The organism is Nocardia sp. NPDC055029, from assembly GCF_053608525.1.
In genome coordinates, this window is record NZ_JBSGVQ010000023.1 from 1 (window position 1) to 57,671 (window position 57,671).

The 57,671-nt window shown below is 69.4% G+C and carries 51 protein-coding genes and 1 riboswitch (1 of these 52 running past the window's edge); of the genes, 14 read left to right on the top strand and 37 right to left on the bottom strand.

Annotated features, from left to right (window positions below):
- Positions 1–76: 76 nt before the first annotated feature.
- The 6 genes from ffh to ftsY all read right to left on the bottom strand — a co-directional run bounded on the left by ffh (position 77) and on the right by ftsY (position 8,113).
- The gene (gene ffh, locus ACWF9G_RS20060) at positions 77–1,639 is read right to left on the bottom strand and encodes a signal recognition particle protein (RefSeq protein ID WP_452516997.1); all 1,563 of its coding nucleotides are present in this window, start codon (positions 1,637–1,639) and stop codon (positions 77–79) included.
- A gap of 55 nt (positions 1,640–1,694) precedes the next feature.
- A complete protein-coding gene (locus ACWF9G_RS20065) occupies positions 1,695–2,009 on the bottom strand; it encodes a hypothetical protein (protein ID WP_229739554.1) in 315 nt (104 codons plus the stop codon).
- 134 nt (positions 2,010–2,143) lie between these two features.
- Positions 2,144–4,588 (bottom strand): [protein-PII] uridylyltransferase, encoded by a 2,445-nt coding sequence (locus ACWF9G_RS20070; protein WP_379304651.1) that lies wholly within the window; start codon positions 4,586–4,588, stop codon positions 2,144–2,146.
- Between the two features lie 79 nt (positions 4,589–4,667).
- Entirely contained in the window at positions 4,668–5,006 is a 339-nt protein-coding gene (locus tag ACWF9G_RS20075) for a P-II family nitrogen regulator (protein WP_110036141.1), read from the bottom strand.
- Between the two features lie 5 nt (positions 5,007–5,011).
- Positions 5,012–6,358 (bottom strand): ammonium transporter, encoded by a 1,347-nt coding sequence (locus ACWF9G_RS20080; protein WP_379304649.1) that lies wholly within the window; start codon positions 6,356–6,358, stop codon positions 5,012–5,014.
- A gap of 291 nt (positions 6,359–6,649) precedes the next feature.
- Complete coding sequence (ftsY, locus tag ACWF9G_RS20085; RefSeq protein WP_452516999.1) at positions 6,650–8,113, bottom strand: signal recognition particle-docking protein FtsY; 1,464 nt, start codon at positions 8,111–8,113, stop codon at positions 6,650–6,652.
- Between the two features lie 155 nt (positions 8,114–8,268).
- Between ftsY and ACWF9G_RS20090 the strand changes: the two genes are divergently transcribed.
- The gene (locus ACWF9G_RS20090; RefSeq protein ID WP_019048221.1) at positions 8,269–8,658 is read left to right on the top strand and encodes a DUF2237 family protein; all 390 of its coding nucleotides are present in this window, start codon (positions 8,269–8,271) and stop codon (positions 8,656–8,658) included.
- Here the strand turns inward: ACWF9G_RS20090 and ACWF9G_RS20095 are convergent.
- The gene (locus tag ACWF9G_RS20095; RefSeq protein WP_452517001.1) at positions 8,642–9,439 is read right to left on the bottom strand and encodes a TetR/AcrR family transcriptional regulator; all 798 of its coding nucleotides are present in this window, start codon (positions 9,437–9,439) and stop codon (positions 8,642–8,644) included. The two genes, ACWF9G_RS20090 and ACWF9G_RS20095, sit on opposite strands and share 17 nt — an antisense overlap.
- A 112-nt stretch (positions 9,440–9,551) precedes the next feature.
- Between ACWF9G_RS20095 and ACWF9G_RS20100 the strand changes: the two genes are divergently transcribed.
- Both ACWF9G_RS20100 and ACWF9G_RS20105 read left to right on the top strand, forming a co-directional pair.
- Positions 9,552–10,463 (top strand): NmrA family NAD(P)-binding protein, encoded by a 912-nt coding sequence (locus ACWF9G_RS20100; protein ID WP_452517002.1) that lies wholly within the window; start codon positions 9,552–9,554, stop codon positions 10,461–10,463.
- 163 nt (positions 10,464–10,626) lie between these two features.
- Positions 10,627–11,850 (top strand): MFS transporter, encoded by a 1,224-nt coding sequence (locus ACWF9G_RS20105; protein WP_452517003.1) that lies wholly within the window; start codon positions 10,627–10,629, stop codon positions 11,848–11,850.
- A 171-nt stretch (positions 11,851–12,021) separates the two neighbouring features.
- On the opposite strand, the gene ACWF9G_RS20110 is transcribed toward ACWF9G_RS20105, so the two are convergent.
- The 11 genes from ACWF9G_RS20110 to ACWF9G_RS20160 all read right to left on the bottom strand — a co-directional run bounded on the left by ACWF9G_RS20110 (position 12,022) and on the right by ACWF9G_RS20160 (position 23,807).
- Positions 12,022–12,654: an HAD family acid phosphatase gene (locus ACWF9G_RS20110; RefSeq protein WP_379304639.1), complete on the bottom strand. Its 633-nt coding sequence runs from the start codon at positions 12,652–12,654 to the stop codon at positions 12,022–12,024.
- 71 nt (positions 12,655–12,725) lie between these two features.
- Positions 12,726–16,352 carry a chromosome segregation protein SMC gene (smc, locus tag ACWF9G_RS20115; RefSeq protein ID WP_452517004.1) on the bottom strand — a complete coding sequence of 1,209 codons (3,627 nt, stop codon included), beginning with the start codon at positions 16,350–16,352 and terminating at the stop codon, positions 12,726–12,728.
- A gap of 147 nt (positions 16,353–16,499) precedes the next feature.
- A complete protein-coding gene (locus ACWF9G_RS20120; RefSeq protein WP_452517005.1) occupies positions 16,500–17,003 on the bottom strand; it encodes a DUF1707 SHOCT-like domain-containing protein in 504 nt (167 codons plus the stop codon).
- An 88-nt stretch (positions 17,004–17,091) separates the two neighbouring features.
- On the bottom strand, positions 17,092–17,547 hold the full coding sequence (locus ACWF9G_RS20125) for a DUF350 domain-containing protein (protein WP_280300482.1): 456 nt from the start codon (positions 17,545–17,547) through the stop codon (positions 17,092–17,094).
- 35 nt (positions 17,548–17,582) lie between these two features.
- Positions 17,583–18,746, bottom strand: a complete 1,164-nt coding sequence (locus ACWF9G_RS20130) for a glutathionylspermidine synthase family protein (RefSeq protein WP_452517006.1) — start codon at positions 18,744–18,746, stop codon at positions 17,583–17,585.
- The gene (locus ACWF9G_RS20135; RefSeq protein WP_379304742.1) at positions 18,746–19,282 is read right to left on the bottom strand and encodes a hypothetical protein; all 537 of its coding nucleotides are present in this window, start codon (positions 19,280–19,282) and stop codon (positions 18,746–18,748) included. Before ACWF9G_RS20135 ends, ACWF9G_RS20130 begins: the two co-directional genes overlap by 1 nt.
- Positions 19,283–19,481: 199 nt before the next feature.
- Positions 19,482–19,760 (bottom strand): acylphosphatase, encoded by a 279-nt coding sequence (locus ACWF9G_RS20140; protein WP_379304630.1) that lies wholly within the window; start codon positions 19,758–19,760, stop codon positions 19,482–19,484.
- A complete protein-coding gene (locus tag ACWF9G_RS20145; RefSeq protein ID WP_189024432.1) occupies positions 19,757–20,200 on the bottom strand; it encodes an OsmC family protein in 444 nt (147 codons plus the stop codon). Before ACWF9G_RS20145 ends, ACWF9G_RS20140 begins: the two co-directional genes overlap by 4 nt.
- A 91-nt stretch (positions 20,201–20,291) precedes the next feature.
- Positions 20,292–20,993 carry a response regulator gene (locus ACWF9G_RS20150; protein WP_452517008.1) on the bottom strand — a complete coding sequence of 234 codons (702 nt, stop codon included), beginning with the start codon at positions 20,991–20,993 and terminating at the stop codon, positions 20,292–20,294.
- Between the two features lie 121 nt (positions 20,994–21,114).
- Complete coding sequence (locus ACWF9G_RS20155) at positions 21,115–23,646, bottom strand: ATP-binding protein (protein ID WP_452517009.1); 2,532 nt, start codon at positions 23,644–23,646, stop codon at positions 21,115–21,117.
- Positions 23,643–23,807, bottom strand: a complete 165-nt coding sequence (locus ACWF9G_RS20160; protein ID WP_452517010.1) for a hypothetical protein — start codon at positions 23,805–23,807, stop codon at positions 23,643–23,645. The genes ACWF9G_RS20155 and ACWF9G_RS20160 overlap by 4 nt, the downstream gene beginning before the upstream one ends.
- Before the next feature lie 275 nt (positions 23,808–24,082).
- Between ACWF9G_RS20160 and ACWF9G_RS20165 the strand changes: the two genes are divergently transcribed.
- From ACWF9G_RS20165 to ACWF9G_RS20185, 5 genes are read left to right on the top strand one after another with little or no spacing between them, the layout of a single operon-like run.
- Positions 24,083–24,166, top strand: coding sequence for a potassium-transporting ATPase (locus ACWF9G_RS20165; RefSeq protein ID WP_110035904.1), 84 nt, complete (start codon positions 24,083–24,085; stop codon positions 24,164–24,166).
- Positions 24,163–24,249, top strand: a complete 87-nt coding sequence (locus ACWF9G_RS20170) for a potassium-transporting ATPase subunit F (RefSeq protein ID WP_218719288.1) — start codon at positions 24,163–24,165, stop codon at positions 24,247–24,249. The genes ACWF9G_RS20165 and ACWF9G_RS20170 overlap by 4 nt, the downstream gene beginning before the upstream one ends.
- On the top strand, positions 24,250–25,920 hold the full coding sequence (kdpA, locus tag ACWF9G_RS20175) for a potassium-transporting ATPase subunit KdpA (RefSeq protein ID WP_452517012.1): 1,671 nt from the start codon (positions 24,250–24,252) through the stop codon (positions 25,918–25,920).
- Position 25,921: 1 nt separating this feature from the next.
- Positions 25,922–28,069 carry a potassium-transporting ATPase subunit KdpB gene (gene kdpB, locus ACWF9G_RS20180; protein WP_452517014.1) on the top strand — a complete coding sequence of 716 codons (2,148 nt, stop codon included), beginning with the start codon at positions 25,922–25,924 and terminating at the stop codon, positions 28,067–28,069.
- Between the two features lies 1 nt (position 28,070).
- Positions 28,071–28,940 (top strand): potassium-transporting ATPase subunit C, encoded by an 870-nt coding sequence (locus ACWF9G_RS20185; protein ID WP_452517015.1) that lies wholly within the window; start codon positions 28,071–28,073, stop codon positions 28,938–28,940.
- Positions 28,941–28,984: 44 nt separating this feature from the next.
- Here ACWF9G_RS20185 and ACWF9G_RS20190 read toward each other — a convergent pair whose 3' ends face one another.
- From ACWF9G_RS20190 to ACWF9G_RS20235, 10 genes are all read right to left on the bottom strand, one after another.
- Complete coding sequence (locus ACWF9G_RS20190; RefSeq protein WP_379304618.1) at positions 28,985–31,129, bottom strand: amylo-alpha-1,6-glucosidase; 2,145 nt, start codon at positions 31,127–31,129, stop codon at positions 28,985–28,987.
- Entirely contained in the window at positions 31,126–32,298 is a 1,173-nt protein-coding gene (locus ACWF9G_RS20195; protein ID WP_379304739.1) for a glycosyltransferase family 4 protein, read from the bottom strand. Before ACWF9G_RS20195 ends, ACWF9G_RS20190 begins: the two co-directional genes overlap by 4 nt.
- A 284-nt stretch (positions 32,299–32,582) precedes the next feature.
- Entirely contained in the window at positions 32,583–34,145 is a 1,563-nt protein-coding gene (locus tag ACWF9G_RS20200) for a PstS family phosphate ABC transporter substrate-binding protein (protein WP_452517016.1), read from the bottom strand.
- A gap of 95 nt (positions 34,146–34,240) precedes the next feature.
- Positions 34,241–35,278, bottom strand: a complete 1,038-nt coding sequence (locus ACWF9G_RS20205; RefSeq protein WP_452517018.1) for a PHP domain-containing protein — start codon at positions 35,276–35,278, stop codon at positions 34,241–34,243.
- 5 nt (positions 35,279–35,283) lie between these two features.
- Entirely contained in the window at positions 35,284–35,865 is a 582-nt protein-coding gene (locus ACWF9G_RS20210) for a dihydrofolate reductase family protein (RefSeq protein WP_452517019.1), read from the bottom strand.
- Between the two features lie 63 nt (positions 35,866–35,928).
- Positions 35,929–36,789: a bifunctional DNA-formamidopyrimidine glycosylase/DNA-(apurinic or apyrimidinic site) lyase gene (mutM, locus tag ACWF9G_RS20215; protein ID WP_379304610.1), complete on the bottom strand. Its 861-nt coding sequence runs from the start codon at positions 36,787–36,789 to the stop codon at positions 35,929–35,931.
- Positions 36,790–36,792: 3 nt separating this feature from the next.
- Positions 36,793–37,527, bottom strand: coding sequence for a ribonuclease III (gene rnc, locus ACWF9G_RS20220; RefSeq protein ID WP_189024452.1), 735 nt, complete (start codon positions 37,525–37,527; stop codon positions 36,793–36,795).
- 3 nt (positions 37,528–37,530) lie between these two features.
- Positions 37,531–37,713 carry a 50S ribosomal protein L32 gene (rpmF, locus tag ACWF9G_RS20225; protein ID WP_040708879.1) on the bottom strand — a complete coding sequence of 61 codons (183 nt, stop codon included), beginning with the start codon at positions 37,711–37,713 and terminating at the stop codon, positions 37,531–37,533.
- Between the two features lie 2 nt (positions 37,714–37,715).
- Positions 37,716–38,399 carry a YceD family protein gene (locus ACWF9G_RS20230; protein WP_452517082.1) on the bottom strand — a complete coding sequence of 228 codons (684 nt, stop codon included), beginning with the start codon at positions 38,397–38,399 and terminating at the stop codon, positions 37,716–37,718.
- Positions 38,400–38,484: 85 nt separating this feature from the next.
- Complete coding sequence (locus tag ACWF9G_RS20235) at positions 38,485–39,258, bottom strand: DivIVA domain-containing protein (protein WP_452517020.1); 774 nt, start codon at positions 39,256–39,258, stop codon at positions 38,485–38,487.
- 251 nt (positions 39,259–39,509) lie between these two features.
- Here ACWF9G_RS20235 and ACWF9G_RS20240 point away from each other — a divergent pair, with 251 nt between their 5' ends.
- Entirely contained in the window at positions 39,510–40,046 is a 537-nt protein-coding gene (locus ACWF9G_RS20240; RefSeq protein WP_379304604.1) for a GtrA family protein, read from the top strand.
- Here the strand turns inward: ACWF9G_RS20240 and coaD are convergent.
- Genes coaD through ACWF9G_RS20255 form a run of 3 tightly spaced genes read right to left on the bottom strand, consistent with a single transcriptional unit; the run spans position 40,043 to position 44,490 of the window.
- Complete coding sequence (gene coaD, locus ACWF9G_RS20245) at positions 40,043–40,528, bottom strand: pantetheine-phosphate adenylyltransferase (protein ID WP_189024460.1); 486 nt, start codon at positions 40,526–40,528, stop codon at positions 40,043–40,045. The two genes, ACWF9G_RS20240 and coaD, sit on opposite strands and share 4 nt — an antisense overlap.
- A gap of 3 nt (positions 40,529–40,531) precedes the next feature.
- Complete coding sequence (gene rsmD / locus ACWF9G_RS20250) at positions 40,532–41,095, bottom strand: 16S rRNA (guanine(966)-N(2))-methyltransferase RsmD (RefSeq protein WP_452517022.1); 564 nt, start codon at positions 41,093–41,095, stop codon at positions 40,532–40,534.
- Positions 41,092–44,490, bottom strand: coding sequence for a pyruvate carboxylase (locus tag ACWF9G_RS20255; RefSeq protein ID WP_379304599.1), 3,399 nt, complete (start codon positions 44,488–44,490; stop codon positions 41,092–41,094). Before ACWF9G_RS20255 ends, rsmD begins: the two co-directional genes overlap by 4 nt.
- A gap of 259 nt (positions 44,491–44,749) precedes the next feature.
- Positions 44,750–44,965: riboswitch (cobalamin riboswitch) on the top strand.
- Between the two features lie 143 nt (positions 44,966–45,108).
- Here ACWF9G_RS20255 and metE point away from each other — a divergent pair.
- Together metE and ACWF9G_RS20265 are read left to right on the top strand one after the other, a co-directional pair.
- The gene (gene metE / locus ACWF9G_RS20260; protein ID WP_452517024.1) at positions 45,109–47,373 is read left to right on the top strand and encodes a 5-methyltetrahydropteroyltriglutamate--homocysteine S-methyltransferase; all 2,265 of its coding nucleotides are present in this window, start codon (positions 45,109–45,111) and stop codon (positions 47,371–47,373) included.
- A gap of 183 nt (positions 47,374–47,556) precedes the next feature.
- Complete coding sequence (locus ACWF9G_RS20265) at positions 47,557–48,981, top strand: short-chain fatty acyl-CoA regulator family protein (RefSeq protein ID WP_189024468.1); 1,425 nt, start codon at positions 47,557–47,559, stop codon at positions 48,979–48,981.
- Positions 48,982–48,984: 3 nt separating this feature from the next.
- Here ACWF9G_RS20265 and recG read toward each other — a convergent pair whose 3' ends face one another.
- Both recG and ACWF9G_RS20275 read right to left on the bottom strand, forming a co-directional pair.
- Entirely contained in the window at positions 48,985–51,249 is a 2,265-nt protein-coding gene (recG, locus tag ACWF9G_RS20270) for an ATP-dependent DNA helicase RecG (protein ID WP_379304595.1), read from the bottom strand.
- Positions 51,249–53,033, bottom strand: a complete 1,785-nt coding sequence (locus ACWF9G_RS20275) for a DAK2 domain-containing protein (RefSeq protein ID WP_452517026.1) — start codon at positions 53,031–53,033, stop codon at positions 51,249–51,251. Before ACWF9G_RS20275 ends, recG begins: the two co-directional genes overlap by 1 nt.
- A 264-nt stretch (positions 53,034–53,297) precedes the next feature.
- Between ACWF9G_RS20275 and rpmB the strand changes: the two genes are divergently transcribed.
- On the top strand, positions 53,298–53,489 hold the full coding sequence (gene rpmB, locus ACWF9G_RS20280) for a 50S ribosomal protein L28 (protein ID WP_011210730.1): 192 nt from the start codon (positions 53,298–53,300) through the stop codon (positions 53,487–53,489).
- Between the two features lie 81 nt (positions 53,490–53,570).
- Entirely contained in the window at positions 53,571–54,050 is a 480-nt protein-coding gene (locus ACWF9G_RS20285) for a GNAT family N-acetyltransferase (RefSeq protein ID WP_379304593.1), read from the top strand.
- A 5-nt stretch (positions 54,051–54,055) separates the two neighbouring features.
- Here the strand turns inward: ACWF9G_RS20285 and ACWF9G_RS20290 are convergent, their stop codons facing one another.
- Positions 54,056–54,928, bottom strand: a complete 873-nt coding sequence (locus ACWF9G_RS20290) for an arginase family protein (RefSeq protein WP_452517084.1) — start codon at positions 54,926–54,928, stop codon at positions 54,056–54,058.
- Positions 54,929–55,196: 268 nt separating this feature from the next.
- Between ACWF9G_RS20290 and ACWF9G_RS20295 the strand changes: the two genes are divergently transcribed.
- A complete protein-coding gene (locus ACWF9G_RS20295) occupies positions 55,197–55,985 on the top strand; it encodes an enoyl-CoA hydratase/isomerase family protein (protein ID WP_379304591.1) in 789 nt (262 codons plus the stop codon).
- 7 nt (positions 55,986–55,992) lie between these two features.
- Here the strand turns inward: ACWF9G_RS20295 and ACWF9G_RS20300 are convergent, their stop codons facing one another.
- The 3 genes in view from ACWF9G_RS20300 to ACWF9G_RS20310 are tightly spaced (at most 49 nt apart) and all read right to left on the bottom strand, a layout consistent with a single transcriptional unit that may run on beyond the window.
- Entirely contained in the window at positions 55,993–56,244 is a 252-nt protein-coding gene (locus tag ACWF9G_RS20300; RefSeq protein WP_378849454.1) for a hypothetical protein, read from the bottom strand.
- 49 nt (positions 56,245–56,293) lie between these two features.
- A complete protein-coding gene (locus tag ACWF9G_RS20305; protein WP_379304589.1) occupies positions 56,294–56,977 on the bottom strand; it encodes a uracil-DNA glycosylase in 684 nt (227 codons plus the stop codon).
- 11 nt (positions 56,978–56,988) lie between these two features.
- Positions 56,989–57,671, bottom strand: the 3' portion of a protein-coding gene (locus ACWF9G_RS20310; RefSeq protein ID WP_379304733.1) for a thiamine-phosphate kinase. It continues 322 nt past the right edge of the window; the window shows 683 of its 1,005 coding nt (coding positions 323–1,005); the start codon falls outside the window, past its right edge; it ends in the stop codon at positions 56,989–56,991.

Here is a 57,671-nt window from a genome sequence, read left to right on the forward strand (position 1 = left end):
GGAGCAAGCAACTGTCGCTGATCGGCGGGACAGGAGGGGCCGCGACTCGAGCGCGCCAGCGCTCCAAAAACACCGATCAGTTCTTGGGGAACTTCAGCCGCGACAGGTCGATACCGTCCAGACCGGGCGGCAGCTGATCGAGACCCGGCGGCATCTGGGACAGGTCCATGCCCGGCGGCAGGCCCGGCATCCCGGCGGACATGCCGGGGAAACCACCGCGCACCTTCGGCGGGGTCGGGCCGCGGCCACCCTTCTTGCCCTTCTTCCCCTTCTTGGTGTTGCCGCGGCGCGAACCGGGCAGGCCCATCTGACGGCCCATCATGGCCATCATCTTCTTGGCCTCGAAGAAGCGGTCGACGAGCTGGTTCACCTCGGAGACCTGCACTCCCGAGCCGTTGGCGATGCGCAGGCGGCGGGAGGCGTTGATGATCTTCGGGTTGTCGCGCTCGGCGGGGGTCATGCCGCGGATGATGGCCTGCACCCGGTCGAGCTGCTTGTCGTCGACCTGGGCGAGCACGTCCTTCATCTGACCGGCGCCGGGCAGCATGCCGAGCAGGTTGCCGATCGGGCCCATCTTGCGGATGGCCAGCATCTGGTCGAGGAAGTCCTCGAGGGTGAGCTCGCCGCTGCCGATCTTGCGGGCGGTCTCCTCGGCCTGCTGGGCGTCGTAGACCTGCTCGGCCTGCTCGATCAGGGTGAGCACGTCGCCCATGCCGAGGATGCGCGAGGCCATCCGGTCCGGGTGGAAGACGTCGAAGTCCTCGAGCTTCTCACCGGTGGAGGCGAACATGATCGGCGAACCGGTCACATTGCGGACCGACAGCGCGGCACCACCGCGGGCGTCACCGTCGAGCTTGGTGAGCACGACACCGGTGAAGCCGACGCCGTCGCGGAACGCCTCGGCGGTGCTGACCGCGTCCTGACCGATCATCGCGTCGAGGACGAACAGCGTCTCGTCGGGCTGCACGGCGTCGCGGATGCCCGCGGCCTGGCGCATGAGCTCGGCGTCGATACCGAGGCGGCCCGCGGTGTCGACGATGACCACGTCGTACTGCTTGGCCTTGGCCTCTTCGACACCGGCGCGGGCGACACCGACCGGGTCGGCCGCCGAGATACCGAGCGGGTTCTCGCCGCCGCCGACGGAGGTGCCGGGGTGCGGCGCGAACACGGGCACGCCGGCGCGCTCACCGACGACCTGCAGCTGGGTGACCGCGCCGGGGCGCTGGAGGTCACAGGCGACCAGGATCGGCTGATGCCCCTGGCCCTTCAGCCATTTGGCGAGCTTGCCCGCCAGGGTGGTCTTACCCGCACCCTGCAGACCGGCCAGCATGATGACCGTCGGCGGGTTCTTGGCGAGGTTGAGCCTGCGGGTCTCGCCACCGAGGATGCCGACGAGCTCCTCGTTGACGATCTTGACGACCTGCTGTGCCGGGTTGAGCGCCGCGGAGACCTCCGCGCCCTTGGCGCGCTCCTTGACGTTGGCGATGAAGCCGCGCACCACGGGCAGCGCGACATCGGCTTCGAGGAGCGCGAGGCGGATCTCGCGCGCGGTGGCGTCGATGTCGGCCGGTGACAGACGCCCCTTACCGCGCAGATCCTGCAGTGCACCGGTAAGCCGGTCGGACAGGGATTCGAACACCGATCGCGCTCCTGATCTGAAAGGGACGTCTATTGCCCTCCCAGGGTAATGGGTGTTATTCCCGGTGGCGCACGTGCGGTGGCGTGGTGCGGCACAACTCGTGATTCTCGATGTTCACGAGGTACACCGCTTCCCTGCCGGTGAGGCCGAGTTCGCGAGCGAGTGCCTCGATGCGCTGCCATTCGGCATCGGGGCTGTCGATGTGCCGTGCGGTGGTCGACGCGATGGTCATCGCGGCCAGGGCTTGGGATCCGGTGAGTGTGCGGCCGGGTAGCCACGAAACCACCCACAGGTCACCACCGACGCAGCGCGCGATGTGCGCGGTCGCGTCGCTGGTCATCATCGATGCGGAAACGACTTCGATAGCCACAGATCTGCTCCCCTCGTACGAGTGACAGCCAGACCTCTCGAATGCTATAGGTCCATTCTCGACCGATCGGGCAGCGATCACGGTTTGCGGGGCAACCTGATAGCAATCGGTGAGTAAACCGTGTCCTGATGATCTCAGTCGGTGACATCCGCCGCCGACGGCGGGGCGGGCGCCGGATGCGGAACGACGTCCAGGACGGCCTTTTCGATGCGGTCTCGTAGCTGCGGGCTGTCGGCGTCGCCGAGATCGAGGCAGAACGCGTCGACCACGGCCGAACCCATCGTGACCACCTTGGCCCACCGCACGTTCGCACCGGTCGCGGCGAAGGCACCCGCCAGCCTGCTGAGCAGGCCGACCCGGTCCTCGGCACGCAGTTCGAGGATGGCCTGACCGGGCGCGCCGCTCGTCGACCAGATCAGCCGCGGCACTGCCCGCGCGTAGCGGCCCGGCCCGGCGCCGACGGCCTCGGCCTCGCGTTTGGCCAGCACTTCGGGCAGATTCAGCGCGCCGGAGGTCGCGCGGATCAGCTCCTGCCGCAGCAGGCCCGCGTCGGGCGGGTCACCGAACTTCGGGGTCACGACGAAGGTGTTGATCGCCGAGTCTCCCGCCGCGCCGAGCGCGGCCGAGAGGACACGCAGGGAATGCAGGGCGAGCACGCCCGCCGCGTCGGAGAGCAGGCCGGGCTCGTCGGGGGCGATGACCGTCACCACGTAGGTGTGCTTGCCCTCACCCGGCGCGAGGGTGACGTGCACGCCGCCGGCCCCGGCCTTGTCCAGCAGGGCGGGGTCGATCGGTTCCGGTTGCGGCAGCGGCTCCCCCGCCATGACCAGCTTGCAGCGGCGGACCAGGTCGCCGATCAGCGAGGCCTTCCAGTCGCCCCAGACGCCGGGGCCGGTGGCCATCGAGTCGGCCTCGGCCAGCGTGTGCAGCAGTTCGAGCAGGCCGACATCACCGTCGAGCGCGTCGGCGACCTGACGCACCGTCTCCGGGTCGGCCAGATCGCGGCGGGTCGCGGTGTCGGGCAGCAGCAGATGGTGGCGCACGATGGCGCTGAGGGTGCGTACGTCCGAGGGCCACAGGCCGAGCCTGCGCCCGATATGGGTGGCGAGTTCGGCGCCGACCACGCTGTGATCGCCCGCCCTGCCCTTGCCGATGTCGTGCAGCAGCGCGCCGAGGGTGAGCAGGTCGGGCCGGGCGACCCTGGTGCTCAGCGCGCCCGCGTAGGCGACGGTCTCCATCAGGTGCCGGTCGACGGTCCAGGTGTGCAGTGCGTCGCGGGGTGGCAGGTCGCGCACCGCCCCCCACTCGGGAAACAGCCTGCCCCACAGCCCGGTTCGATCGAGCGCCTCGACCGCATCGATGCTGCCGCGGCCCGCGCCCAGCAAGACGAGCAGATCGTTGAGCGCGTCCTTGGGCCACGGCTCGCGCAGTTCGGGCGACTCCTCGGACAGGCGGTTGAGCGTGGTCGCCGACATCGGCAGCCCGGTCTGCGCCGAGGCGGCGGCGACCCGCAGGATCAGGCCGGGATCGCGCTGTGGCCGCGCGTCCCTGGCCAGCACCACCTCGCCGGCGTGCTCGACCACCCCCTCATCGAGTGGTCGGCGCACCGGCATCCGGCGCAGGCGGGCCAGGCCGCGGCGCGGCAGCGCGTTGGCCGCGGTGCGCAGGCCGACGTCGGTCGAATAGCTCACCGTGCGGGCCGAATCGGTCAGCGTGCGGGCCAAGTCGAACCGGTCGCCGATGCGCAGCGCCGCGCCGATCTCGTCGGCGTCCTGGGCACGCAGCTGGTCGCGAGCGCGACCGGCGACCCGGTGCAGTTCGGTGCGCACGTCGAGGAGCCTGCGGTGCGCCTGCTTCAGGCCGCCGCCCGGCACCTCGGGGCCGAGGCCCGGCATGGCGTCGGTCAGCTGGGCGATGGCTAGCGCGTCGAGCAGCTGGATGTCGCGCAGACCGCCGCGTCCGTTCTTCAGGTCGGGTTCGGCGCGGTGGGCGATCTCGCCGCTGCGCTGCCAGCGGGCGTTGGTCTGGGCGATCAGGTCGTCGAAGCGGGACCTGATGCCGGTCCGCCATTCCCGTCGTACCCCGCCGATGAGCAGGTTGGACAGGTCCTCGTCGCCGACGATGTGACGGGCCTCGAGCAGGCCGAGCGCGGCGATCATGTCGTCGGCGGCCACCCGCAGTGCCTGCGGCACCGTGCGCACGCTGTGATCGAGCTTGATGTGGGCGTCCCAGAGCGGGTACCAGAGCTTGTCGGCGATCTCCGACACCACGGCGGGGTCGACATCGTCGTGCAGCAGTACCAGATCCAGGTCGGAGTACGGCAGCATCTCCCGGCGGCCGAGGCCACCCACCGCGACGACGGCCAGGCCGCTGTCGGCGGTGATGCCCAGCTCGTTGCCCTTGCTGGTCAGCCAGAGTTCGAACAGGTCGACCAGCGCCGCGCGCAGGGATTCCGGATCGAGGCGCGGATTGCGGGTCCCCGCCCCGTCGAGCAGCTGCGCCCTGGCCTTGACCAGGTCGGCCGCCCCGTTGTGCTGAATACCGCCGTTCTGTTGTGCCACAGTCCCACCGCCATTCATGCGGGCGGCCCCGCCCCGACCGGTCGTGCCGGTGGGAGCGGGGCCGCCGCTCGATCGATATCCGTGCGTTGCTGCCGAATTACAGTGCGTCGCTTCCGCGTTCGCCGGTGCGGACGCGAATGATGGTGTCCACCGGGGTCACCCACACCTTGCCGTCACCGATCTTTCCGGTGCGCGAGGCCTCGACGATCACCTCGACGACCTTCTCGACCGACGCATCGTCGACGACGACCTCGACCCGGACCTTCGGAACGAAGTCCACCGAGTACTCCGCACCGCGGTAGACCTCGGTGTGGCCCTTCTGGCGGCCGTAACCCTGGACCTCGCTGACGGTCATGCCGAGCACGCCTGCCTGTTCCAGCCCGGTTTTCACATCTTCGAGCGTGAACGGTTTGACGATTGCCGTAACCAGTTTCATGTTCGTCATGCCTCCTTGACGAGCGAGCGTGCCGTGCCACCCACAGCAGTGAAATCGTATGCGGTTTCCGCGTGCTCGGACTCGTCCAGACCCGCCGACTCGGACTCTTCGCTCGCGCGCAGGCCGATGGTGAACTTGATCGCGTAGGCGATGACGGCCGTCACGACGAGCGAGTAGGCCAGGACGGCGAAGGCACCGACAGCCTGCAGCTTCAACTGCTCGACTCCACCACCGTAGAACAGACCATCGACAGCCGCGGGAGCTTCGGCCGTGGCGACGAGGCCGACCATCAGGGTGCCGACCAGACCACCGACGAGGTGGACGCCGACGACGTCGAGCGAGTCGTCGAAACCGAAGCGGAACTTCAGGCCGACGGCCAGGGCGCACAGCGCACCGGAGACGATGCCGATGGCCAGCGCGCCGACCACGTTCACCGACGAACACGCCGGGGTGATGGCGACCAGACCGGCGACGATGCCCGAGGCCGCGCCCAGGGAGGTCGGGTGACCGTCACGCAGACGCTCCACGAGCAGCCAGGCGAGCATGGCGGCCGCGGTGGCGATGGTGGTGGTGAGGAAGGTGGCACCGGCGATGCCGTTGGCGCCGACTGCCGAGCCCGCGTTGAAGCCGTACCAGCCGAACCACAGCAGACCGGCGCCGAGCATCACGAACGGCAGGTTGTGCGGACGGAACGGAGTCTTCGGCCAGCCCTTGCGCTTGCCGAGGACCACGGCGAGGACCAGACCTGCGACACCGGCGTTGATGTGGACCGCGGTACCGCCCGCGAAGTCGATCGCCTTGATACCGGAGGCGATCCAGCCACCGTTCTCGGCGGTGACGCCGTCGAAGGCGAAGACCCAGTGCGCGACGGGGAAGTAGACGACGGTGACCCAAATTCCGGCAAACAGGAGCCACGATCCGAACTTCAGGCGGTCGGCGACCGCGCCCGAGATGAGTGCGACGGTGATGATCGCGAACATGAGCTGGAAGGCGACGAACACCGACAGCGGGATGGTGCCCGCGAGCGGAATGCCGGCAGGCGCCTCCGGGTCGGTGGTGGCCAGGTACTGACCGCCGAACACGCCCTTCAGGCCGAAGTACTGCAGCGGGTCACCGAGGAAGTTGCCCTTGTCCTCGCCGAATGCCACCGAGAAGCCGTAGAGACACCACAGGATGGTGACCAGGCCCATCGCCGAGATGCTCATCATGATCATGTTCAGGACGTTCTTGCCACGGACCATACCGCCGTAGAAAAACGCCAAGCCCGGCGTCATCAGCAGCACGAGTGCTGATGCGGTCAGCAACCATGCGGTGTCACCGGCGTCGGGTGCGCCGATTACGGGAAATGCCACCTTGTGTTCCTCCTCATCTCGGGCCCTGCCGATGACGGCAAAAGGACCTGTACAGAGGGTCGCCACTCGGTGTTTCATCCGTTGAGCAGTGGTGTTTCACCTGAGTGAACGGATTGCGCTGTTGTGTTGCTTCCACGTTTCGTGCGTTTGTCCACCACCTGCGGGCTCACGGTGAGGCCGGTATGAGTGTGCGGTTCACCCGGGGTTCGCGGCGGGAGGCTGATGCGGCGTTTCCCCTGGAAAAAGCACCGCCCGCCCGATCGCTGGGATCGGGCGGGCAGCAGGGGAACGCTAGGAGGTGGTGCCGAGCAGGGCGTCGACGAAGGCGCCGGGCTCGAACGGCGCCAGATCGTCGGCGCCCTCACCCAGTCCGACGAGCTTCACCGGAACACCGAGCTCGTGCTGCACCTGGAACACGATGCCACCCTTGGCGGTGCCGTCCAGCTTGGTCAGCACAACGCCGGTGATGTCGACGACGTCGGCGAACACCCTGGCCTGCATCAGCCCGTTCTGGCCGACCGTGGAGTCGAGGACGAGCAGGACCTCGTCGACCTCGGCCTTCTTCTCGACGACCCGCTTGACCTTGCCCAGCTCGTCCATCAGGCCGGTCTTGGTGTGCAGGCGGCCCGCGGTGTCGACGAGGACGGCGTCGACACCGCGATCGATGCCCGCGGTGACCGCGTCGAACGCGACGGCGGCCGGGTCGGCTGCCTCCTTACCGCGCACGGTCTCCGCACCGACCCGTTCGCCCCAGGTCTGCAACTGATCGGCGGCGGCGGCGCGGAAGGTGTCGGCGGCGCCGAGCAGCACCCGGCGGCCGTCGGCGACGAGGACGCGGGCCAGCTTGCCGGTTGTGGTGGTCTTGCCGGTGCCGTTCACGCCGACGACCAGCAGGATCGCCGGGTGATCGGCGTGCGGCAACGCGTGGATCGACCGGTCCAGCTCGGGGCGCAGCGCCTCGATCAGCACGTCACGCAGGGTGGCGCGGGCCTGTTCGGGGGTGCGCACGCTGCGCGTGGCCATCTCCTCGCGCAGGCGTTGGACGATCTTCGCGGTGCTCGCGGTCCCGATATCGGCCAGGACCAGGGTGTCCTCGATCTCCTCCCACGAGTCCTCGTCGAGGTCACCGCCGCCGAGCAGGCCGAGCAGGCTCTTGCCGACGGCGTTCTGCGAGCGGGACAGGCGGCCACGCAGGCGGACCAGCCTGCCCGAGGTGGGGTCGATCTCTTCGATGGCGGCGGCGACGGCGTCGACCTCGGCGGGCGCGGTCTCGACGGGCACTTCGGCGGGTGCCGATTCCGTGACGGGCGCGGTCTCTGCCGGTGCTTCCTCGACCGGGGCGGTGTCGACGGGTGTGATCTCGGTGGGCGGGGCGGTGGTGTCGAGCGTGCTGAGGTCGTCGGGGACCACCACGTCCTCGGTGACCCGCACGTCGGTCTCGGGCAGCGGGACGTCGGTGATGCTGCGCCGTGGCGCGTCGCGCGGGACGGCCGCATCGTCACCGACGTGCGGCTGCCCCTCGGTATCGGTCCGCTCGGGCGCCGGTTCGGGGCGCGGCAGCGTGGCCGCCCCGCCCTGTTTGAAGTTGAATCCCCCGGACGCGGTGTAGCCACCGGACTTGTCCGTCAACTCCTTGTCCGGCTCGGGCGGCGCCAGGGAGATCTGGCGCCGCTTGTACAGGACGAAACCCGCGACGAGCGCCACCAACAGCACGGCGGCGATCGCGGCGATCAGGATCCACGCTTGCGAACTCACCCGGCCGAGTCTATTCGGGCGGCCGATCGTCCCACGTCGGCGGCGTCGGCGCGGCGGGTCGGTAGCTGGGGAAAGGGCCCGTCGGCTCGCCGGGGAATCACTACAGATTCGTTGTCCTGCGGAACTTCTGGCGCTCGCCCCATAGGATCGGCGGCGTGACCGATCGAAACGTGCTTGGGGGGCCGCTGGAAGAGTGCGGCACCGATCCTCTCACGGGCTTCTACCGGGACGGCTGCTGCAGCACCGGTCCGGAGGATCTCGGCAGCCACACCGTGTGCACCGTCGTGACGGCGGAATTCCTGGAGCATCAGGCATCCATCGGCAACGACCTCAGCACTCCGCGTCCGGAGAACAACTTCCCCGGCCTGCAGCCGGGCGACCGCTGGTGCGTGGTGGCGGTGCGCTGGTTGCACGCGCACGAGGACGGCGTCGCCGCACCGGTGGTGCTGGCCGCGACACACGAGAACGCCCTGGAGGTCATCTCCATGGACATCCTGCGCAAGTACGCCGTAGACGTCCCAGACGACGTCAGCGACCTGTTGTAGGGGTCGACGACAGCTCCTCGCGAGGCGGGTGAGCGTGGCGCCGTCGGTGAGCCTTCTGGCGGCAGGCCGGGGAGCAGTAGCGAGCGGGTCTGCCGGTGGTGGACCGGTGAACGGGTCCGGCGCAGACGGGGCAGCGCGGTGGCGAGGTTTCGTCACGTCCACGGGTTTCGTCACGGTCGGCTTTCGCGGATTCCGTTACGCGTGACGGTCGGGTTCGCAACGCATCGAGGATGAGGACGACGGCCGGAGCCAAGGGATCGCCGGCGCGCCGATGTCGTTGGATCGCAACGCATCCGGTGAAGATGTCGAGGACTTCGGTGATGGTGACATCGGGGCGGACCGCGCCCTGACGCTGGGCGGCGGTGAGCAGTGCGCCGAGGGCACGGTGGAAGCGGTTGCCCGCGCCGCGCAGGAGGGCGCGCGGCCAGCCGTCGTCGGATTGCACCAGGTCGCAGAGGTCTTTGTTGCCGGGCGTCGTGGTGATGACATGGGTGCAGAGGGCGAAGAAGGCCGCGCCGGGGTCAAGGTCGGCGAGGTGGTCGGCGGCCAGCGCCGCCAGGCGGTCGACCCGCTGTTGCATCACCGCTTCCAACAGGTCGGTTTTCGTGGGGAAATGCCGGTGGACGGTGCCCGCGCCGACACCGGCGCGGCGGGCGACCTCGGCCAGCGAGACGGTGGTCCCCCGCTCGGCGAGCGCGCGTTGCGCCGCGGCGAGGACGAGGGCGCGGTTTCGCCGGGCGTCCGCTCTGATCGCGGGTTCCACGCCGTTGTCGACGGTCATTTCGTTACGCCTTCCCTGCACTACGCCTGGCCAACCGGGTCGAACCGTCCGTACCGTCCGGAATACGGGTCGCCCGACCCGATTGTAGGGAACGAAACGGAGCTCATCCGCAATGTCATCAGCACATCCCGTTTTGATCACCGGTGCGACCGGCAAACAGGGCGGCGTCACCGCCAGGAAACTGCTCGCCGACGGTCATCCGGTACGCGCCCTCGTCCGCGATCCCGCCACTGCGGCGGCCCGGGCTCTGGCCGACGCGGGCGCCGACCTGGCGACAGGCGATTTCGACGACCCCGCCTCGCTGCGTGCTGCGGCGACCGGCGCGCGTGCCGTATTCCTCATTCCCCCAGCCGATTACGGACCCAGCGGCTGGACAGCGGGCCTGGAGGCTCAGCGTGGCATCGCGATGGTCGACGCGGCAGGCGCGGCAGGCGTCGAGCAGATCGTCTTCTCCGGCATCGCCACCATGGGCGCGGCCGACTCGTGGGGTCAGGAGGGCAAGCGGCAGATCGAGGACGCGATCGTCGCCTCGGGCCTGCGCTATACGCTGCTTCGCCCGGTGCGCTTCATGGAGAACTACCTGTTGCAGGGCTCCCCCGTCGACGGGGTCCGCGTTGGCGGCGAGCACCCGCACCTGTTCCCGGCCGACCGGCCACTGCAGATGATCGCCCTCGACGACATCGGCGCGTTCGCCGCGCTCGCCTTCGCCGACCCCAAGGGCTGGCACGGCCGCGCCCTGGAACTGGCGAGTGACGCGATCACCCCTGTCGACGCCGCGGCCGCCATCAGCGCGGCCACCGGCCGCCCGGTCCACTACCGCGAAGTCACCGAAGCCGAAGCCGAGGCGATCGGTCCGCAGCTCGGCAACACCTGGCGCCTGATCCGCGAGACCGGCGGCTGGCACGCCGACCTGTCTGCCCTGCGACAGCTGTATCCCCAGCTCACGCGACTGCCCGAGTGGCTGACCCGTGGCGGCGCCGAGAAGATCCTGGCCCGCCTCGACGAGCCGGCACCGGCTGTCTGACCTCCAATCCGCCCTCCGAGCGCGTCGCGCCGCTGTGCCGTGTGGACCCGCCGGGCGATCCGTCGCGCCTCCCGCCGCACCGCACGACCCGGTCGGCGGGCAGCGACGGTGGTGTCGGTATCCCGCCAGCGACCGGTGCGGCCGCTTCCTACCGTCGGTCGGTGTGAATGCTGAATCTGTCGCCACGATGCCCACCGGCACGGCGCTGCGTGGCTCCCTCGTGCTGTTCATGTCGCTGGCCGCGGCCCTGGGGACCGCGGCCCTCTACCCGTTGCAGCCCGCGATCGCGGCGGTCGCGGACTCCGTCGGCGCGTCGATCGCCGCCGTCGGATTCGCGCTGGCCTGTGGGCCGGTCGGGTACCTGGTCGGGCTCGGTCTCCTCGTTCCGCTGGCCGACCGCTACTCGCCCGCGCGGCTGTTCGCGATCCAATTCGGGGTGCTGTCGGTGGCGTCGGCGGCGTGCGCGGCGGTCGACAGCGCGTGGCAACTGGGGCTGGTGATCGGGGTCGTCGGCGCGTGTTCGGCGGTGGGCGCCGGTCTCAGTTCGGTGGCGGGCCGGCTCGCGCCAGCGCGGCGGCGCGCGACGATCCTCGGCATCGTCACCGCGGGGATCTCCGCCGGGATCCTGGCCGGGCGCATCGTCGGTGGGTGGCTCACCGACGAGATCGGCTGGCGCGGAATGCAACTCGCGGTCGCCGGTGCCTGCGCGTGCGTCGCGCTCGGTTGCCTGGCTGTGCTGCCGACCAACCGGGGCACGACCGACCGCGGCTACCTCGCGACGCTGCGTTCCCTCCCCGGCCTGTTGACGCACCACGCCACGCTGCGGATCGCGGCGATCCGCGGCGCGCTGTGGTTCTTCGCGTTCTGCGCGGTGTGGAGCGGACTCGCGGTCGCGCTCGCCGAGCCGCCGTTGTCGTACTCGGCGGAACGGATCGGCCTGTACGCCCTGGCCGGGCTCTCGGGCATCGCGGCGACGCGGATCGCGGGCGCGTGGACCGATCGGGTCGGCCCGCGGCGGGTCATCCTGGTCGGCCTCGCCCTGGCCGGGTCCGCCGCGATCGTCGTCGGCGGCATGCTCACCAGCACCGTGGGGACGCTGGTCTGCCTCGTGCTGTTCGACGCCGGTCTCTTCGCCGCCCAGGTCGCGAATCAAAGCACCGTGCTCGCCATCGACGCGGCGTCGCCCGCTCGCTTCAACAGCGTCTACATGCTGGTGTACTTCGTGGGCGGCAGCCTCGGCACCGCCTTCGGGGCAGCCGCGGTCGTGTGGTTCGGCTGGACCGCGACCGCCATGATCGCGGCACTGGCCATCGGAGTCGCGGCGATCCTGGTGACGACCACATCCGGTGACTCGGCTCCGGCCGAGCACAGCAGGCACCCTGAGTGACGATCTCGTGCTCGCGTGAGCTCGGGCCGCCGCATGCGCGTGGGGCGTTCGGTGCGGGCGTGGACGCGGCAGCGCGGGGTCATGCTGCACGCGCGCGGTGCCGGGGTCGGTGCGCCCCCGGCGCCGCGCGGATCCCGGTCTACCCGGCGCCGGTGGGCCGCACCGCGCGGCTCAGTTCAGTGCGCCGTCGTAGTCCGGGAACTTGAAGGTGCGCTCGGCATGCCCGCCCGACAGGTCCGTCGGGCTGTTGCCGATATTGGCGACGATCGTGTAGCCCTTGCTCTCGATGTCGGCCCGGCTCGCGGTCTTGTACTCGGCCAGACCGGCATTGCCCGCCGACAGCGTGGTCGGCGCGCTGCCGTACAGCGCGTCGACCGGATAGCCGACCGAGGTCAGATTCGCCTGCGAGTAGGCGTTGACCAGGGCGGGCCTGCCGGTGACGAAGATGATCGCGGCGCCGTTCTGCTTCGCCCAGGTCGCCAGGCCGAGCACCGGCTGGATCGCCGGGATGATCAGGCCGGTGTTGTAGGAGGTCTCCAGCGTGGTGTTGTCGATGTCGAAGACGATCGCGGGCCGGGTCGCGCCGGGCAGCCGACCGGCGAGATAGGTCTTCGCCTCGGCCACGACGGGGGTGATCTCGCCGATCCACTGCGCGTAGGGCGGCAGCTCGGACTTGTTGCCCGACAGCGAGGACGAGCCGCCACCGGACAGGGACGACGACCCGGTGTCGGCGCCCGCGGCGGGCAGTGGAGCGAGGAGCGCGGCCGCGACACCGGCGACGAGCGATGCGGTAAGACGTTTCATCTATCGCACGCTAACAGCGGACCGAGCCAATGAAACGTATCGCAGTTTCACAATCCCGCACAGTGGGACTGCTACGCGGGCGCGCCCACCGGATCGGCATCGGCCACCTCGGCCCGGTTCAACCGCTGCGAGATCACCTGGGTGATGCCGTCACCGCGCATGCTCACGCCGTAGAGCGCGTCGGCGATCTCCATGGTCGGCTTCTGGTGCGTGATGACGATCAGCTGGCTCTTCTCCCGCAGCTGCTCGAACAGGCCGATCAGCCTGCGCAGGTTGGTGTCGTCCAGCGCCGCCTCGACCTCGTCCATCACATAGAACGGGGACGGCCTTGCCCGGAAGATGCTGACCAGCAACGCGACCGCGGTCAGCGACTTCTCGCCACCGGAAAGCAAAGACAGCCGCTTGACCTTCTTGCCCGGCGGCCTGGCCTCCACCTCGATACCGGTGGTGAGCATGTCGGAGGGGTCGGTCAGCACCAGCCTGCCCTCGCCACCGGGGAACAGCTTGGCGAAGACGCCGACGAATTCGCGCTCCACGTCGGCGTAGGCCTCGGTGAACACCTGCAGGATGCGGGCGTCGACCTCGGCGACCACGTCGAGGAGGTCCTTGCGCGCGTTCTTGACGTCCTCGAGCTGGGTGGCGAGGAAGTTGTAGCGTTCCTCGAGCGCCGCGAACTCTTCCAGCGCAAGGGGATTCACCTTGCCCAGGGTGGTGAGGTCCTTCTCGGCACGTTTGGCGCGGCGCTCCTGGGATGCCCGGTCGTAGGGCATCGGCTGCGGCGCGCTGACCTGCTCGCCGCGCTCCTTGGCGTCCTCGTACTCCTGTAGTTCCAGCGCCGAGGGCGGCAGCGGGACATCGGGTCCGTACTCGGCGACGAGATCGGCCAGCGCGATGCCGAACTGTTCGGAGATGGTGGTCTCGAGCTGTTCAATGCGCAGGGCCGCTTGGGCTTTGGCGACCTCGTCGCGGTGCACGGCGTCGGTGAGCTGGGCCAGCTGGGTGGTCAGCGCCCGCGCCCGTTCCTTCACCTGTTCCAGCGCGGCGGCGCACTCCCCGCGCCGCCGGACCAGCTCGTCCCTGCGCGCCGCGGCGGCGGCCACGACCTGCTCGAGCTCGTGCGCGATCCTGGCGCCGGACTCCGCGACGGCGGCGGCCACGCCGGCGGCCTGGCGGCGGGCGGCCTGCGCGCGTTCGGCGCGGGCCCTTGCCTCGCGTTCGGCGCGGGCGGCCCGGCGCAGCGAATCCGCTTTGCCGCGTACCGATTCCGCGCGTTCCTCGGCGGTACGCACGGCCAGGCGGGCCTCGACCTCCATGGTGCGGGCCTCGGCGAGCGCGGCGGCGGCTTCCTCGCGTTCGCGGCCCGCGGACTCGGTGCCCGCGGCGCCGTAGCTGTCGTCGTCGCCGTCGTGTTCCATCTCGGCGTGCCGCAGCCGGTCCTCGAGTTCGGCGAGGGAGGCCAGGGACTTCTCCCGCGCGGATTCGGCCTCGGCGCGCTGGGCGGCGTGCCGCTCGCCCTCGGTCTGCGCCGCGCGGGCGGTCTGGCCGACGCGGGCCAGCCGGTCGTAGATCGCCAGCAGCGCCTGATCGGATTCGTGCAGCGCCATCAGGGCGTGGTCGGCGGCGTCCTTGCGGTCGGTCTGCTCGGCCAGCGCACCGGCCAGCGCCGCTTCCAGTTCCTCGGCCCTGCGCTGGGCGGCCACCAATTCGGCCGTGGCGGTGTCGATCTCGGCCTGCACCTCGAGCTGGCTCGGCATCCGCTCCGAGCCGCCGACGATCCAGCCCGAACCGGCCAGATCGCCGTCGCGGGTGACCACGCGCAATTCGGGACGCAGCGCGACGAGTTCGGTGGCGGTGGCCAGATCGTCGACGACGACCACGCCCGCGGTGAGCGCGGCGAGGGCGGGACGCACCGGTTCGGCGCCGTCGATGACCTCGGCGAGCCAGCGCGCGCCAGCGGGCAGGGTGCCACGCTCGGCGGGGACCAGCCCGGCGGTGGCGAAGACGAAGGCGACCCGGCCGCCGTCCCCGGAACGCAGTTCGCGGACGGCCGCGTCGGCGGCGGTGGAGGTGTCGGCGGTGATCGCGTCGGCCAGCGGGCCGAGCAGCGCGGCGACCGCGGCCTCGAAGCCGCCCTCGACGCGCAACTGCGCCGACAGCCGGTCACCGAGCCCGCTCACGCCGTGTTCGAGCAGCCAGGCCGCGCCGTCCTTGCGGGCCAGGTTCATCCCGAGCGCTTCGATGCGGGCGCCGAGCCGGGCGACCAGCTTGCTCGCCTCGCGGTCCTGTTCACGCAGTTCGCGCACGCGCTCGTCGGCCAGTTCCAAGGCGGCGACGGCGTGTTCGTGCTGGGCGTCGAGCCCCTTCTCTCCCGCGTCGAGTTCACCGAGTTCGTCCTGCACCGAGTCGTATTCGACCTGGGCGGCCTCGCCGCGGTGGCGGGCGTCGGCGATCGCGACCGACAGGCGGGCGATCTCGGCGTCGACCGATTGGGCCCTGGTGCGCAGGTTCTCGACCTGACCGGAGAGCCGGGCCAGGCCTTCGCGGCGGTCGGCGATGGCGCGCACGGCGGCCAGATGCGCCTGCTCGGCGGCCTTGGCCGCGTACTCGCGATCGGCGAGGGCCTCACGGGCGGCTTCGAGGGTTTCGGTGGCCATCTCCACCGCGTAGCGCAGTTCGGCTTCCTCGGCCTCGATCCGGTCGGCCTCGGCCTCGAGCTGGTCGGGGTCGCGGCCGGTGCCGACGGGTGCCTCGGTGTGCAGGTGCCTGGCCCGGTCACCGGCGATGCGGATGGTGGCATTGACCCGCTCGGCCAGCGCCGAGAGCTGGAACCAGGTCTGCGCGGCCGCCTCGGCGCTCGGGCTCAGCCGCGACAGCTGGAACTCCTGCTGGGCGAGTGCGGCATTGGCGGCGTCGAGCGCGGACTGCACGGTGATCTGCTGCTCGCGGGCGTAGGCCTCCTTGCTGAGCTGGGACTCCAGCTCGTGGCGGCGGGTGACCAGGTCGTCGGCGGCCAGCCGCAGCCGCGCGTCGCGCAGGTCGGCCTGCACGGTCTGCGCGCGCCGCGCCACCTCGGCCTGCCTGCCGAGCGGCTTGAGCTGGCGGCGCAGTTCGGTGGTGAGGTCGGTGAGCCGGGCGAGGTTGGCCTGCATCGCGTCGAGCTTGCGGACCGCCTTCTCCTTGCGCCTGCGGTGCTTGAGCACACCCGCGGCCTCTTCGACGAACGCGCGCCGATCCTCCGGCCGGGACTCCAGAATCGCCGAGAGCTGGCCCTGACCGACGATGACGTGCATCTCGCGCCCGATACCGGAGTCCGACAACAGTTCCTGCACATCCATCAGCCGGCAGCTGCTGCCGTTGATCTCGTACTCGCCCGCGCCGTCGCGGAACATCCGCCGGGTGATCGACACCTCGGCATAGTCGATCGGCAGCGCGCCGTCGGAATTGTCGATCGTCAGCGTCACCTCGGCGCGCCCGAGCGCCGCGCGCCCGGTCGTGCCGGCGAAGATGACGTCCTGCATCTTGCCGCCCCGCAACGCCTTGGCACCCTGCTCACCCATCACCCACGTGAGGGCGTCGACGACGTTCGATTTACCGGACCCGTTCGGCCCGACGACGCAGGTGATCCCCGGTTCGAAGCGCAGCGTGGTCGCGGACGCGAAGGACTTGAACCCCTTCAACGTCAGGCTCTTCAGGTGCAAGGCTGGCCCGCCTCTCCGGGATTCAGGCCAGACCTAGGTGCGAGAGGATTGAGACACGCGGTCGGCGGTGGTGGCATCGAGCCGGATAGCCGGTACCCGACGAATTACCCATGTGCTCGCGTGAGCTTACCCGCCGCTACCGGCCGTTCAGTGTCGGTGCGGGCGATCCGGGTTGTGCGGGTCCATGTGCTGGGCGTGCTTCATCTGCCGCTGGAGCTGGCGAAGGTGGGTCTGGGTGCCCGGCGTCGCTTCCCAGCCGGTGATCACACGGAACAGCAGGACAGCGCCCCACGGGCCGATGACCCACATCGGCCAGAAATAGGTGAGCTCACCCGCGGTGAGCGAGATCAGACCCCAGATGACCAGCACGATCACGCTGACGCCGAGCCAGCTACCCGCCTCGATGCGCTGCCAGACCGGGATGCGCTTGCCGGGTTGGCGCTCGGCGGGTGCGGTGGCCTGTTTCGTCAGCGGTGGCAGGTCGGACAGGACGACCGCGAGCTCGTCGCGCGTGGTGGTCGCGTAGACCTTGGCGACGCGCTGGTCGTACTCGGCCAGGTCGAGGCGCCCGTCGGCCAAATGGGTGCCCAGCTGGGTGACGATCGCGTTGCGCTCGGCATCGGACGCGCGTGTGCCGGGGGTGATGTCCATGCCGACATCCTCTCGTTCACCAACCACAGTGGAGTATTGGTTCCAGCCTCCACCCTCCACTGTGTAATGTCAACCCGCGTGCGGCGGATCAGAGGATGGCGAAGGCCACCACGAGACCGAGCGCGAAGTGCGCGGCGGCGACCACGAGCACCTCGGGGGTGTAGGTCTCGGCGTGCAGCGTGCGGCCGATGTCGATGCCGGTGACCTTCTCGATCACCCGCACCGAGATCACCTGCGCCACGATGCCGACCAGGCCGTAGACGACCGCGGCGATCAGCCCTTCCGAGAGCTTGTTGACCCCGCCGGTGGCCAGCACGGCGAACACGACGATGAACGCCATGCTCACCATGCCCGCGGCGGACACGATCAGCGCGTTGGGCTTGCCCGCGACGACCAGGTCGCGCAGCTTGCCCGGCGTGGTCAGGTCGATGGCGAAGAAGCCGATCAGCATCAGCGCCAGGCCGATCAGGCAGTACAGGATGATGGCGCCGACGCCTTCACCGAGCGCGCTCCAATAACCCGATTCCAGGGCGAGGGCGGTCATCGTGGTCCTTTCGAACAAGGGTGGGTTGTCACGGGTCAGTCGACGATGCGGTGCGGGACGAACGCGGCACCGTCATCGGTGATCAGGCCTGCCGTCTCGCGGATACCGAGGCCCGCCGCCGTGTCACCGACGACCCAGGCGCCCAGCACCGGGCGCATGCCGTCGAATTCCGGGAGCGGGTCGAGCAATTGGTAGACGAAGCCCTCGGCGCCGTAGACGCCGCCGGTCGCGGTCTCCATGCCGGGACCGACGATGGTCATGTTGGCGCCCTCGCGGCCGAGCTTGGGTTTGCGGATGTATTCGGTGAGCTCGTGCGGGCTGTCGAGGTAGGCGGGCAACAGGTTCGGGTGGCCGGGGTACATCTCCCACAGGACGGCGAGCAGCGCCTTGTTGCTGAGCAGCGTCGTCCACAGCGGTTCGATCCAGGCGGTGGTGGGCAGGCTCTCGACCACGCGCTTGCCGAAGTCGTCGTCGAGGATCCACTCCCACGGATACAGCTTGAAGACCGATTCGATCGGCGCCTCGGCCAGATCGACGAACCGGTGCAGCTCGGTGTCGTAACCGATCTCCTCGATCGGCAGCGCGACCGTGTCGAAGCCCGCCTCGGCCGCCGTCTCCTGCATGTAGGCGGTGGTCACGTTGTCCTCGCCGGTGGCGTCCGCGCCCGACCAGGTGAAGTGCAGCTCGGTGCCTGGCAGCACGGCGCGCAGCCCGGTCCAGCGTTCCACCAGCTTCTCGTGCAGCGAATTCCATTGGTCGCCACCGGGATACACCTGCTGTAACCAGTGCCACTGGATGATCGCGGCCTCGAGCAGCGAGGTCGGGGTGTCGGCGTTGTACTCGAGCAGCTTGGCCGGACGGCGCGCGTCGTAGCGCAGATCGAAGCGCCCGTACACGTACGGGTCACTGCGGCGCCAGGATTCGGCGATCGGCCCCCAGCTCCATTCCGGCAGACCGAAATCGGCGTAGCGCTCGGTGAGCACCACGTGCTCGGCCGCGTGCAGGCACATCGACTGCAGCAGTTCCACATCGGCTTCCAGCGCGAGGATCTCGTCCATCGAGAACTCGTAGTGCACCGATTCGTCCCAGTACGGTCGCGGCTGCCCGCTGGCATCGCGGCCGGGCGCGCCGTAGACCAGGCCCTGACTCTCGATGATCTGCTGCCAGCCCGGTCGCGGCGTACTCACCACCCGCCGCACTAGGACCCGCTCCCGCCGGTCGACTTGCTGCCGAGCCCGCCGCGCTGGATCGTGGTGCCGCTCTTGGTGGTGATGGTCGCGTTGCGCGGTTTCACCGAGCTGCCGCCGACCGGCGGTTTGCCGATGGTGGGCGTGCCGCCGTAGTGGTACCGGTACTGCGGCCAGCCGAGCAGGATCAGGCTGCCACCGCCGCCGTGACTGGTGTCGCTGCGGAAGTTGGACTTGCCCTCGCCGCAATTGTCGTCCGGGACGACGACTTCGTTGCCGTTCTGATCGATCTGCACGCAGGAGGCGGTCACCTGGTCCGGCGCGGTGACCGCCCGGTAGGCCAGGTAGCCACCGCCGACCAGCGCGGCGACACCGACGACGGCGACGCCGCCGATCATCACGCGTTTCCTGGTGCGCCGCTTGGCTTCCGCGGCCTCGGCCGCCGCGCGCTGGGCCTGCTCGGCCTGCTTGCGCGCCTTGTCGCGGGCCCGTGCCTCGCCGACCGTAGGCGGGCGCGGCTGGGTCACACCGGGTTCCTGCCTGGCCATCCGGCCCGGCCGTGGGGACTCGCCCTCGGGTTCCGGCGCGCCGGGCGGCTGCTGCGGCATCGGCGGCCAGCCCGCACCGGGATCCGGTGGCTGCCACGGCGACTGCCCGGAGCCACCATTCGGGGGCTCACCAGGTTGATCGGGCGGACCAGGGTTCTGTGTGCTCACCGCTGCCGCCCCCTAGCCCCCGAAGTCACCACTAGCGCTCCTCGAATCCCGTCATGTCGCCCCGCGCGGGCTCCCAGCTTTCCACAACCAGGTCGACCCGGCCAGGTGCATGGCCGGACCGTAGCAGTTCCAGCAGCTTCTCGTCCGCCGTTCGCGGCCCTTCGGCGACAACGTGCACCCGGCCGTCACTGTGGTTGCGGGCGAAGCCGGTGAGCCCGAGTTCCAGTGCGCGCGAGCGGGTCCACCAGCGGAAACCCACCCCCTGCACCATCCCGTGCACCCAGGCGCTCAACCGCACCGTCTCGCTCATGCGTCGATGTCGAAGTTCAAGGTCACCTTGGTGCCCGCCTTGAGGGTGCGGCCCACGGTGCACACCTTGTCGACGGCGCGCTGCACGGTGACCAGTAGTCGCTCGCGCGCGGCCTCGTCCAGCTCGGACAGATCCAGTTCGACGACCTCGTCGATCTGCGGGTACAGCTCGTTCTCCCGGTCGGCGTCGCCGGAGACCCGGATGGTGGCGTCGAAGTCGTCGCCGAGGCGGCGCGAGAGCGGCAGGTCGGAGCTGAGGCCGGTGCAGGCGGCGAGTGCGATCTTGAGCAGCTCACCGGGGGTGAACGCGCCTTCGACGCCCTGCGAGGCGATCAGGACCTCCGCGCCGCGATTGCTGCGCCCGGTGTAGGCCCTGGTTCCGGTGCGCTCGACCCACAGTTCGGTCGGGGCGGTGGTCACGGGTGCGTTCTGCTCAGCCATAGCCTGATCCTGCCATTCGCGTCGAAGACGATTCACGCCTGGGAACGTCTACACCCAGGACGGCATTCCGGCGGAGTGATCCGGGGCACGCTCACTCCTGGAAGCGGTACCCCATGCCCGCCTCGGTCAGCAGGTGCCGCGGGTTGGCCGGGTCGTCCTCGAGTTTGCGCCGCAGCTGGGCGAGATAGACCCGCAGGTAGTGGGTCTCGGTGGCATAGGCGGGACCCCACACCTCACGCAGGAGTTCCTTGCGCCCCACCAGCTTTCCGCGATTGCGCACCAGCATCTCGAGCATCCCCCACTCGGTGGGCGTCAGATGCACGGATTCGCCCTGCTTGGTGACCTTCTTGGCGACCAGGTCGACCGTGAACGAGTCGGTGACCACCACCGGGTCGACGCTGTCGACATCGGTCGCCCCGCGCCGGACCGCCGCGCGCAGCCGGGCCAGCAGCTCGTCCATGCCGAACGGTTTGGTGACATAGTCGTCGGCGCCCGCGTCGAGCGCTTCGACCTTGTCGGCGGAATCGGTGCGCGCCGAGAGCACCAGCACCGGCGCGGAGGTCCAGCCGCGTAGCCCGGCGAGGACCTCGATGCCGTCCATATCGGGCAGACCCAGATCGAGAACGATGACATCGGGGTGCTTCTCGGCGGCGGCGCGCAAGGCGGCCGCACCGTTGCCCGCGGTGATCACCTCGTACCCACGCACCGACAGGTTGATTCGCAAGGCCCGCACGATCTGTGGCTCGTCGTCGACCACCAACACTTTGGTGGCGGCCGGAGCCTGATTCTTCACTGTTCCGCCTCTCCGGGGCTTCTGGCCAGGCTCGGGTGCGTGGGGACATCGGGTCGGCGGCTTGCGGTCGGGTTCACGCCCGCGTGAGCCCGTGCCCGGTGAGTTACCCATGTTCGCACGTTCATTCTGTAGTCCCGTCCGGTTCGGCGGTGAGGTCGGGCGCCAGAGGTACACCCGACGGCAGGTCGACGAGCATCGTCAGACCGCCGCCCGGCGTCGGTTCGGCGTGGACGGTGCCGCCCATCGCTTCGACGAAGCCGCGCACCACCGACAGGCCGAGGCCGACGCCGGTGGTGTTGTCACGGTCGCCGAGGCGCTGGAAAGGCTCGAACAGCTGCTCCTCAGTGCCCGCCGGGACGCCGGGGCCGAAATCGACGACGGCGATCGACACCCGGTCGCTGTCGTGTTCGGCGGTGACCCGCACCGGTGTCTCGCGGCCGGAGTGGCGCAGCGCGTTGTCGATCAGATTGGCGAGCACGCGCTCGAGCAGTCCAAGGTCGGCGAGGACGGAGACCTCCCCGACCTCGACCTTCACCCGGTCCATCGCCGCCCGGCGCACGCCGCGAGTACCCATGCCGACGCTGACCAGCGCACGATGCACCGCTTCGTCCATGTACACCTGCCGCAACTGCGGCGTGACGACGCCGACGGCCAGGCGCGAGGAGTCGAGCAGATTGCCCACCAGCGCCGTCAGCTGGTCGACCGACTCCTCGATCGCTTCCAGGAGCTCACCGGTGTCCTCCGGCGAGAACTCGATGTCGTCGCTGCGCAGGCTGGACACGGCCGCTTTCGCACCGGCCAGCGGTGTACGCAGATCGTGGCTGACCGCCGACAGCAGCGCCCGGCGGAGCCGATCGGCTTCCAGCAGCGCCGCCGCCGCACTGGCCTCCTCGGCCAGCCTCGCCTGCCGGACCAGCCCGACCGCCTGATTGGCGACCGCGTTGAGCACCGGCCGGTCGGTGGAGTCGATCGACCGGCCCGCCAGCAGCAGGTGGCTCTGCGCGTCACCCGCCTCGATGACGGTCTCGGCCTCCGACGGCCGCAGCGGCGGCTCCGTCCCCACCGCGGCGACGATCTGGTCGCCGCACTGCACACTCACCGCGCGCTGTCCGTAGGTCTCGCGAACCTGCTCGAGCAGCTTCGACAGGTCGGCGCCGTGCAGCACCGAACCGGCGAACATCGTCAGCAGCTCCGCTTCGCGAGAGGCCTTGCGCGCCTGTACCGTCCGCTTGGCCGCCACGTCGACCAGGGCCGCGACGGCGACGGCGACGATGAGCAGCACGACCACCGTGACGAAGTTGTCCGGCTCGGCGATGGTGAAGCTGTAGCGCGGCGCGGTGAAGTACCAGTTCAGCAGCAACCCCGACAGCAGCGCCGACAGCCCGGCGGGGACCACGCCACCGAACAGCGCCACCGCGACGACGCCGACGAAGAACATGGCGCTGAGCCCGCCCAGCTTCAGCCAGCCGTCGAGGAAGAGCCCGCAAATCACGCTCACCAGCACCGGAACGACGATCGCGGCCAGCCACGCGGTGACCGGCCGGCGCGGCCGCAGCCAATGCCTGCGCACCCCGCGGTTGGCTTCCTCGTGGGTCACCATGTGCACGTCGATCTTCCCGGACCGCTGCACCACGGTGGACCCGATGCCCTCGTCGAGCATCCTGGCCCACCGCGACCGCCGCGAGGTTCCGAGCACCAGCTGGGTGGCGTTGACTTCGCGCGCGAACTCGAGCAGCGCGGTGGGCACGTCGTCACCGGTGACGGTGTGCAACGACGCGTCGAGACCGGCGGCGAGTTCGCGCAGCTTGGCCATCCGCTCGGTCGACACCCCGGCCAGCCCGTCGCCGCGCACCACGTGCACCACGACGAGATCGGCGCTGGACTTCGACGCGATCCGCCCCGCCCGGCGCACGACCGTCTCCGATTCCGGGCCGCCGGTCACCGCGACGACCACCCGCTCGCGGGCCTCCCACAGCTCGGTGATCTTGTGGTCGGCCCGGTATCTGGCGAGCGCGGCGTCGACCTGATCGGCCAGCCACAGCAGCGCGAGTTCACGCAGCGCGGTCAGGTTGCCGGGGCGGAAGTAGTTGCGCAGTGCCGCGTCGACCTTGTCGGCGGCGTAGACATTGCCGTGCGAGAGCCTGCGCCGCAACGCCTCCGGCGTGAGGTCGACGAGCTCCACCTGGTCGGCGGCGCGCACGACGGCGTCGGGGACGGTCTCGCGCTGCTCGATGCCGGTGATCTGCTGGACCACGTCGTTGAGGCTCTCGAGGTGCTGCACGTTGACCGTCGAGATGACGTCGATGCCCGCGTCGAGCAACTGCTCCACGTCCTGCCATCGCTTCTCGTGCACGCTGCCCGGCGCGTTGGTGTGCGCGAGCTCGTCGACGAGCACCACCGCGGGCTTGCGGGCCAGCACAGCATCGACGTCGAGCTCGGGCAGCTCGGTCCCCCGGTACTCGATCAGTTTCGTCGGAATCCGCTCGATGCCCTCCAGCAGTTCGGCGGTCTTCTTCCTGCCGTGCGTCTCCACGAGGGCCGCGACCACATCGCGGCCGCGTTCCAGCCGCCGATGCGCTTCGCCGAGCATGGCGTAGGTCTTGCCGACGCCCGGCGCCGCACCGAGGTAGATGCGCAGCAGTCCGCGTTTCACCTGTCCATCATCGCGTGCCGGCGCTCCGGAGCCTGCGGGCGCACCGGCAACACACCGACGGTCACCATCGGAGCGTGTGAAGTATCGATCCGGCCGAGCACCCGGATCAGCAGCAGCGATGCGACGAATCCGAAGATCACCGCGAGAGTCACCACAGACACCGCGATCTCACTTTCCATGAGCAAGGGACCGGCGGCGCCCGCCGGTGCACACCTTTGTATCCGCGCGAATATCGCCTGATCTCGATCTTTACGGAGTGTTGACGGCTATCCGGCCCGCCTTGACGGCATCCTCACACCCGCCACCGGGCATCGCGTCAACATTCCGCAAAGGCCGTGCCGCCCGGCGCTAAGGAGTCGTAAGGAAACCACGCCGAGGCCTGATCCGGCGTTTCACTCACCTAGGCGCTTCACCTCGGAGCGCAAGGAGGTTGGAAATGTCTGTCGTGGTGTTCACGGTGCTCACCGTGGCGATCTTCGCGCTGCTGGGCGTGATCCAGCGGGGAGTGGAGAAGCTGTGATCGCGAACCTTGTCGGTCTGGTTCTGGCCGTCCTCGTCGCCGTGTACATGGTCGCGGCGCTGCTCTTCCCCGAGAGGTTCTAGGTGAACACGACAACAGCGGGGATCGTCTTCGTGGCGGCCCTGGTCATCACGCTGGCCCTGGTGCATGTGCCGCTCGGCGACTACATGTACCGGGTCTACAGCAGTGACAAGCACTGCAGCGCCGAGCGGCTGATCTACCGCGCCATCGGCGCGAAACCCGAGGTCGAGCAGACCTGGCCGGTCTACGCCCGCAGTGTGCTGGCGTTCTCGGCGGTCGGCATCCTGTTCCTGTTCTTCTTTCAGCTGGTGCAGGGCGCGCTGCCGCTGCACCTGAACGATCCCGGCACCGAGATGACCCCGGCGCTGGCATGGAACACCGCGGTCAGCTTCGTCACCAACACCAACTGGCAGAACTACTCCGGTGAGTCGACCCAGGGTCATCTGGTGCAGATGGCCGGCCTGGCGGTGCAGAACTTCGTCTCCGCGGCCGTCGGCATGGCGGTGGCGGTGGCGCTGGTGCGCGGCTTCGCCCGCCGCCACACCGGTGAGCTCGGCAACTTCTGGGTCGACCTGGTGCGCGGCACCCTGCGCATCCTGCTGCCGATCGCGTTCGTCTTCGCGATCGTCCTGGTCGCGGGCGGTGTCATCCAGAACTTCCACCTGCACGATCAGGTCGCACAGACCCTCGGTGGCGTCCAGCAGACGCTGACCGGTGGCCCGGTCGCCAGCCAGGAGGTCATCAAGGAGCTCGGCACCAACGGCGGCGGCTTCTACAACGCCAACTCCGCGCATCCGTTCGAGAACGCGAGCACCTGGACGAACTTCCTGGAGATCTTCCTGCTGATGGTGATCGCCTTCTCGCTGCCGCGCACGTTCGGCCGGATGATAGGCAGCACCAAGCAGGGGTACGCGATCGTGGCGGTGATGGGCACGATCGCACTGACCAGCATCGCGCTGACCAACCTGTTCCAGCTGCAGCACCACGGCACCGTGCCGACCGCGATCGGCGCGTCCATGGAGGGCGTGGAAACCCGCTTCGGCGTTGCCGATTCGGCCACCTTCGCGGGCGCGACCACCCTCACCTCGACGGGTGCGGTGAACTCGTTCCACGATTCCTACACCAGCCTCGGCGGCCTGATGACGATGTTCAACATGCAGCTGGGCGAGGTGGCGCCCGGCGGTGTCGGCTCCGGTCTGTACGGCATGCTGATCCTCGCCGTGATCACGGTGTTCGTGGCGGGCCTGATGGTCGGGCGCACCCCCGAGTACCTCGGCAAGAAGATCACGCCGCGCGAAATCAAGCTGGCCGCTTCCTATTTCCTGGTGAGCCCGCTGATCGTGCTGATCGGCACCGCGATCGCGATGGCGCTGCCCGGCCAGCGGGCGAGCATGCTCAACAGCGGCCCGCACGGTCTCTCGGAAGTGCTGTACGCCTTCACCTCCGCGGCCAACAACAACGGTTCCGCCTTCGCCGGACTCACCGGCAACACCGAGTGGTTCAATACCGCGCTCGGCCTGGCGATGGTGTTCGGCCGGTTCCTGCCGATCATCTTCGTCCTGGCTCTGGCCGGTTCACTGGCCCAGCAGGGCACCACTCCCGCGTCGATCGGCACGCTGCCGACGCACCGGCCGCAGTTCGTCGGCATGGTCGTCGGCGTGACGGTGATCCTGGTCGCGCTCACCTTCCTGCCCGCCCTCGCGCTCGGGCCGCTCGCCGAAGGAATCCACTGAGATGACAAGTCCCACCCTCGAAACACCGGCCGCGCCGCGGCCCGAGCACCGCACCAAGGGTGTCCAGAAGGGCGTCCTCGAGCCGAAGCTGCTGCTCACTTCGCTGCCCGGCGCCCTGCGCAAACTCGATCCGCGCACGCTGTGGAAGAACCCCGTGATGCTGATCGTCGAGATCGGCGCGGTGTGGTCGACCATTCTCGCCATCGCCGATCCGAGCTTCTTCGCCTGGGCGATCGTGGTGTGGCTGTGGCTGACAGTGGTATTCGCCAACCTGGCCGAGGCCGTCGCCGAAGGGCGTGGTAAAGCCCAGGCCGACACCCTGCGAAAGGCCAAGACCGACACCGTCGCTCGCCGCTTGGCCGACTGGACTCCCAGCGGCCGCATCATCGAGGAACGGGTCGCCGCGACCGAACTGCGCCGCGGTGACCACGTCGTCGTCGAGGCAGGCCAGGTCATCCCCGGTGACGGCGATGTCGTCGAAGGCATCGCCTCGGTGGACGAATCGGCCATCACCGGCGAATCCGCCCCGGTCATCCGCGAATCCGGCGGCGATCGGTCGGCCGTCACCGGCGGCACCACCGTGCTCTCGGACCGGATCGTCGTCAAGATCACCCAGGAGCCCGGCGCCAGCTTCATCGACAAGATGATCGCGCTCGTCGAGGGCGCCAGCCGCCAGAAGACACCGAACGAGATCGCGCTCAACATCCTGCTGGCCGCGCTCACGATCATCTTCGTCTTCGCGGTCACCACGCTGCAGCCCCTCGCGATCTTCGCCAAGTCGAACAACCCCGGCGTGCCGGACACTTCGGCGCTGGACGCGCACGGCATCACCGGCATCGTGATGGTCTCGCTGCTGGTCTGCCTCATCCCGACCACCATCGGCGCGCTGCTCTCGGCCATCGGCATCGCAGGCATGGACCGCCTCGTGCAGCGCAATGTGCTGGCCATGTCGGGTCGCGCGGTGGAAGCCGCCGGTGATGTGAACACGCTGCTGCTCGACAAGACCGGCACCATCACCCTCGGCAACCGGCAGGCGGCCGAATTCGTCCCGATGCCAGGCATTCTCGACGACGAGCTCGCCGACGCCGCGCAGCTGTCGAGCCTGGCCGACGAGACGCCGGAGGGGCGGTCGATCGTCGTGTTCGCCAAGCAGACGTTCAACAAGCGGGAACGTTCCGCCGGCGAGCTGCCCGGTGCCACCTGGGTGGAGTTCACCGCGCAGACCCGCATGTCGGGTGTCACCCTCGCCGACGGGCACCAGCTGCGCAAGGGGGCAGCGGGTGCGGTGATCGAATGGGTTCGGGCCCAGGGTGGTTCGGTCCCCGGCGATGCCACGGCGATCGTCGACGGCATCTCGGCCTCGGGCGGCACGCCGCTGATGGTCGGCGAGGTCAAGGACGGCACCCCGCGGCTGCTCGGCGTCATCCATCTCAAGGACGTCGTCAAACAGGGCATGCGGGAACGCTTCGACGAGATGCGCCGCATGGGCATCCGCACGGTGATGATCACCGGCGACAACCCGTTGACCGCCAAAGCGATCGCCGACGAAGCGGGCGTGGACGACTTCCTCGCCGAGGCGACGCCGGAGGACAAGCTCGCCCTGATCAAGTCCGAACAGGACGGCGGCCGCCTGGTCGCCATGACCGGTGACGGCACCAACGACGCCCCCGCCCTGGCCCAGGCCGACGTGGGCGTGGCGATGAACACCGGCACCTCGGCCGCCAAAGAGGCGGGCAATATGGTCGATCTGGATTCGGACCCGACCAAGCTGATCGAGATCGTCGAGATCGGCAAGCAACTGCTGATCACCCGTGGCGCGCTCACCACGTTCTCCATCGCCAACGACATCGCCAAGTACTTCGCGATCATTCCCGCGTTGTTCGTCGCGCTGTTCCCCGGCCTGGACGCGCTCAACATCATGCGCCTGGCCAGCCCGCAGTCGGCGATCCTGTCGGCGGTCATCTTCAACGCGATCATCATCGTGGCGCTCATCCCGCTGGCGCTGCGCGGTGTCAACTACCGGCCGAGCAATGCCTCGAAGCTGTTGAGCCGCAACCTGACGATCTACGGCCTGGGCGGCATCATCGCGCCGTTCATCGGCATCAAGATCATCGACCTGCTCGTCCAACTCCTCCCCGGGATGTCCTGAAATGCGTATGTCAACCTGGATCCGCCAGCACCTGGCCGCCCTGCGCGCCCTGCTCGTGCTGACGGTGATCACCGGAATCGTGTACCCCGTCGCGGTTTTCGCGGTCGCGCAACTGCCCGGACTGAACGACAAGGCCGACGGCTCGCTCCTCGAGCGCGACGGAAAGCTGGTGGGCTCCAGCCTGATCGGGCAGTCGTTCACCGACGCCGACGGCGAGGCCATGGTGCAGTACTTCCAGAGCCGCCCGTCGGCCGCGGGCGACGGCTACGATCCGCTGTCCACCGCGGCGAGCAATCTGGGCCCGGAGGACATCGTCGACACCGCCGCCCGCCCCAGCCTGCTCACCACCGTGTGCAGCCGCTCCAAGGAGGTCGGCGACCGTGAGGGGGTCGACGGCGCCCGCCAGTTCTGCACGAAAGACGGTGTGGGCGCGGTTCTCTCGGTGATCGGCCCGCGTGACACCGACGGCGACGTGTCGCGGCCGGCGCAGGTGGTCAGCGTCAACGAGCTCTGCCCGGCGCGGCCGTTCCTCGCCACGTTCCGCGGCGTCGCCGTGGAGTGCGCACAGGAGGGCGGAGACTACTCGACCGGCCGGATCATCCCGATCCTCGGTGATGCCCCCGCCGACGCCGCGGTGCCCGCCGACGCGGTCACGGCCAGCGGCAGCGGCCTCGACCCGCACATCTCCCCCGAGTACGCGGCCATCCAGGTCGAGCGGGTGGCGAAGGCGCGCGGCATCACCGCGGACCAGGTTCGCGCGGTGCTGGACGCGCACACCGACGGGCGCACGCTCGGTTTCCTCGGTGAGCCGCGGGTGAACGTTCTCGAGCTCAATCTCGCACTGGACGAACGCTTCCCGTTCCAGGGCTGAATACTGCGATCAGGGCCGGATCCCACGGATCCGGCCCTGACGCGCTACTCGTCCTCGTCGGTGATCAGCGCCCAGCCCTCGGGCAGACCCGTCACGGTGACCGCGGACCCGCAGACCTCGATATCGACGGTGACCTCGCCGAGCCGGAACTCCGACATCCGCACGCATCCCCAGGACGGCGGCACCTGCGGCCGCAAGGTCAGGGTCCGGGCGGGCACGTCGGGGTCGAGCCCGAGGAACGAGCGCACCAGCAGCAACGGCGCCGCACTCGCCCACGCCTGCGGCGAACACGAGGTGGGATAGGGCACCGGCGCCGCGAAGCGGGTCCGCGGGAAACCGCAGAACAACTCGGGCAGCCTGCCGTCGAACGCGGCAGCGGCGTCGAGCAGACCGGCCGAGAGCTTGGTCGCCAGTTCCACCGCGCCCGGCACGTGCTGGTACCGCATGAGCCCGGCGACCGCGATCGCCGTGTCGTGCGGCCACACCGACCCGCTGTGATAGCTCATCGGGTTGTAGGCGCCCATGTTCGACGCCAGGGTACGCAGGCCGAAGCCGGAATCCATCTCCGCCTTGGCCAGGTTCTCGATCAGGAGCTCGGCGTGCTCGTCGGTGGCGATGCCCGACCAGAGACAGTGCGCGGCATTGCTGGTCAACGCGTCGACCTGCCGCTTGCTGCCGTCCAATGCCACGGCGTACCAGCCGCACTGGGGTAGCCAGAACTGCTCCGCGAACTTGGTCCGCAGATCGGCCGCGCGTTCGCGCATTCGACCGGCCAGCGCGGGATCGTCGAACGCGTCGGCCAGCTCGGCCCTGGCCAGGTACGCCGCGTACACATACCCCTGCACCTCGCACAGCGCGATCGGCGCCTGCGCGATATGTCCTGCGGCGTCGTTGATCCCGTCGAAGCTGTCCTTCCAGCCCTGGTTGATCAGACCGCGATCGGTGGCGCGCACGTATTCGACGAAACCGTCGTCGTCGCGGTCACCGAAGTCGGTGATCCAGCCGATCGCCGCGTCCGCCGCGGGCAGCAAGGTCGCGATGGAGGCCGGTTCGGCGCCCCAGCGCAGGCATTCGGCGAGCAGCATCACGAACAGCGGTGTGGCGTCGACGGTTCCGTAGTAGATCTGGCCGCCCAGTACCTGCCCGACCGCGGGACCGCGCCGCATCTCGTGCATGATCCGGCCCGGTTCCTCCTCCACCAGCGGATCGACCGTCTGGCCCTGCAATTCGGCCAGCTGCTGCAGCGTGCCGAGGGCGAGATCGGTTTCCAGCGGCAGCGACATCCATGCCGTGAGCAGGGAGTCCCGGCCGAACAGTGTCATGAACCAGGGTGCGCCCGCCGCGACGAACGGCCTGCCGGTGCCCGAGTCGGGCTGGATCTGCAAGGCGCCCAAATCACTTTCGCTGCGCCGCAGTATCTGGTTGAGCAGTCCGGAATCGGCGGCGATGTCGGTGGCGGTGGCCCGCCACGCCTGGATCTTGCGCACCGGCTCGCTGGCCCGGTACCGCTCGCCCGGGGTGCCCTGGGTCTGCGGGCGCTGCGCGGCGCCCGCGGGCTGGGCGGTGATCTCGGTCTGCCAGCGTCCGCCCGCGGGGACGACGACGCGCCAGATCATGGTGCCGTTCAGCACCATCGGCTCGACGGTCGAGGTGAGCGCGAGCCCGCGCGACAGGTCGGCCCGGTCGTGCAGCAGCAGCTCGCCGTCGGCGGTCGTCATCTCCGCCCGGTGGCCGTTCATCCGGCCTTCCTTCACCGAGAACAGGTCGACGAAATCGGCGTCGACGTGCAGTTCGATCACTACCGCGGTGGCCTCGCGGCTCATATTCTCCAGCGTGATGAGCTCGTGCATGCCTTCGGCGACGAGGCGATCGCGCACGACGAGCAGGGTGCTGTCGGCCCTGCCCTGCTGCGGCGGCCTTCGCTGCACGAACCGTGCCGCGAAGGCCTCCGGGCTCAGCACAGACAGCGGTTCGGGCCGTCTGCCGTCGATCATCAGCTCCCAGCGCGAAATCACCCTGGCGTCACGGAAGAACAGGCCCTGCGGCTTGCCCGGCTCGATGTCGCCGAGCCGGTCCGACAGGCAGAACGTGCCGCCTTCGACGAGGGTGACGTTGCCGCCGTTGCCGCCGAGCCCCGCGGGTTCCCCCGCGTTGAGCGGGCTCGGCGGCGACGCGCTGTTCAGGCTCATACGCGCCCGCTGACCGCCGCCCCGAACGGCATCGGCATCGCGTCGAACGCGCTGCCGTACCCGATCGCGGTGCGGGCCAACAATTGCCGGTACACCTGCTCGTAGCCACCGCCGAGGGTGTCGGCGCCGAAATTCGCCTCGACGTGCGCCCGGCAGTCCGCCGGATCGAACGTCGCGACTTCCGCGATGGCGCCGGGCAACTCGTCCGGCTCCTCACAGATGCGTCCGGTGACGCCGTCGACCAGCACCTCGGCCACCGCGCCGCCGCGCAACGCGACCACCGGCGTTCCGCAGACCATTGCCTCGATCATCACCATGCCGAACGGCTCCTCCCAGCAAATGGGGAACAGCAGACACCGTGCTCCGGACAACAGTTTACGCTTGGCCGTCGCGTCGGCGAGACCGAATACATGATCGTCGTCGGTCAGCCGCGGGCGCACGTACTCCTCGAAGTAGGCCTTCTCATGCGGCTCGGAACACTTGCCCGCCAGGATGAGCGGGATTCCGGCCGCGTGGGCGGCGTCGAGCGCCAGATGCGGGCCCTTGTCCATGTGGAAGCGGCCGAGGAACAGCGCGTAGTCCTGCTTCTCGGTCTGGAACGGCCACAGATCCGGCCGCAGTGCGTTGTGCACGCGTCCTACCCACGGCAGATCGGGCGCGAGTTCGCGCTGCCTGTCACTGATCGCGACGAGCGAGCATTCCTCGCCCAGTTCGCGGTAGTAGTCGTAGCACTCGTCCTGCACGGGACCGTGCACGGTGACCAAGGTCGGCAGGCCGAGATTGGCGTAGGCGGGCGCGTTCAGCGGGCCCGCGAAGGTGTGATCGTGGACCAGGTCGATACCTTCGGTCTCGGCCAGGCGCTCGATCGCGCGGCGCACCCGCAGGGCGTGCACCACCTCGGGGAACGGATCACCGAGTCGTTCCGGGACGATCCGGTCCCACAGCGGGACGAAATTCGCCTTGGTACCCGGCTCGCCCGCACCGAACAGGGTGACGTGATGGCCGCGCTCACAGAGCGAATCGACCAGATCGGCTACGACGGCCTCGACGCCGCCGTACGCCTTGGGAGGCACATCGAAATACGGTGGAACCACCATCGCGATCCGCAGTGGGCCGCCGTTGTGCTCGATCGCGTAGAGATCGGACGTGGAGAACCCGGTCGGCGACATTGCCGACGTATCTGCACTCATGACCTTCCTTCCAGGGACACAACCTCGCAACACTTGCGCGAACAAGAGATGGCCGCCTCGGCGGGGGTGGAGACGAGAGCTTCACCGCCGTCCATGGGGCATGGTTGGCCTGGTCAGACGTGGAGCGCACCACGTGGGTGCCCGCCTGAACAGAGGGGCCGTAGAGGAACGTACCCCGCTACCGGCGAGTAAACCAGTGGTTTGCTGGGTTTTCGCATCGGCGATTCCGTGCCGCGACAGGAGATTACGCCGTCAGAGGCGGTCTACGGCGTACAGAATTTCGGTTCGACCGGATCGACACATGGGATGTTGCCGAACTCGGTCATGGTAAGCCTGGCCTTACCCCGCGTCAGATAGTCCAGGAACTGGGCCACCAGCGAATCACCGGCGACCGGTCCATGAGTGTAGGCGTACTCGACACCGGTGAAGCGGTAGGCACCGGAACGGATCGTGTCGGGCGTGGGGCCCACCCCGTCGATCGTGACGGCCGCGACCTCACCGCCGACCGCCGAGGTTTCCAGATAACCCACCGCACCAGGGATTTTGGCAACGAACGTAGCCACTTCCTCGGTGACGTCGACCTCGCACTGCTCGCCACCCGAGGCCATTCCGACGCAACTGGTGTAGCGGAACACCTTGCGGTTGTCCTCGAGCAGTCTCGACTCCAGCGCGCGGCGCGTCCCCGAGCCCGCGGTCCGGTCGATCAGCACCACCGGGAGATCGGGTCCGCCGATCTGGTTCCAGTTCCTGATGTTCCCCCGATACAGGTCCCGGATCTGCTGGATGGACAGGTCTTTCAGTCCGACGCCGGGATGCAGCACCATCGAGAACGAGGCCCGCGCCAGGGGCAGTTCGGTGAGCGCGGCGAACGAGGTGCCTTTGGTGCCGTCGCCGATGGCGAGCATCCCCGGTGTCGGACCGGCCTTGGTCAGGGCGCGCAGTCCGGGTTCGGTCCCGGCGAAGTCGAAGGTGAATCGCGCACCGGTGCAGGTCTTCTCGTAGTTCTGCGCGGCCTTGCGGATCATCGGCGCCATCGCCGTCGACCCGACGACGGTGAGCTCGCCCGCGGCGCAGTCACGCGGTGCCGGATCAGGTTGCACCACGGCGACCACCAACTGGATCACGACCAGGACGAGCAGGAACAGGCTCAGCGCCATCAGGATCCAGGGCGGACGCGCGTTGCTCTTCGTCGGCTCCACCCGGCCGCCCTTGATACCGCCGGACACCGTGGGCTCCGGGGTCTCAGCCTTGTCGTTCGGCCGGTTCAGGACCGCCAGGACCTTGTAGTGGTGGCCCCGCTCGAGCGTCACCTTCGGCAGATCCACGATGCCGACCAGGGTGACAGGCTGGTCCTGCGCGGGCGTCGCCGTTCCCTGCTTGCGCCACGCGATGCCCGAATTGTGCCCCAGATTGGGGTGCGGCACCCCGTTGATTTCGGTGACAGCCAGGCCGATCACCTCGCGGCCGGGAAATCTCACCTGGAGACCGACTTTGTCGTTCCCCTCCATGTTCATCGTGTAATCGCCGTCATCTATGCGCAGCGACCCGCTGTTCTCGATCCGCACCAGCACGAGCGAGAGGTTCTTGAGCTCCCACTCCGTGTTACCTGCCACGGTCGTCCGCAGATTGCGCAGCGCCCCGGTGACATCGGGATCGGTGGGTCCGCCCGGCGCGGGGAACTCGATCTCACCGGTGACCGGCGTATCCATCTGCACCCGGTATCCGAGCCGCCTGCTGCCGACGAGCACGTACTCCCGCAGAAACGCCGCGAGGGCCACCACGATACCGATGACCGAGAGCACTATCTCGATCGGAAACTCGCCCACCGCGTCCCCACTCATCCACCCCGGCGCTACGTTCTCGTATGTCTACCAGGCGAATGATCCGACCAGCCGAACGACATCAGCTGTTGGGCAACTCTTCACCCACCGGATTCCGTCGTCCACGCCAGCAGCCGCGCGAGCGGCCAGGTGTTGATCACTGTCTCGGCCTCGACGCCGTAGGCTACCGCCCGCTCGCATCCGTAACCCTGCCAGGCCAATTGGCCGGGGGCGTGCGCGTCGGTGTCGATGCTGAAGTAGCAGCCGATGTCGACGGCCAGGTCGATGAGGCGCCCGGGCGGGTCGCGGCGTTCGGGGCGGCAGTTGATCTCGACGGCGGTGCCGTACTTGCGGCAGGCCTCGAAGACGAGTTCGGCGTCGAAACTGGATTCGGGGCGGGTGCCGCGGCCGCCGGTGACCAGGCGGCCGGTGCAGTGGCCGAGGACATCGACATTCGGATTCGCGACGGCGTAGACCATGCGTTTGGTCATGGTGGCACTGTCGGCGCGCAGATGCGAATGCACGCTGGCGACAACGACATCCAGGCGTTCGAGCAGATCGGCGCGCTGGTCGAGGGTGCCGTCGTCGAGGATGTCGACCTCGATGCCGGTGAGGATCCGGAAGGGCGCGAGTTGCTCGTTGAGTTCGGCGACCACGTCGAGCTGACGGAGCAGACGGTCCGCGGACAGGCCGTTCGCGACGGTCAGGCGCGGCGAATGATCGGTCAGCGCACAGTATTCGTGGCCGAGCGCGGCCGCGACGCCCATCATCTCCGCGATCGGACTGCCGCCGTCGGACCAGTCCGAATGGGTGTGCAGGTCACCGCGCAGCTGCGCGCGCAGCGGATCGCCCGACGAACCGATCGGCGCGGCGGCCTTGCGCAGGTCGGCCAGGTAGTCGGGAACCGCACCGGTCCAGGCCTGTTCGATGACGGCCGCGGTCTTGGGACCGATGCCGGGCAGCTCGTGCCAGCTGTGCGCGCTCGCGCGCGCGGCCCGCTCGGCCTCGGTCAGCCCGGCGACGACATCGGCGGCGCGGCGGTAAGCCTTCACCCGATAGGTCTGCGCCCGATCGCGTTCGAGCCAGAACGCGATCTCGCGCAGGGCCGCTACGGGTCCGGGGCTCGCCGCCGACGTCACGTGCGCTACTTGATCCGGCCGTACTTCAGGAACGCGACGCCGTCGGCGTACACGCGGCTGGTGATCACCCGGAACCGTTCCGGCGCGGGCAGTTTTGCGCCGCCGCCGAACAGCGGGCGACCGGTGCCGAGCACCACCGGATGCAGTTTGAGGAACACCTGGTCGATCTCGGGCAGCAGCGCCTGCGCCAGCTCACCGCCGCCACACAGCCAGATGCCGAGTCCCGCTTCGCGTTTCAGCTCCCGGACGGCGGCGACCGGATCGGCCGTGATCAGCTCGACCCCTGGCGCTGGCGACTCGGGCAGCGTCGTGGACACCACGAACTGCCGCAGGTGCTCGTACGGGCTGGCGGTGCCGGTGCGCACCCCGAAGTCATGGGTCTTGCGGCCCATGATCACGGTGTCGAAGTACACGTTGCCCGCCGCGATGCCGCGCGACTCGCGCACCTTGGTCGGCAGGGTCTCGGGGTACTGCGAGGTGATCGATGGCCCGTGGTCGCCGCCCACCGGGAAGAAGTCCAGTGTCCCGTCCTCGGCGGCGATGAACCCGTCGATCGTCGATGCCACGAAATAGGTCAGCTTGCGCATAACGTCCTCCTGCACGGACCCGGTCCGAAACGACCTGTCAGGAGAAACCGTAGCGCGCCCGGATCAGCGGCGGCGAGGCTTCCGCTGACACTTCGGGCAGGAAAACGACGAACGATTCATGAATTGCTCGCGGATCAGCAGCGTGCCACAGCGATCGCACGGCTCGTCCACCCGCCCGTAGGCGGCCAGCGACCGGGAGAAATAGCCCGACTCGCCGTTCACGTTCACATACAGCGCATCGAAGGAGGTGCCGCCGACGGCCAGCGCCTCGTTCATCACCGCGGTGACACTGTCGAGCAGGATGCGCACCACCGGCCGGGTGAGGTCGGCGGCGATCCGGGTGCCGTGCAGCCCGGCCCGCCACAGCGCCTCGTCGGCGTAGATGTTGCCGATACCCGACACGACGGTCTGGTCGAGCAGCACCCGCTTGATCTCGGTGTTCTTGGCGCGGATCTTCGCGACGACGGCTTCGCGGTCGAAGCGCGGATCCAGCGGATCACGGGCGATGTGGGCGACCGTGTCCGGGACGACGGTGCCGTCGACCTCGACGAGGTCGGCCAGCGCCCAGCCGCCGAAGGTGCGCTGATCGACGAACCGCAGCTCGCTGCCGTCACCGAGGGCGGCGCGAATGTGCGCGTGCTTCTCGACGGGGGCGCCCGCGGGCTGCACCAGCATCTGACCGCTCATCCCCAGATGGACGACCAGCGCGGTATCGGGTTCGTCGAAGGTGAGCCACAGGTACTTGCCGCGACGCTGCGCGCTCTCGATCTTCAGCCCGGTGAGACGGGCCGCCAAATCGACACCACCCGCGATGTGCCTGCGCACTGCTCGCGGGTGGGTGACGGTGACGGAATCGATGACACGACCGACCGCGTGCTCGGCCAGACCGCGCCGTACCACCTCGACTTCGGGCAGTTCGGGCACAGGTCAGATCTCGTCGGCGACGGATTCGTCGGTGAGTGCCTTGTAGGCGGTGCCTGCGGCCTTCTGCTCGGCTTCCTTCTTGGAGCGGCCGACACCCTGACCGTACGGACGACCGGCGATCACCGTGGTGGCGGTGAACTCCTTGTTGTGGTCAGGGCCGGTGGAGGTGATCTCGTAGCTGGGCACACCGAGTCCGCGTTCGGCGGTGAGCTCCTGCAGGCTGGTCTTCCAGTCGAGGCCTGCACCCATGCGTGGGCCGCGCTCGAGCAGTTCGGCGAACAGGCGAAGCACGACGCCACGGGCCACTTCGATGCCGTGCTCGAGATGCACCGCGCCGAGCAGGGACTCCATGCCGTCGGCGAGGATGCTCGGCTTGTCGCGGCCGCCGGTGAGCTCTTCGCCCTTGCCGAGCAGCAGGTACTGACCGAGTCCGCCGTCGCCGAGACCACGCGCCACCTCGGCGAGCGCGTGCATGTTCACCACACTGGCGCGCAGCTTCGCGAGCTCACCCTCGGACTTCTCGGGGTGCTCGGTGTAGAGGCGCTCGGTGATGCTGAGGCCGAGCACCGAGTCGCCGAGGAACTCGAGGCGCTCGTTGGTCGGCAGGCCGCCGTTCTCGTACGCGTACGACCGGTGCGTCAGCGCGAGGCGCAGCAGCTCCGGTCGTACGTCGACACCGAGGGCGGTGAGCAGGCTGGCGTGATCGGCCGAACCCGCTGTGTCTTTGCTGGCTGTCACGAATCAGACAGCAGAGGTGACCTGGCGGCCCTTGTAGGTGCCGCAGGACGGGCACGCGATGTGCGGGAGGGTCTTCTCACCGCAGGCACGGTTCGGGCAGGTGACCAGGGTCGGCGCGGTGGCCTTCCACTGGCTGCGCCGCGACCGGGTGTTGGAACGGGACATCCGGCGCTTGGGAACAGCCACGGCTACTTCTCCTCTGTGTTTTCGCTGACCACGTCGGCATCGTTTGCCACGGGAGCGGATCGGTCTGGGGTGGTGGAACCCTCAGCGGGGTCGCCGGTGCCGGGCGCCTCTGCGGCGAAACCCGCCAACTTGGCCCAGCGAGGGTCCAGTATCTCATGCCCATGATCAGGACCCGCAATCGCCATCCGCACACCGCACTCGGGGCACAGGCCCGCGCAGTCCGGGGTGCACAGCGGCTGCAGCGGAAGCTCCAGGCCGATGGCGTCGAGGATCACCGGCTCGAGATCGATGAGGTCGTCTTCCATGCGGTAGACCTCGTCGTCCTCGGTCGTCTGTTCGGTGGTGCTGTCCGGATACGCGAACAGCTCCGTCAGACGAATCTCCACCTGGTCGTCGAACGGTTCGAGGCAGCGCGAGCACTCCCCGACCGTCGGACCGGACGCCGTGCCGGTGACCAGCACGCCTTCCGAGACCGCCTGCAGCTGCAGATCGAGTTCCACCGCGGCGTCGGCCGGGATGGCGATCAGGTCAAGACCCAGCCGCTCATGGTCGGTGACGGTGCGACGCAGCTCCCGCATGGTTCCCGGCCGACGGCCGAGACTGCGGACATCCAGCACGAAGCCCGCGTCGGACACAGGACCACTGGTCTTGTGCGGACGCGACGGCGAACCGGAAGCGGCGGGCATCACTGACTCACTTACTTCTGAGGGGATTTGGGCAACCACTCAACAGTACGGCAGGACCCCGTCGGAACTCAAAACGCGGACGCGCTCAGCGCCGGTGGTCGGCGGCGTATTCGGGATATTCGGGCGCCGGACCGCCGCGCATGTGCTGGCGGCCGCGGGTGATCGTGCGGCGGGCGGTGGCCAGCGTCTCCCCGAGCGCGGCGAGCTTGCCGTCGAAATCGGCCATCTGCTCGTCGACGTAGTCGTCGCATTCGGCGCGGACCCGGTCGGCCTCGCCCTGGGCGCCGTCGATCAGGCGCGCCGACTCGGCGTGCGCGGCCCGCACGACCTCGGTCTGGGCGACCAGCCTGGCCTGTTCGGCCTTGCCGTCGGCGACCGAGCGCTCGTAGGAGTCCTTGCCCGCCTGGATCGCCCGGTCGGCGTCGATCTGGGCGCGGCCGGTGAGCTCGTCGTATTCGGCGTTGCCGTCGGCGATCACCTGATCGGCCTCGGCCTGCGCGGTCGCGACCAGGCGGTCGGCGTGCGTTGTCGCCTCGGCGACCATCCGGTCGGCGTGCGCCTTGGCGTCGGCGAGGATGCGGTCGGCCTCGGCGCGTGCCTTCTCGATGGTGGTGCTCGCCTGTTCGTTGGCGGAGGTCACCGTGGCCTCGGCACCGGTGCGGGCGTCGCCGACGATCTTGTCGCGGTGGTCGAGGACGTCCTGGGCGTCGTCGAGCTCACCGGGCAGGGCGTCGCGGACGTCGTCGAGCAGTTCGAGGACATCGCCGCGGGGCACGATGCAACTGCGGGTCGGCGGGATGCCGCGCGCCTCTTCGACGATGGCGACCAGCTCGTCGAGTGCTTCGAATACGCGATACATGCTCACTACCCTCCTGCCGACTAACGGCGCAACCACTACCGCCGTGGCCCAGTCTGCCTGCCTGCGGCGCGTGTTCCGAATGTCGTCGCGGTGTGTCGCGACAGTGTCCTAGATCGCACAGATATCAAGTGGAGTGAACCCCTCCACTTCCGCTACCATCGGGAGGCACGACAACGCCCTCCGCCGGGAAGCACTGCACGTTTTCACCTGTTGTACTCCTCGACGCTCGTTCATTGCGATCGGAGTCGATCATGACCGTTCTGGAAACACCGCGAAGCGCGGTGTCGCATGTCGCGGGCATGTTCACTCCCTGGATCGGTCCGTACCCCGTGTCCGTGCCCGTGGCGAGCGAGCCGGCGCCCACGCTGCGTCCGCAGGTCGACCGGGCGCTGGTCTACCTGCGCGGTGACCGCGCGCTTCCCCAGCTCATCCGCTTCGCCCTGGTCGGCGGATTCAGCAATGTCGCCTACGTGCTGCTGTTCTTCGCCATGCACGGCGTCGGACCGCTGATCGCCAATGTGGCCGGCTCGGTCGTCAGCACGGTCATCGCCAACGAACTGCATCGCCAGCTCACCTTCCACGCCGCCGACCGCGTCACCTGGTTCACCGCGCAATGGGAGGGCGGCGGGCTCGCGCTGCTCGGTTTGGGCATCACGACGGCGGGCCTTGCCGCACTGGGCGTGTGGGCCCCCGGCCTGGGCGACAGCGTCCAGGCGCTGGCGGTCCTGGCCATCACCGCGGCGGTCGGCGGAATGCGTTTTCTCGCCCTGCGCGGCTGGGTCTTCTAGGCGCGACGTTCGGCCAGGCGGTCGAGCAGGCGCTTGTGCACGGCGGGGGGCAGCATGTCGCTGACGTCGCCGCCGAGGGCCGCGACTTCCTTGACCAGTGAGCTGGACAGGAAGCTCAGCGACGGGTTGGTGGCGATGAAGAAGGTGTCGACGCCGGCCAGCTTGTGGTTCATCTGGGCCATCTGGAGTTCGTAGCCGAAGTCGCCCGCGTCGCGCAGGCCCTTGACGATCGCGGTGACGCCCTCCTGCTTGGCGAAGTCGACCGTCAGGCCCTGCCAGGACGCGACACGCACGTTGGGCAGGTGGGCGACCGATTCGCGCAGCAGTTCCATGCGCTCCTCGACGGTGAACATGCCCTGTTTCTTGGGGTTCACATTGACGGTGATGATCACCTCGTCGAACTGCGCGGCCGCGCGGGTGAACACGTCGAGGTGACCGTTGGTGACCGGGTCGAAGGAGCCGGGGCACAGTGCTGCAGCCATGGGTCAGACGCTAGCACCGAATTCGGCGAGCTCGATTCTGGTCTCCCCGTATTTGCGCGGCTTCAGCGGCGCATAGCCTGTGGGCCAGGCGATTTCGGGTGAGCGAATGGATCGCTCGACGATCACCAGCGCGTCCGGTGCGAGCCAGCCGTTGGCCGCCAGCGCGGTGAGGTCGGCGAGCACGTCCTCGGTGCTCACGTCGTATGGCGGGTCCGACAGGACCAGGTCGTAGGCGGCGGGCGCTGGGTGCGCCAGCACCGAGGCGACCGTGCCGAGGCGCAGTTCGGCACCGGGCAGGCCGAGCTCGGCGATATTGGCGCGCACGATCGCGGCCGCCTTGCGGTCGGCCTCGATCAGCAGAGCGTGCGCGGCGCCACGCGACAGCGCCTCGAGACCGAGCGCGCCCGACCCCGCGTACAGGTCGACGACCCGGGCACCGTCGAGGTCGAGGCGCGCGTCGATGGCGCTGAACAGGGCTTCCCGCACCCGGTCCGAGGTGGGCCTGGTACCGGCGGGCGGCACCTTCAGCCGCCGCCCGCCTGCCGTGCCCGCGACGATGCGCGTCATTCCGACTCGCGCGCAGCCAGTTCCACCAGCAGATCGCCGCCCTCGACCTGCTGCACCTTCGCGGTCGCGATCCGGCCGACGATGCCGCCGCGCGGCGCGGTGATGGCCGCTTCCATCTTCATGGCCTCGATGGTGCCGACGGTGTCGCCCGCGTGGATCTCGTCGCCCTCGGACACCGCCAGAGTGACGACACCGGCGAACGGTGCGGCGATGTGGCCCGGGTTGTTCTTGTCCGCCTTCTCCGCGGCCGGAACCTCCGAGGCGATGGACCTGTCGCGCACCGCGATCGGGCGCAGCTGCCCGTTCATGATGCACATGACGGTGCGCATGCCCTTCTCGTCCGGCTCGGAGATCGCCTCGAGGCCGATGAGCAGGGTGACGCCCTTCTCCAGCTGCACGCGGTGTTCCTCGCCGCGGCGCAGACCGTAGAAGAACTGGTTCTCCGACAGACCGGTGGTGTCGCCGTACTTCTCTCGATGCGCCTGGAATTCGGAGGTCGGGCCGGGGAACAGCAGGCGGTTGAGGGTGTCGCGACGTTCCTGCGAGGAACCGTCGAGGCCCTTCTGATCCGCCGGGGTCAGCGGGGTCTCCGGCTTGGGTTCGTTGCGTCCGGCCAGGGCCTTGCTGCGGAACGGCTCCGGCCAGCCACCGGCCGGGGTGCCGAGTTCACCGCGCAGGAAACCGATCACCGAATCCGGAATGTCGTAGCGGCCCGGATCGGCGGAGAAGTCCTCGATATCGACACCGGTACCGACCAGCGCCAACGCCAGATCACCGACGACCTTCGACGACGGGGTCACCTTGACCAGACGACCCAGCAGGCGGTCGGCGGCGGCGTACTTGGCTTCGACTTCCTCGAACCGGTCGCCCAGGCCCAACGCGATCGCCTGCTGGCGCAGGTTCGACAGCTGACCACCCGGGATCTCGTGGGTGTACACGCGACCGGTCGGCGCGGGCAGACCCGACTCGAACGGCGCGTACACCTTGCGCAGCGCCTCCCAGTACGGCTCGAGATCGCACACGTTCTGCAGGTTCAACCCGGTATCACGCTCGGTGTGCGCGGCCGCGGCCACGATCGCCGACAGAGCGGGCTGCGAGGTGGTGCCCGCCATCGCCGCGGACGCACCGTCGACCGCGTCCGCACCGGCCTGCCATGCCGCCAGGTAGGTGGCGAGCTGACCGCCGGGAGTGTCGTGGGTGTGCACGTGCACCGGCAGGTCGAAGTTGCTGCGCAGCGCGGTGACCAGCTTCGCCGCGGCGGGAGCGCGCAGCAGGCCCGCCATGTCCTTGATGGCGAGCACATGCGCGCCGGCGTCGACGATCTGCTCGGCCAGCTTCAGGTAGTAGTCGAGGGTGTAGAGCGTCTCGTTCGGATCCAGCAGGTCACCGGTGTAGGACAGCGCGACTTCGGCGATGGCCGTACCGGTTTCGCGCACGGCGTCGATCGCGGGGCGCATCTGGTCGACATTGTTGAGCGCGTCGAAGATACGGAAGATATCGATACCGGTCGTCGCGGCCTCGGACACGAACGAGCGGGTGACCTGCTCCGGGTACGGCGTGTAGCCGACGGTGTTGCGGCCACGCAGCAGCATCTGCAGACAGATGTTGGGCACCGCTTCACGCAGGGCGGCCAGCCGCTCCCACGGGTCCTCGTGCAGGAACCGCAGCGCCACATCGTAAGTCGCGCCACCCCACGCCTCGATCGAGAGCAGTTCGGGGGTCAGGCGGGCGACATGCCCGGCCACACCGAGCAGACCGTTGGTCCGCACGCGGGTCGCCAGCAGCGACTGGTGCGCGTCACGGAAGGTGGTGTCGGTGACGCCGAGCGCCTTCTGCTCACGCAGCGCCCGCGCGAACCCCTCGGGCCCGAGGGTGAGCAGCCGCTGGCGCGACCCGTCCGGCGGCGCCACCGTCATATCGACAGCGGGCAGCTTGTCGTACGGGTACACCGTGGTCGGGCGGTCACCGTGCGGCTTGTTGACGGTGACATCGGCCAGGTAGCTCAGGATCTTGGTGCCACGGTCGGCCGAGCCGCGCGAGGTCAGCAGTTCGGGACGCTCGTCGATGAACGAGGTGGTGACCCGGCCCGCCTGGAAGTCGGGATCGTCGAGCACCGACAGCAGGAACGGGATGTTGGTCGTGACGCCACGGATACGGAACTCGGCCAGCGCGCGACGGGCGCGGGCTGCCGCTGCGGGCAGGTCGCGACCACGGCAGGTCAGCTTGACCAGCATCGAGTCGAAGTAGGCGCCGATCTCCGCGCCCAGGTTCGCGCCGCCGTCGAGACGGATGCCCGCGCCGCCGGGGGTGCGGTAGGCGGTGATGCGGCCGGTGTCGGGACGGAAGCCGTTGGCCGGATCCTCGGTGGTGATACGGCACTGCAGCGCGGCGCCACGGATGGACACCTTGTCCTGGCTCAGGCCGAGGTCGGCGAGGGTCTCGCCGGAGGCGATCCGCAGCTGCGACTGCACCAGGTCGACATCGGTGATCTCCTCGGTCACCGTGTGCTCGACCTGGATCCGCGGGTTCATCTCGATGAACACGTGCTTGCCACGCTCGTCGAGCAGGAACTCGACCGTGCCCGCGTTGCTGTACCCGATCTGGCGGGCGAAAGCCACGGCGTCGGCGCAAATGCGTTCCCGCAGTGCGGGATCCAGGTTCGGGGCGGGCGCGAGCTCGATCACCTTCTGATGACGGCGCTGCAGCGAGCAGTCCCGTTCGAACAGGTGCATCACATTGCCGTGCTGGTCGGCCAGAATCTGCACCTCGATGTGGCGCGGGTTCACCACCGCCTGCTCGAGGAACACCGTCGGATCACCGAACGCCGACTCGGCCTCCCGCGAGGCCGCCTCGATCGACTCGCGCAACTGCTCCGGCGCGGCGACCCGGCGCATACCGCGACCACCACCACCGGCCACAGCCTTGACGAAGATCGGGTACTCGAACTCCTGCGACGCGGCCAGCAGCGCGTCGATGTCGGCACTGGGCTCGCTCGACTTCAACACCGGCAGCCCGGCAGCCTTGGCCGCGGCGATGGCGGTGGCCTTGTTACCGGCCATCTCGAGCACCGAGGCCGAGGGACCGATGAAGGTGATGCCCGCACGCTCACAGGCCGCGGCGAGATCGGGATTCTCCGACAGGAAGCCGTAACCGGGGTAGATGGCGTCGGCGCCCGCCGACTTGGCCGCGTCGATGATCGCCTCGATCGACAGGTACGCCCGGACCGGGTGCCCTTCCTCGCCGATCTGATACGACTCGGCCGCCTTCAGCCGGTGCACGGAGTTGCGGTCCTCATGGGGGAACACCGCGACCGTTCCGATGCCGAGTTCGTATGCCGCGCGGAAGGCGCGAATGGCGATCTCACCACGATTGGCGACCAAGACTTTCGAGAACATTCGACCACGGTACCCGGCCGTGACCGCGCGACCGACACGCAAGGTGCCTTCGCAGCAATCTTCACATCGCACACCCGCCCACCTGCGAAGTTGCGTTCATCCGGCCGTCACATCTCACCGCGGCGACCGGTCGGCGGTGCGCCCGCAACGCGCAGGTCACGCCGGGTGCACCGGCAGGGCGGTAGCTGTCACCGCCGGCGAGGCCCTATGCTGAGTGATGCAGCTGGTTCGCCTGCGCGGTGGAAGAGTCGGAGCCCCGACCTCCCGCGCCGGCGTCGAAACCCGGGCACGCGTCGCCGCGCGCCGGGTGAAGAGGGAACCCGGTGAGAATCCGGGACTGTCCCGCAGCGGTATGCAGGAACGACCGCCGTCAACAGCACTGGGCACGATGCCTGGGAAGCGACGGCCAGTAGGTCGGTCGAACACACGACCGGTGCCAGCGAGTCCGAAGACCTGCCGACTGTGCCGGATACGCCGTATCCGGCGGCCACCGCCTCGTGGATCGGGCGCGCTGACCACCTGTGCCGACCTGTCGCGTCTTCGCGGCGGGTCCCTCCGGTGTCGGCGGCTGCCCGCGGTAAGGCGACGGCTCTCCCTGCACGACACTGGAGAATCTCCGTGACTGTTTCGCACTCTCCGTTCACCGCAACGGTTCTCGGCCTGCCACGGGTCGGCCCGAACCGGGAACTCAAGCGCGCCACCGAGGCCTACTGGGCGGGCCGCGTCGATGCCGAACACCTGCACGCCGTCGGCCGCGAGCTGCGCCGGGCGCAGTTCGCCGAATTGCAGGCGGCCGGACTGGATTCGGTGCCGGTCGGCACCTTCTCCTACTACGACCAGATGCTCGACACCGCTGTCCTGCTCGGCGCGCTACCGCCCCGCGTGGCCGCGATCGCCGACCCGCTCGACCGCTACTTCGCGGCCGCGCGCGGCACCGACACCGTCGCCCCGCTGGAAATGACCAAGTGGTTCGACACCAACTACCACTACCTGGTGCCCGAGATCGACGCGGCCACCACGTTCTCCCTGCACCCCGAGAAGCTGCTGGCCGAACTGGCCGAGGCGATCGAACTCGGCGTGCAGGCGCGGCCGGTGGTGATCGGCCCGCTCACCTTCCTGAAGCTGGCCAAGGCGGCCGACAGCAACGCCCTCGATCGGCTGCCCGAGCTGATCGCGCTCTACGGCGACCTGCTGACCCAGCTGGCCGACGCGGGCGCGCAGTGGGTGCAGATCGACGAGCCGGTGCTGGTCACCGACCTCACCGAGGCCGAGCTCGCCGCCGTCCGCGAGACCTACACCGCGCTGTCGCGCGTGCCGCAGCGGCCCGCGATCCTGGTCGCGACCTACTTCGGGCATCCCGACGCGGCACTGGGCGCCCTCGCCGACACCGCCGTCGACGGCATCGCGGTCGACTTCACCGCGGGCACGAAGCTCGCCGACATCGCGGTGCTGCCCGCGCTGGCAGGCAAGCTGCTCGTCGCCGGTGTCGTCGACGGACGCAACATCTGGCGCACCGATCTCGACGCCGCGCTCGGCACGCTGGGCGCCCTGCTCGGCAGCGCCGCTTCCGTGGCCGTGTCGAGCTCGTCCTCGCTGCTGCACGTGCCGTATTCGCTGACCCCCGAGACCGGGCTCGACGAGCGGCTGCGGTCGTGGCTGGCCTTCGGCGCCGAGAAGGTCGCGGAGGTGCGCGTCCTCGCCACGGCCCTGACCACGGGCACCGACGCCGTTGCCACCGAGCTGGCCGCGGCCCGCGACGCCGCCGGATCCCGCCGGACCGACCCCCGCCTGCACAACGAGCAGGTGCGGGCCCGGCTGGCCGGACTCGGCGAGGGCGATCTGAACCGGCTCCCGGCCGACGAGCGCCGGGCGCTGCAGCGCGATCACCTCGATCTGCCGCTGTTGCCGACCACCACGATCGGCTCGTACCCGCAGACCTCGGCGATCCGGCTGGCTCGCGCCGCGCTGCGCAAGGGCGAGATCGACGAGGCCGAGTACGTGCGCCGGATGCGGGCCGAGATCGCCGAGGTGATCACGCTGCAGGAGAAGCTGGGCTTGGACGTGCTGGTACACGGCGAGCCCGAACGCAACGACATGGTGCAGTACTTCGCCGAACTCCTCGACGGCTTCGCCGCCACCGAGAACGGCTGGGTGCAGTCCTACGGCACCCGCTGCGTGCGTCCGCCGATCCTGTTCGGCGACGTCTCGCGCCCGGAGCCGATGACGCTGTCGTGGATCGGCCACGCCCAGTCGCTGACCAGCAAGCCGGTCAAGGGCATGCTCACCGGCCCGGTGACGATCCTGGCGTGGTCGTTCGTCCGCGACGACCAGCCGCTGGGCGAGTCGGCGCGTCAGGTCGCACTGGCGATCCGCGACGAGACGGTCGACCTGGAAGCCCAGGGGACCCGGATCATCCAGGTCGACGAGCCCGCCCTGCGCGAACTGCTGCCGCTGCGCGCGGCGGATCAGCCCGCCTACCTGCGGTGGTCGGTGGACTCGTTCCGGCTCTCGACCGCCGGTGTCGCCGACACCACCCAGGTGCACACCCACCTGTGCTACTCGGAGTTCGGTGAGGTGATCTCGGCGATCGCAGGCCTGGACGCCGATGTCACCTCGATCGAGGCGGCGCGCTCGCACATGGAGGTCCTCGACGACCTGAACGCGGCCGGTTTCGCGCTCGGGGTCGGCCCCGGTGTCTACGACATCCACTCCCCGCGGGTGCCCTCGGTCGAGGAGATCACCACCTCGCTGGCCGCCGCGCTGAAAGCGGTGCCCGCCGAACGGCTCTGGGTGAACCCCGACTGCGGTCTCAAGACCCGTGGCCCGGCGGAGGTCGAGGCGTCGCTGCGCAACCTGGTGACGGCGGCGGCCGCACTGCGCTGAGCGGACCGCTGCCCCGGACGGGGCGAATCCGTCCGGGGCGGCGAGTCCCGCCTGCCACCGCCGTCTCCCTTCGCACGTTACGCACCAGTAGTCACAGGTAAATTCCCTTGCAGGACTGGACTTCTCCCAGGACAATCGCCATTTCGAGCGAACATTGCAAACCCGGAGAGTTAGGATCTCGGCGTGCGGAAGATGTACGCGGGGGCCAGGCTACGACGGCTGCGTGAAGAACGACGGATGACTCAGGCGGCGCTCGCGAAATCGCTGGATCTCTCCCCCAGCTATCTCAATCAGCTCGAGCGCGATCAGCGCCCGCTCACCATTCCCGTTCTGCTGAAACTGAACTCGACCTTCGATCTGGACGTGCAGTTCTTCGCCGCCGACTCCGACGCGCGCCTGGTCTCGGATCTGCACGAGGTGCTCGTCGAAGCCGCGGGGGGCGGCGACACCGCGCCGATCACCGAGGTCGAGGAACTCGCGACCCGGCTCCCCGAGGTCGCGCGGATCGTCATCGCCATGCACCGAAGGTTGCGCGCGGCCACCGATCAGCTCGATCTGCTGTCGTCACGGGTCGACACGCCCAGCGGCGCGCCGGGCACCCCCATGCCGTACGAGGACGTGCGGGACTTCTTCTACGACCACCGCAACCACATCTCCACCCTCGATCACGCGGCCGAGCAACTGTTCGAGGAATCCGGCCTCAGCATCGGCTCGCTGGATCGCCAGCTGGCCAGGATCGCCGAGGAACGCGCCGGCGTCACCGTGCTGGTCCGCGGCGACGGCGCCGACCCGACCATCCCGAAACGCCATTACGACCCCGACACCCGCACACTCACCCTCGCCAGGCGGCTGCGTCCCGGCCAGCGTGCCTTCCAGATCGCCACCACCCTCGGCCTGCTGCTCTACGGTCGCGAGATCGACAATGTGCTCGCCGAGTCCAGGGGGCTCACCGGCGAATCCCGCACCCTGGCCAGGGTGGGGCTGGCCAACTACTTCGCGGGCGCGCTGATCCTGCCCTACGGGCGGTTCCTCCGGTCGGCCGAGGAATTGCGCTACGACGCCGACCTGCTCGCCCTGCGGTTCGAGGTCGGTTTCGAGACGGTCTGCCACCGGCTCAGCACCCTGCAACGCCAGGGTCAGCGTGGTGTCCCGTTCTTCCTGGTCCGTACGGACCGGGCGGGCAACATCTCGAAACGCCAGTCCGCCACCGCGTTCCATTTCTCCCGGGTGGGCGGCAGCTGCCCGCTGTGGGTCACCCACGAGGCGTTCGCGCATCCGGGCCGGATCCTCACCCAGATCTCGGAGATGCCCGACGGACGCCGCTACCTGTGGATCGCCCGCACAACCCCGGCCAGCCCCCAGGGGTTCGGGGCGGCGTCGAAGAACTTCGTCATCGGACTCGGCTGCGATATCGAATACGCCGACCGGCTGGTGTACTCCCAGGGTCTGCAGCTCGACGACCCGCAGGTGGCGGTCCCGATCGGGGCGGGCTGCAAGGTGTGCGAGCGGCCCTCGTGCCCGCAGCGCGCGTTTCCGCAGATCGGGCGGCCGCTGGCGGTGGCCGAGCACACCAGCACCGATCTGCCGTATCCGCGCCTGCCGCGCTGAGCGTCAGGACTTCGCGAGGTATTCGATGCGTTCGCCGTCGACGGCGGCGTCCATCATGCCCGCCAGGCCGGGGTGTTTCACCAGGCCGGGATCGTCGGCGACGACCTGCCTGGCCAGCTCCTGGGCCGCGGTGATCACCTCGAGGTCGTCGAGCAACGACAGCAGTCTCAGCGAGCGGGCGGTGCCGGATTGGGCGGCGCCGAGCACGTCACCCTCGCGGCGCTGGCGCAGGTCGAGCACCGAGAGTTCGAAGCCGTCGGTGGTCGCGGCGACCGCCTCCAGCCGGGCCATCGCCGTCCCGCCCGGGGCGGCGTCGGTGACGAGCAGGCACAGGCCGGGGTGCTTGCCACGGCCGATCCGGCCGCGCAGCTGATGCAGCTGACTGACGCCGAACCGGTCGGCGTCGACGATCACCATCACCGTCGCGTTCGGCACGTCGACACCGACCTCGACGACCGTGGTGCAGACCAGGACATCGATGGCGCCGTCGTTGAACTGCCGCATCACCTGGTCCTTCTCGTCGGCGGGCAGCCTGCCGTGCAGCAGGCCGACCCGGACTCCGGCCAGCGGTCCCGCGCTCAGCGTCTCGTACATGTCGACCGCCGCCTGGGTGGTCGGCCCTTCCTTCTCCTCCGCCGATTTCTTGCCCTTGGCCGGTGGGGCCTCGGGGTCCTCGCCGATGCGCGAGCACACCACGTACGCCTGCCTGCCCGCACCGACTTCCTCGAGGATGCGCTCCCACGCGCGCTCGACCCAGCCCGGATGCAGTTTGCGCGGAACGACTTTCGACACGATCGGCGAGCGGCCGCGCGGCAGCTGGGTGAGGGTGGAGGTCTCCAGGTCGCCGAGGGTGGTCATCGCGATGGTGCGCGGGATGGGGGTCGCGGTCATGACGAGCAGATGCGGACTGATGCCGCCTTTCGCCTTGGCCCGCAGCGCGTCTCGCTGTTCTACGCCGAAACGGTGCTGTTCGTCGACGACCACGAGGCCGAGGTCGAAGAACTCGACCGCGTCCTGGATGAGCGCGTGGGTGCCGATGACGATGCCCGCCTCGCCGGTCATCGCGTCCAGCAGCGCCGTCTTCTTCGCCGCCGCCGTCATCGATCCGGTCAGCAGCACCACCTTGGTGGACTGCTCGGCCGCCCCGAGCTCCCCGGCGGTGCCGAGGTCGCCGAGCATCGCGCGCAGCGACCGATAGTGCTGGGCGGCAAGGACTTCGGTCGGCGCGAGCAGCGCACACTGACGTCCGGAGTCGACCACCTGCAGCATCGCGTGCAGCGCGACGATCGTCTTGCCCGAACCCACCTCGCCCTGCAGCAGGCGGTGCATCGGGCGGGTGCGCGACAGGTCGGCGGAGATCTCGTCGATCACCTGCTGCTGACCCTCGGTCAGTTCGAACGGCAGCCGGTCGTCGAAGGCGGCGGCGATGCCGTCGGAGCTCGGCGGGCAGGCGGGGGCGGTGCGGCCCTCGACCTCGTGCCTGCGTTCGGCCAGCACCAGTTGCAGCGCCAGTGCTTCGTCGAAACGCAGCCGGTCCCTCGCCTTCTCGATGTCGAGCTTGTGCTCGGGCAGATGGATCAAGCGAAGCGCGGCGGACACCTCGAGGAGGTTGCGTTCCTCGCGCAGGTCGGCGGGCAGCGGGTCATCGATCGGGTCGAGCTGGTCGAGCACCTGGCGGATGCAGGCCAGCAGGTCCCAGCTCTGCACCTTCGCGGTCGCCGGATAGACCGGCACGAACTCGCGCTCGAAGAACGCCGCGTCCACTCCCCCCGCGCCTTTCGCGCTCTGCGCCAGACCGCGCAGCGCTCCGCTGCCGCGCACGGAGGTCAGTTCCTCGACGCCGGCCTCGGCCTTGTCTGGCAGGATCAGATAGTCCGGGTGCGAGAGGTTCCAGCGGTCGGGGCGCCACCAGTGCACGGTGCCCGACATCATCGCCCGCACACCCTCTTTCACCAGGTAGCGCACCTTGTCGCCGTTGAAGAAGGTGGCCTCGATCGGGCGCGCGGCGCCGGTGTCGAGCTGCACCTTCAGCAGCGAGCCGCGCCGGTTCTTCATCGGGCGCAGTTCGGTTTTGGTGATCCGGCCGATGACGGTGATGTGCGCGCTCTCCTCCGGTTCCTCCTCGGTGAGCGGCTGCCCCTGGGTGGCGTAGCGCGCCGGATAGTGGCGCAGCAGGTCCTCGACCGTGGTCATGTCGAAAGCCTCGGTCAGCCGGTCGGCCGCCTTCACGCCAAGCACGTGGTCGAGCCGGTCACTCAACGTCGCCATCACTCGACCCCTATCTGCACCAGATCCGCTTGCTGCCCACCGGAATACACCACGACCTCGACACCGGGGAAACCGGCCGTCACGTGATCGGCCAGGACCGCACCCAGTTCGGGGCCCGCGTCGGCACCCATCAGCAGTGTCACCAATTCGCCACCGAGACCGAGCATTCGATCCAGCAGGATGCGGCCCGCGCCGACCACATCCGGGTCGATCACCACCACGTCGTGCCCGACGAGGCCGAGTCCGTCGCCGGGCGAACACATTCCGACCATGGTCAAGGCGCGCACCCTGGCCGCCCGCAGCGCACCCCATCGCGTGGTCGCCGCCGCCTCCGACATCGCGAACGCGTCGTCGACCGCGATCCGCCCGCGATCATGGACCGCCAGCGCGGCCAGGCCCTGCACCATCGATGCGCTCGGCAGCAGCAGGACGTCACGTGACCCGTCGCGGGCGGCGACACCGGCGGCGACGAGCTCCTGCGCGGGCAGGGCGCCGTTGGGCAGGACCAGGACTTCCCGGTGCGGCATCGCGCGGATCGCGGTCAGCAGCGCGGTGGTGTCGAGCTGCCGGTCGCCGTGCAGCACCACCGCGCCCGCGTCTTCGAACAGGCGCGCGGCCGCCGCACCGGACGCCACGGCGAGGATGCCGCGGTCGGCGAGACCGCTTGGCCGCTGGGCCGGTACCGCGACATCCCGGTGGCCGTTGCCGTGCGGACCGGCGGCGGCGCGGTCCCGGTGGTCCTCGTGGCTCGCGCCGTGGGGCGCTGTCACCGCGAAACTCTCGATGCGGATGCCGGTGACGGTGCCGATCGCGAGTCCGGCTTCGATCGCCGCGCCCGCGTCGCGGCAGTGCACGTGGGCCGACCAGGTGTGGTCACCGTCGCCGACAACGACCACCGAATCGCCGAGGACGGCGAGGCGGTCGCGCAAGGTGCCCGCGGCCGTCTCGTCGGCCTGCGCGATCACGTACATGACCTCGAAGTGGGGGTCGGAGGATTGTTCGCGGTGGTCGACGTCGCCGCCGCGGTCACCGTCGGCGCGTTCGTCATTGCTTCGGCGCCGCGGCCCGTCGTCCTCGTGATCGCGGGTATAGCTGTGCCTGGCGGGGGCCTCGCCGCAGATCTGGGCCACGAGGCAGTCGAGCAGTACGAGCAGTCCCCGTGCTCCGGCGTCGACCACCCCGGCCGCGCGCAGGACGCCCAGTTGCGCGGGCGTCTCGTTCAGCGCACGCGCGGCACCGTCGGCGGCCGATTGGGCCACGGTGGGAAGGGCGGGGTCCGCCGATTCGGCGGCGGCGACCGCGGCGCGCTCGAGGACGGTCAGGATCGTGCCTTCGACCGGGGCGCTCAGTCCCGTGCGCACGAGCACCGCAGCCCGCTGCAACGCGGTTCGCAACCGTTCACCGGTCAGCGGGCCCGCGACGACCGCCTCGGCGATGCCGCGCAGCACCTGCGACAGGATGATCCCGGAGTTTCCCCGAGCACCGATCGTCGCTCCGCGCGCGAGCGCCTGCGCGACCAGATGTGCCGACAGGCCATCACCCGCGGCCCCTGACACGGCCCGCTCAGCGGTGGCGACCGCCGCCCGCACGGTGGCGAGCATGTTCGTTCCGGTGTCGGAGTCGGCGATGGGGAACACATTGAGCGCGTCGATCTCGGCGCGGCGTAGTTCCAGGTCGGTGCGGCAGGTTCGGGCCCAAGCCAAAAGATCGGCGCCGTCCAGCGCCTCCCGCACGTGCGACACCGCCACCTCGCTCCCCGTTCTACGTGCCCGCGCGCCGGGCATCGCACGCCAGGTTAGCGGCAGCGGCCGACAGCGGTATGCTGACCGTGGACGGGCCCGGCATCCGGGCCGTGCCCGGCGTGTCGACCGGGACACCCGGTTTGGAAGATCATGGCCCGGCCAGCTACCCTTGCAGGGTTGCCTCGTGCGGCCCATCCGGTCTGCGCTGGCCGACGCAAGTCGGCAAGGCATTTTGACGACATCAGTTTCCGGTTCAGCGGGCATACGTGCGCCGCTGTCCGCTTATGACATGAAGGAGCTCGCGACATGGCTGCCGTTTGCGACGTCTGCGCCAAGGGCCCCGGTTTCGGGAAGTCGGTCTCGCACTCGCACCGGCGCACCAACCGTCGCTGGAACCCGAACATCCAGACCGTGCGTGCGCAGGTTGCCCCTGGCAACACCCGCCGGATGAACGTGTGCACCTCCTGCCTGAAGGCGGGCAAGGTCGTTCGCGGCTGATTCTCAGCCCGTACATTCTGCCGACAGTGCCCCGGCACCCCGCGTGGGTGATCCGGGGCTTTGTCGTCGATGGGGGCCGAGGTGCCTGACTGGCGGATCGAGGCACTGACCGGCGAGCGCGTCACCGCACTGGCCGCCTGCCACATCGCGAGCTGGCGCGAGGCCTACGACGCCCTCGTCCCCGGGCATGTGCTCGCCGGATTCGACCTCGAACGCTCCGCCGCCATCTGGGAACGCCGCCGCACCGACGGGACCCACCGGCTGCCGATCGCGCTGGCCGGTGACCGGCTGATCGGTTTCGCCGCCGCGACCGACACCGAACTGGAAGCCCTCTACGTCCGCGCGGCGTGGCACGGCACCGGCGTCGCCGACGCCCTGATCGACGCCGCCGCGCCGGGTTCACCGTGCACGCTGTGGGTGTTCGGCGACTATCCACGCGCCCATGCCTTCTATCGCAGGCACGGCTTCGCCGACACCGGCGTCCGCCGGGTCGACCCGTTCACCCTGCTGCCCGAACAGTTGTGGCGCCGCGGCCTCAGCCGGGCCGTGGACTATCCGTAGGTGGTTCAGGGCGAGAGCATCTCGACGAGGAACGCAGTGAGCCGCCTCGTGTCGGTGCCGTCGACATCGAGGGGCGGCACAAGGTCGGCGACGCTGAAACCGATGAGCCCGGCACCGGAGAGCGCTGGACGGAGAAGCAGGGCGAGCGTTTCGTAGTCGATACCGCCGCCCTGGGGATAGGTGACCGCCGTGAGGACCTTCTCATCCAGGACGTCGACGTCGAGGTGGACCCAATAGCGGCCGATCTTATCGGCGCGCTGCGCAATGTCGGCGCCGACCGCGGTCGCGTCACGCCGCCTCAGCTCGTCCGCTGCGATTCTCACGGTGCGCTTGTCGACGACACGCTCTTCGAGGCCGTCGCTGGGGCGGTAGCCAACGGCGATGACATCGCGGGGGCTGACGGTGGGTGGAGGACCGGCGAGGTCCACGATTCCAGGGGGACCGTGCCCGTAGCTGATGGCGAGGTCCATGTCGGCGCACTCGCCGGTCGGCGAGGTGCTGCCGTCCAGGGAGTCGAGGTGGCCGTCGAAGAATGCCAGACCAACCCGGCCCATGCTGAGGCGGGCACCCGCCAGCGCGCCGACGAGGAAGCTGCAGTCGCCGCCGACCACCAATGGCCGCAGCCCATCGGCGAGCTCGCCGCGGACCCGGTCCCGGACCCCCTCGCACGCGTCGCGGACCTGAGCGAAGCCGACGATCCCCGTCGCCGGGTCGCGACGCGCGTCGGTCAAGAGCGGATGCATATCGCCCCGGTCCGCAATCCCCAGACGGTCGACGAGCCCCGCCGCGCGCAGGGCATCGGGGCCTCGTTCCTCGCCCCGACCCCTCCCCGAGCAGTCCAGCGGCGATCCCAGCAGCGCCCAGCGCCTCCCACTCATCGCACCCACTCGCTGAGCCTCCGATCGAACGAAGGTGGCGGTCCGATCCTGCACTCGGCATCAATGCCGCTCAGCCGAGAATTGGCGGAGATTCCGCTACCGGATCAGTCTGGCATCACTCGGTGTGTGACGGTAGCCACGGGCGTGTTCGCGCTTCGGCCGCACAGCAACGCCACGCAGTGGCCGAAAACCGGCGTCCGCCGCATCGACCCTGCACACCCTGCTGCCCGAACAGTTGTGGTGCCGCGGCCCTCGCTAGGGTGACGAGATGAGTACCACCGAACCGGTCACCGCCGTCACCCTCGTCGACGGCGTGCTGCAGCTGACGATCGCCACCGCCGCGGCGGGCACCTCGATGAATTTCGACCTGGTCAATGAGGGCACCGAAGCTCTGCGCTCGCTCGATTCCGAGGTCGGCGCCGTGCTGCTGACCGGTGCGGGCGCCAATTTCTGCGCGGGCGGCAACGTCCATCACTTCGCCGGTGCCGACGACCGCGGCGCCTACCTGTACAAGCTGGCCGACGAGCTGCACGACTTCGCGCGCGCCCTGGCCGCCACCCCTGTCCCCGTCGTCGCCTCGGTGCACGGCTGGGCCGCGGGCGCAGGCATGAGCCTGGTGTGCGCCGCCGACATCGCCATCGGTGGCCCGTCGACCAAGCTGCGCCCCGCCTACCCTGGCATCGGCCTGAGCCCCGACGGCGGCATGTCCTGGCTGCTGCCCCGCATCGTCGGCGCGAGCCGTGCCAGGGAGATCCTGCTCACCGACGCCGTGATCGGCGCCGAGGAAGCCGTGCGCCTCGGCATCCTGAGCCGCACCGTCGCCGACGACGAGGTCCGCGCCGAGGCCCTGCGCGTCGCCCGGAGTTTCGTCACCGGCCCCCGCGCCACGTACTCGGCCATGAAAAAGCTGCTGGCCCAATCGCCAACGGCGACCCTGGACCAGCAGCTCGACGCCGAACGCGACAGCATCGCCGCCGCCGCGAACAACAGCACCGGCCGCGAAGGCGTCGACGCCTTCGTTGCCAAGCGCAAGCCCGATTACCTCGGGCTGAACTGAATCAGCCTCAGCAGGCTGCGCCGAGGGCGCTGAAGGTGTTCTGCAGCAGGCAGGTCACCTTCGCGTTCACGCCGGCGGAGATGGTGGAGGTGCCGGTGGAGGTCCATTCCTCACCGATCTGGCTGGTGGCCACCGGCGCGGCCTGCTCGTCGTAGGGCTCGAGCGCGAGCCCGGCCGCGTTGGCCGAGGCGGCGCCCGCGGTGAGGGCGGCGGCGACGGCGGCGGTCGCGACGGCAGCGCGAACGGTCGTGATGTGCATGCGGTTGTGCTCCTTCATCATTTTCTTCTGGTGCGGGCGACGCCCCGGGTCAGGGCAGCCGCCAATCGACTGGTTCGGCGCCGAGTTCGTCGAGCAGTTCGTTGACCCGGGAGAAGGGTCGCGAACCGAAGAAGCCCCGCGAAGCCGACAGCGGTGAGGGGTGCGCCGATTCGATATAGGGGATCTCGGCCTCGGTGAGGGTGGGTTTGAGCGAGCCCGCGTCGCGGCCCCACAGCACGGCGACCAGCGGTTCGTCCCGGGCGACCAGCGCCCGGATGGCCTGCTCGGTGACCGCTTCCCAGCCCTTGCCGCGGTGCGAGGCCGGGGTGCCGGGGGTGACGGTGAGCACCCGGTTCAGCAGCAGCACACCCTGATCCGACCACGGGCTCAGGTCACCGCAGCTCGGCGTATCGAAGCCGAGGTCCTTGCTGTACTCGGCGAAGATGTTGGACAGGCTGCGCGGCACCGGCGAAACATCCGGCGCGACAGAGAAACTCAGGCCCATGGCGTGGCCCGGCGTCGGGTAGGGATCCTGGCCGACGATCAGCACGCGCACCGCGTCGAACGGGCGCCGGAACGCGCGCAGCACGTTCTCCCCGGACGGTAGATAGCCGCGACCCGCGGCATTCTCCGCGCGCAGGAATTCGCCCATCTCGCTGATCCGGTCGGCGACCGGTTCCAGTGCCCGGGCCCAGCCCGGATCGATGATCTCCGACAGTGGTTTGGCACCCATGACCGCACAACCTATCGTTTCCGGCCGGTGGGCGTGGCGTCCGCCCCACGGAACGATTCCCAGCCGGTGCCGCCCGCGGGCCGCGCACCGTCCACGGTGACGCCACTGCCTGCGGTGACGACCCCGATCGGCCGCCAGCCGGGCGGCAGCGCCGTGCCGGCGGGCCAGGTTCCCGCGAAGGCGTGGTCCTCGCCGCCGGCCAGAATCCATTGCGCCGCATCGGCATCGAGCAGGCGGGCGATCGCGGTCAGTTCGGGATCGGCCAGCGCCGCGCTGTGCACGTCGACGGCGACCCCGGAGGCCGCGGCGAGATGACCGAGGTCGGCGAGCAATCCGTCGGAGACATCGGTGAGCGCGTTCGGGACCGAGCCGCCGACCACGTCCAGCACGGCGCCATACGGCGGCTGCGGAACCCGATGTGTCGCAAGGGCATGCGCGAAGGCTGGATCGGAAGAGTCTGCGCTGCCGGACAATACGGCAAGCCCCGCACCGGACCAGCCGAGTTCGCCTGCGACAGCGACGATGTCGCCCGCCTCGGCACCCGCACGGGTGATCGCGGCCTGCCCGCCCAGGTCGCCGAACGCGGTCACCGAGACGACCAGCTGTTCGCTGAGCACCAGATCGCCGCCCGCGATCGACCCGCCCGCGCGCCCCGCCTCGGCCCACATGCCGTCGGCGATGCCCTCCACCACCG

What these genes read in the sequence shown, in the direction of transcription:
- ACWF9G_RS20075 (WP_110036141.1), bottom strand. Translation starts at nt 5,006, where the DNA reads ATGAAACTGGTTACGGCAATCGTCAAACCGTTCACGCTCGAAGATGTG.
- ACWF9G_RS20095 (WP_452517001.1), bottom strand. Translation starts at nt 9,439, where the DNA reads ATGACCGTCGACAACGGCGTGGAACCCGCGATCAGAGCGGACGCCCGG.
- ACWF9G_RS20070 (WP_379304651.1), bottom strand. Translation starts at nt 4,588, where the DNA reads ATGAATGGCGGTGGGACTGTGGCACAACAGAACGGCGGTATTCAGCAC.
- kdpB (WP_452517014.1), top strand. Translation starts at nt 25,922, where the DNA reads ATGACAAGTCCCACCCTCGAAACACCGGCCGCGCCGCGGCCCGAGCAC.
- ACWF9G_RS20195 (WP_379304739.1), bottom strand. Translation starts at nt 32,298, where the DNA reads ATGTCGCCGACCGGGTTCTCCACGTCCGATCTCTACGCGATCGAGCAC.
- ACWF9G_RS20100 (WP_452517002.1), top strand. Translation starts at nt 9,552, where the DNA reads ATGTCATCAGCACATCCCGTTTTGATCACCGGTGCGACCGGCAAACAG.
- ACWF9G_RS20125 (WP_280300482.1), bottom strand. Translation starts at nt 17,547, where the DNA reads ATGACCGCCCTCGCCCTGGAATCGGGTTATTGGAGCGCGCTCGGTGAA.
- ACWF9G_RS20230 (WP_452517082.1), bottom strand. Translation starts at nt 38,399, where the DNA reads ATGCCCGCCGCTTCCGGTTCGCCGTCGCGTCCGCACAAGACCAGTGGT.
- rpmB (WP_011210730.1), top strand. Translation starts at nt 53,298, where the DNA reads ATGGCTGCCGTTTGCGACGTCTGCGCCAAGGGCCCCGGTTTCGGGAAG.
- ACWF9G_RS20305 (WP_379304589.1), bottom strand. Translation starts at nt 56,977, where the DNA reads ATGGGTGCCAAACCACTGTCGGAGATCATCGATCCGGGCTGGGCCCGG.
- recG (WP_379304595.1), bottom strand. Translation starts at nt 51,249, where the DNA reads ATGGCGACGTTGAGTGACCGGCTCGACCACGTGCTTGGCGTGAAGGCG.
- coaD (WP_189024460.1), bottom strand. Translation starts at nt 40,528, where the DNA reads ATGGCTGCAGCACTGTGCCCCGGCTCCTTCGACCCGGTCACCAACGGT.
- ACWF9G_RS20145 (WP_189024432.1), bottom strand. Translation starts at nt 20,200, where the DNA reads ATGGCTGAGCAGAACGCACCCGTGACCACCGCCCCGACCGAACTGTGG.
- ACWF9G_RS20235 (WP_452517020.1), bottom strand. Translation starts at nt 39,258, where the DNA reads ATGTATCGCGTATTCGAAGCACTCGACGAGCTGGTCGCCATCGTCGAA.
- ACWF9G_RS20140 (WP_379304630.1), bottom strand. Translation starts at nt 19,760, where the DNA reads ATGAGCGAGACGGTGCGGTTGAGCGCCTGGGTGCACGGGATGGTGCAG.
- ACWF9G_RS20240 (WP_379304604.1), top strand. Translation starts at nt 39,510, where the DNA reads ATGACCGTTCTGGAAACACCGCGAAGCGCGGTGTCGCATGTCGCGGGC.
- ACWF9G_RS20110 (WP_379304639.1), bottom strand. Translation starts at nt 12,654, where the DNA reads ATGAAACGTCTTACCGCATCGCTCGTCGCCGGTGTCGCGGCCGCGCTC.
- ACWF9G_RS20300 (WP_378849454.1), bottom strand. Translation starts at nt 56,244, where the DNA reads ATGCACATCACGACCGTTCGCGCTGCCGTCGCGACCGCCGCCGTCGCC.
- ACWF9G_RS20135 (WP_379304742.1), bottom strand. Translation starts at nt 19,282, where the DNA reads ATGGCCAGGCAGGAACCCGGTGTGACCCAGCCGCGCCCGCCTACGGTC.
- ACWF9G_RS20290 (WP_452517084.1), bottom strand. Translation starts at nt 54,928, where the DNA reads ATGAGTGGGAGGCGCTGGGCGCTGCTGGGATCGCCGCTGGACTGCTCG.
- ACWF9G_RS20120 (WP_452517005.1), bottom strand. Translation starts at nt 17,003, where the DNA reads ATGGACATCACCCCCGGCACACGCGCGTCCGATGCCGAGCGCAACGCG.
- ACWF9G_RS20165 (WP_110035904.1), top strand. Translation starts at nt 24,083, where the DNA reads ATGTCTGTCGTGGTGTTCACGGTGCTCACCGTGGCGATCTTCGCGCTG.
- ACWF9G_RS20190 (WP_379304618.1), bottom strand. Translation starts at nt 31,129, where the DNA reads ATGAGCCTGAACAGCGCGTCGCCGCCGAGCCCGCTCAACGCGGGGGAA.
- rsmD (WP_452517022.1), bottom strand. Translation starts at nt 41,095, where the DNA reads ATGACGCGCATCGTCGCGGGCACGGCAGGCGGGCGGCGGCTGAAGGTG.
- ACWF9G_RS20275 (WP_452517026.1), bottom strand. Translation starts at nt 53,033, where the DNA reads ATGCCCGGCGCGCGGGCACGTAGAACGGGGAGCGAGGTGGCGGTGTCG.
- ACWF9G_RS20185 (WP_452517015.1), top strand. Translation starts at nt 28,071, where the DNA reads ATGCGTATGTCAACCTGGATCCGCCAGCACCTGGCCGCCCTGCGCGCC.
- ACWF9G_RS20210 (WP_452517019.1), bottom strand. Translation starts at nt 35,865, where the DNA reads ATGCGCAAGCTGACCTATTTCGTGGCATCGACGATCGACGGGTTCATC.
- ACWF9G_RS20295 (WP_379304591.1), top strand. Translation starts at nt 55,197, where the DNA reads ATGAGTACCACCGAACCGGTCACCGCCGTCACCCTCGTCGACGGCGTG.
- ACWF9G_RS20255 (WP_379304599.1), bottom strand. Translation starts at nt 44,490, where the DNA reads ATGTTCTCGAAAGTCTTGGTCGCCAATCGTGGTGAGATCGCCATTCGC.